Origin of the sequence: Colwellia sp. MB3u-41 (genome assembly GCF_014076845.1) — a bacterium.
In the GTDB taxonomy this organism is placed as follows: domain Bacteria; phylum Pseudomonadota; class Gammaproteobacteria; order Enterobacterales; family Alteromonadaceae; genus Colwellia_A.
This window is the reverse complement of the sequence record NZ_JACGUT010000033.1, coordinates 1-43,882: the sequence shown is the minus strand read 5'-3', so window position 1 is coordinate 43,882 and position 43,882 is coordinate 1. Positions and strand designations below refer to the sequence as shown.

At 36.3% G+C, this 43,882-nt stretch carries 38 protein-coding genes; 36 read left to right on the top strand and 2 right to left on the bottom strand.

Going from position 1 to position 43,882, the window contains the following annotated elements:
- Window positions 1–418 precede the first annotated feature (418 nt).
- The 34 genes from H4J73_RS02100 to H4J73_RS01935 all read left to right on the top strand — a co-directional run bounded on the left by H4J73_RS02100 (window position 419) and on the right by H4J73_RS01935 (window position 38,921).
- Entirely contained in the window at window positions 419–712 is a 294-nt protein-coding gene (locus H4J73_RS02100; protein WP_182176905.1) for a hypothetical protein, read from the top strand.
- 13 nt (window positions 713–725) lie between these two features.
- Window positions 726–1,010: a GIY-YIG nuclease family protein gene (locus tag H4J73_RS02095; protein ID WP_182176904.1), complete on the top strand. Its 285-nt coding sequence runs from the start codon at window positions 726–728 to the stop codon at window positions 1,008–1,010.
- Window positions 1,011–2,252: 1,242 nt separating this feature from the next.
- Entirely contained in the window at window positions 2,253–3,320 is a 1,068-nt protein-coding gene (locus tag H4J73_RS02090; RefSeq protein WP_310649689.1) for a Wzz/FepE/Etk N-terminal domain-containing protein, read from the top strand.
- A 12-nt stretch (window positions 3,321–3,332) separates the two neighbouring features.
- On the top strand, window positions 3,333–4,367 hold the full coding sequence (gene wecA / locus H4J73_RS02085; RefSeq protein WP_182223655.1) for a UDP-N-acetylglucosamine--undecaprenyl-phosphate N-acetylglucosaminephosphotransferase: 1,035 nt from the start codon (window positions 3,333–3,335) through the stop codon (window positions 4,365–4,367).
- 215 nt (window positions 4,368–4,582) lie between these two features.
- Window positions 4,583–5,857 (top strand): Vi polysaccharide biosynthesis UDP-N-acetylglucosamine C-6 dehydrogenase TviB, encoded by a 1,275-nt coding sequence (tviB, locus tag H4J73_RS02080; RefSeq protein WP_182223656.1) that lies wholly within the window; start codon window positions 4,583–4,585, stop codon window positions 5,855–5,857.
- A gap of 38 nt (window positions 5,858–5,895) precedes the next feature.
- The gene (locus H4J73_RS02075) at window positions 5,896–6,867 is read left to right on the top strand and encodes a Gfo/Idh/MocA family protein (protein ID WP_182223657.1); all 972 of its coding nucleotides are present in this window, start codon (window positions 5,896–5,898) and stop codon (window positions 6,865–6,867) included.
- Between the two features lie 11 nt (window positions 6,868–6,878).
- Entirely contained in the window at window positions 6,879–7,463 is a 585-nt protein-coding gene (locus tag H4J73_RS02070) for an acyltransferase (protein WP_182223658.1), read from the top strand.
- 5 nt (window positions 7,464–7,468) lie between these two features.
- A complete protein-coding gene (locus H4J73_RS02065; protein ID WP_182223659.1) occupies window positions 7,469–8,551 on the top strand; it encodes a DegT/DnrJ/EryC1/StrS aminotransferase family protein in 1,083 nt (360 codons plus the stop codon).
- Window positions 8,552–8,585: 34 nt separating this feature from the next.
- Window positions 8,586–9,818 carry a lipopolysaccharide biosynthesis protein gene (locus tag H4J73_RS02060; RefSeq protein ID WP_259367924.1) on the top strand — a complete coding sequence of 411 codons (1,233 nt, stop codon included), beginning with the start codon at window positions 8,586–8,588 and terminating at the stop codon, window positions 9,816–9,818.
- The gene (locus tag H4J73_RS02055) at window positions 9,784–10,710 is read left to right on the top strand and encodes an AAC(3) family N-acetyltransferase (RefSeq protein ID WP_182223661.1); all 927 of its coding nucleotides are present in this window, start codon (window positions 9,784–9,786) and stop codon (window positions 10,708–10,710) included. Before H4J73_RS02060 ends, H4J73_RS02055 begins: the two co-directional genes overlap by 35 nt.
- Before the next feature lie 188 nt (window positions 10,711–10,898).
- Window positions 10,899–11,723: a transketolase gene (locus H4J73_RS02050; protein ID WP_182223662.1), complete on the top strand. Its 825-nt coding sequence runs from the start codon at window positions 10,899–10,901 to the stop codon at window positions 11,721–11,723.
- Window positions 11,713–12,708: a transketolase family protein gene (locus H4J73_RS02045; protein ID WP_220460648.1), complete on the top strand. Its 996-nt coding sequence runs from the start codon at window positions 11,713–11,715 to the stop codon at window positions 12,706–12,708. Before H4J73_RS02050 ends, H4J73_RS02045 begins: the two co-directional genes overlap by 11 nt.
- A gap of 334 nt (window positions 12,709–13,042) precedes the next feature.
- Window positions 13,043–13,282, top strand: coding sequence for an acyl carrier protein (locus tag H4J73_RS02040; RefSeq protein WP_182223663.1), 240 nt, complete (start codon window positions 13,043–13,045; stop codon window positions 13,280–13,282).
- The gene (locus H4J73_RS02035) at window positions 13,283–14,668 is read left to right on the top strand and encodes an AMP-binding protein (protein WP_182223664.1); all 1,386 of its coding nucleotides are present in this window, start codon (window positions 13,283–13,285) and stop codon (window positions 14,666–14,668) included.
- A 3-nt stretch (window positions 14,669–14,671) separates the two neighbouring features.
- Window positions 14,672–15,670: a long-chain fatty acid--CoA ligase gene (locus H4J73_RS02030; RefSeq protein ID WP_182223665.1), complete on the top strand. Its 999-nt coding sequence runs from the start codon at window positions 14,672–14,674 to the stop codon at window positions 15,668–15,670.
- Window positions 15,603–16,856, top strand: a complete 1,254-nt coding sequence (locus H4J73_RS02025; protein WP_182223666.1) for an acyl-CoA reductase — start codon at window positions 15,603–15,605, stop codon at window positions 16,854–16,856. The genes H4J73_RS02030 and H4J73_RS02025 overlap by 68 nt, the downstream gene beginning before the upstream one ends.
- Before the next feature lie 206 nt (window positions 16,857–17,062).
- Window positions 17,063–17,521: a 3-hydroxyacyl-ACP dehydratase FabZ gene (gene fabZ / locus H4J73_RS02020; protein WP_182223667.1), complete on the top strand. Its 459-nt coding sequence runs from the start codon at window positions 17,063–17,065 to the stop codon at window positions 17,519–17,521.
- Window positions 17,518–19,101 (top strand): GMC family oxidoreductase, encoded by a 1,584-nt coding sequence (locus H4J73_RS02015; protein WP_182223668.1) that lies wholly within the window; start codon window positions 17,518–17,520, stop codon window positions 19,099–19,101. The genes fabZ and H4J73_RS02015 overlap by 4 nt, the downstream gene beginning before the upstream one ends.
- The gene (locus H4J73_RS02010) at window positions 19,094–19,462 is read left to right on the top strand and encodes a hypothetical protein (protein WP_182223669.1); all 369 of its coding nucleotides are present in this window, start codon (window positions 19,094–19,096) and stop codon (window positions 19,460–19,462) included. Before H4J73_RS02015 ends, H4J73_RS02010 begins: the two co-directional genes overlap by 8 nt.
- Before the next feature lies 1 nt (window position 19,463).
- Window positions 19,464–20,180, top strand: a complete 717-nt coding sequence (locus tag H4J73_RS02005) for an SDR family NAD(P)-dependent oxidoreductase (protein WP_182223670.1) — start codon at window positions 19,464–19,466, stop codon at window positions 20,178–20,180.
- A gap of 65 nt (window positions 20,181–20,245) precedes the next feature.
- Window positions 20,246–22,129: an acyltransferase family protein gene (locus tag H4J73_RS02000; RefSeq protein WP_259367922.1), complete on the top strand. Its 1,884-nt coding sequence runs from the start codon at window positions 20,246–20,248 to the stop codon at window positions 22,127–22,129.
- A gap of 854 nt (window positions 22,130–22,983) precedes the next feature.
- Window positions 22,984–24,366: a polysaccharide deacetylase family protein gene (locus H4J73_RS01995; protein WP_182223672.1), complete on the top strand. Its 1,383-nt coding sequence runs from the start codon at window positions 22,984–22,986 to the stop codon at window positions 24,364–24,366.
- A 34-nt stretch (window positions 24,367–24,400) separates the two neighbouring features.
- The gene (locus tag H4J73_RS01990; protein ID WP_182223673.1) at window positions 24,401–25,561 is read left to right on the top strand and encodes a glycosyltransferase family 4 protein; all 1,161 of its coding nucleotides are present in this window, start codon (window positions 24,401–24,403) and stop codon (window positions 25,559–25,561) included.
- A 61-nt stretch (window positions 25,562–25,622) separates the two neighbouring features.
- Window positions 25,623–26,945, top strand: a complete 1,323-nt coding sequence (locus H4J73_RS01985; protein ID WP_182223674.1) for a hypothetical protein — start codon at window positions 25,623–25,625, stop codon at window positions 26,943–26,945.
- A complete protein-coding gene (gene gmd, locus H4J73_RS01980; protein ID WP_182223675.1) occupies window positions 26,942–28,066 on the top strand; it encodes a GDP-mannose 4,6-dehydratase in 1,125 nt (374 codons plus the stop codon). Before H4J73_RS01985 ends, gmd begins: the two co-directional genes overlap by 4 nt.
- A 4-nt stretch (window positions 28,067–28,070) precedes the next feature.
- A complete protein-coding gene (locus H4J73_RS01975) occupies window positions 28,071–29,042 on the top strand; it encodes a GDP-L-fucose synthase (RefSeq protein ID WP_182223676.1) in 972 nt (323 codons plus the stop codon).
- A gap of 10 nt (window positions 29,043–29,052) precedes the next feature.
- Window positions 29,053–29,547: a GDP-mannose mannosyl hydrolase gene (locus H4J73_RS01970; protein ID WP_182223677.1), complete on the top strand. Its 495-nt coding sequence runs from the start codon at window positions 29,053–29,055 to the stop codon at window positions 29,545–29,547.
- A gap of 18 nt (window positions 29,548–29,565) precedes the next feature.
- Window positions 29,566–30,972, top strand: coding sequence for a mannose-1-phosphate guanylyltransferase/mannose-6-phosphate isomerase (locus H4J73_RS01965; protein ID WP_182223678.1), 1,407 nt, complete (start codon window positions 29,566–29,568; stop codon window positions 30,970–30,972).
- Between the two features lie 3 nt (window positions 30,973–30,975).
- Window positions 30,976–31,722, top strand: a complete 747-nt coding sequence (locus H4J73_RS01960; RefSeq protein WP_182223679.1) for a WecB/TagA/CpsF family glycosyltransferase — start codon at window positions 30,976–30,978, stop codon at window positions 31,720–31,722.
- On the top strand, window positions 31,719–33,104 hold the full coding sequence (locus H4J73_RS01955) for a phosphomannomutase CpsG (RefSeq protein WP_182223680.1): 1,386 nt from the start codon (window positions 31,719–31,721) through the stop codon (window positions 33,102–33,104). The genes H4J73_RS01960 and H4J73_RS01955 overlap by 4 nt, the downstream gene beginning before the upstream one ends.
- Before the next feature lie 394 nt (window positions 33,105–33,498).
- A complete protein-coding gene (gene galU / locus H4J73_RS01950; RefSeq protein WP_182223681.1) occupies window positions 33,499–34,398 on the top strand; it encodes a UTP--glucose-1-phosphate uridylyltransferase GalU in 900 nt (299 codons plus the stop codon).
- 822 nt (window positions 34,399–35,220) lie between these two features.
- On the top strand, window positions 35,221–36,837 hold the full coding sequence (gene pgi / locus H4J73_RS01945) for a glucose-6-phosphate isomerase (RefSeq protein ID WP_182223682.1): 1,617 nt from the start codon (window positions 35,221–35,223) through the stop codon (window positions 36,835–36,837).
- A gap of 192 nt (window positions 36,838–37,029) precedes the next feature.
- Window positions 37,030–38,559, top strand: a complete 1,530-nt coding sequence (locus H4J73_RS01940) for a SulP family inorganic anion transporter (RefSeq protein ID WP_182176881.1) — start codon at window positions 37,030–37,032, stop codon at window positions 38,557–38,559.
- Between the two features lie 56 nt (window positions 38,560–38,615).
- Window positions 38,616–38,921 (top strand): DUF1289 domain-containing protein, encoded by a 306-nt coding sequence (locus H4J73_RS01935; RefSeq protein WP_182176880.1) that lies wholly within the window; start codon window positions 38,616–38,618, stop codon window positions 38,919–38,921.
- 177 nt (window positions 38,922–39,098) lie between these two features.
- Here H4J73_RS01935 and H4J73_RS01930 read toward each other — a convergent pair whose 3' ends face one another.
- Together H4J73_RS01930 and H4J73_RS01925 are read right to left on the bottom strand one after the other, a co-directional pair.
- On the bottom strand, window positions 39,099–39,266 hold the full coding sequence (locus tag H4J73_RS01930) for a hypothetical protein (protein WP_182176879.1): 168 nt from the start codon (window positions 39,264–39,266) through the stop codon (window positions 39,099–39,101).
- Between the two features lie 16 nt (window positions 39,267–39,282).
- Window positions 39,283–39,540 carry a hypothetical protein gene (locus H4J73_RS01925; RefSeq protein WP_182176878.1) on the bottom strand — a complete coding sequence of 86 codons (258 nt, stop codon included), beginning with the start codon at window positions 39,538–39,540 and terminating at the stop codon, window positions 39,283–39,285.
- A gap of 167 nt (window positions 39,541–39,707) precedes the next feature.
- On the opposite strand from H4J73_RS01925, the gene H4J73_RS01920 reads away from it, so the two are divergent.
- On the top strand, window positions 39,708–41,132 hold the full coding sequence (locus H4J73_RS01920; RefSeq protein ID WP_182176877.1) for an amidohydrolase: 1,425 nt from the start codon (window positions 39,708–39,710) through the stop codon (window positions 41,130–41,132).
- An 11-nt stretch (window positions 41,133–41,143) separates the two neighbouring features.
- Window positions 41,144–42,412 carry an amidohydrolase family protein gene (locus H4J73_RS01915; protein ID WP_182177633.1) on the top strand — a complete coding sequence of 423 codons (1,269 nt, stop codon included), beginning with the start codon at window positions 41,144–41,146 and terminating at the stop codon, window positions 42,410–42,412.
- Window positions 42,413–43,882: the final 1,470 nt, after the last annotated feature.

Sequence of the window (43,882 nt, the reverse complement as noted above, 5' to 3'; positions counted from 1 at the left end):
CGGTCACAGGCTCTGTCCCGACCAAGAACTCCACCACCCTGAAATACACTCAGCACGACGAAAATAGATCAAGAAAACACCGAGACTATGAACAAAAACCAGACACACGGAGCAAACACCATCATCAAGAAGCCAACACCATCATCAAGAACTCTGCACCATTAACAAGTTAGCGATTACCCACCATCGTAGCCGCGCATCCCCGTCATCCTGATTGTGTACCCGTCATCCTGAACTTGTTTCAGGATCTGTACTTACCTACAACCCCCAGATACTGAAATAAATTCAGCATGACGACAAGCGGCAACGCGCCTAAACGGGACACTAAAATAAACTCATCATAGATAACTGACAAAGTATTAAAGCTATACTACACTGAATAAGTGTAAATTTTATGTTAACAAAAGGAGCTTGTGATATGAATACTCAAATCTATGTTTATATATTACAGTCAGTAGACGGCCGTTATTACACAGGTTGTTGTGATGAACTTGATATCGTATTGGCTAAATACGACAAATATAACAAGCTGTTGTTAGACAATGATATAAGCTTACCCGCTAAACTCGTACATCAACAGAAATTTAAAACGGAAGAAGAAGCCAGAGAAATAGCAAGTGAAATTAGACAATGGAGTAAAAAAGAAAAACAATTTCTTATTAACAATGATTGGCCTGAAATATCTAAATTAGCGAAAAAATTTATTTACTAATAGGCTTGTCAATATGAAACAGCCGCATATTTATATAATGACAAATATAAAAAATACGACACTATACATAGGTGTAACGAGTCAGCTAGTTCAGAGGGTCTATCAACATAAATCTAAACTTACATTAGGCTTCACCCATAAATATAACCTGAATAAATTAGTATATTTTGAGTCATTTGAAACGATGTACGATGCGATAACAAGAGAAAAGCAACTTAAAAACTGGCGAAGGGCCTGGAAGGAAAATTTAATAGAACAAATAAACCCTAATTGGCTAGATCTGAGTAAGGACTTATAAAATACCTCATAAAAGAAAGGCCCACCTAGCTCTCGACTGTGTAACGAAAACCAGACACAAACACAGCTAGTCTAAACACAAAACCGCCATCCTGAATCCACCACCGTCATCCAGAGCCACCACCGTCATCCTGAATGTAAAACCGTCATCCAGAGCCTATTACCGTCATCCTGAACTCGTTTCAGGATCTGTACTTATAAGCAAAAAAAAACCAGATACTGAAATATATTCAGCATGACGACAAAGAACTACGTAATTCTACGTGTATGTCCCTTTATCCAGACACAAGCACTAAAAGCATGACACCAAAATCGTCATCCAGAGCCAACTACAGTCATCCTGAACGTAATACCGTCATCCTGAACTCGTTTCAGGATCTGTACTTATAAGCAAAAAAAACCAGATACTGAAATGAATTCAGCATGACGATAGAATAACTACGTAATTCTACGTGTATGTCCCTTTATCCAGATACAAGCACTAAAAGCATGACACCAAAATCGTCATCCAGAGCCAACTACAGTCATCCTGAACGTAATACCGTCATCCTGAACTCGTTTCAGGATCTGTACTTAGAAGCAAAAACCCCAGATACTGAAATAAATTCAGCATGACGATAGAATAACTACGTAATTCTAAGTGTATGTCCCTTTATCCAGACACAAGCACTAAAAGCCTGACACCAAAACCGTCATCCAGAGCCCACTACCGTCATCCTGAACTCGTTTCAGGATCTGTACTTAGAAGCAAAAAAACCCAGATACTGAAATAAATTCAGCATGACGACAAAGAACTACGTAATTCTAAGTGTATGTCCCGTTATCCTGAACTCGTTTCAGGATCTGTACTTATAAGCAAAAAAACCAGATATTGAAATAAATTCAGCATGACGACAAAGAACTACGTAATTCTACCTGTATGTCCCGTTATTCTGACCCAAATACCGTCATCCTGAACTCGTTTCAAGATCTGTACTTAAAAGCATTAATATATAAAAAGTAAACAACCCATTATTTCATAATCCTTAAGTTAAACGAAAAAATTGCACGTTTAGTTAATTATCTGAAATGAATATTAATTAATCAGTAATGAATTTTTATTTGCTAAAAACAAAAAAAAAACATTAATATAACAACTTTATTACAAGTATCTGTGCGTTGACCTTTACATAAGTTAATTTAATACAGTATAATTTGCATGCTTTAATAGGGAAGTGTCCTATTGTTATTCAAATAGTTAAGTATGGAAAATTTGCAAGTGCCAAATCAGAATCAATCGAATCATAATAGTACTCAGCAATCCACTACACCCTTTTCTCCAGAAGCGCTTTTGCTTTCTCAGCAAATGGCTCAGCAACTTACCGAAAAAAACAACTCAGACGATGAAATTGACTTAGCAGAATTATGGCGAGCGATATGGTCAGGAAAATATATTATCATCGTTATTTCCATTATCTTCGCAGCTTCTTCAGTTGCTTTTGCCTTATCAAAACCTGATATTTATAAAGCATCAATTTTATTAGCCCCCGCCTCATCAGATTCTGGTGGTGGAATGGGAGCACTTGCCGGACAGTTTGGTGGTTTAGCTAGTCTTGCTGGAATTAGTTTAGGTGGTGGTAGTGATAAAATAGCACTTGCTCTAGAAATTATAAAAACACGCTCATTTTTAGAAAACTTTATTAGTAAACATGAATTGCTCGTACCGCTTATGGCAAGTGAGAATTGGGACAGAGCAACAGACTCTCTCGTTATTAATAAAGAACTTTATGATAGTATAAATAAAAAATGGATAAGAGAAGTTTCATTCCCTAAAATTTCAGCACCATCTTCATGGGAAGCGTATAACCAATTTTTAAGCTTATTAACGATTTCACAAGATAAAACAACATCATTAGTGACTATCGATATTGAGTTTTATTCACCGGATATTGCAAAAAAATGGTTGATTTGGTTAGTTAGCGACGTTAACAACTTTATGCGCGAAAAAGATGAACAAGAAGCCCAAGCGTCAATAGATTACTTAACCAAACAGTTAGGAAATACTGAAGTTAGTGCTATGGAAACTGTTTTTTATCAATTGATTGAAGAACAAACGAAAAATATGATGTTAACTAAGGTTTCAACAGAGTATGTTTTAAAAACGATTGACCCTGCACAAGTGCCAGAACAAAAATCTGGCCCTAAGCGTGCATTAATTGTAGTACTAGGTACAATGCTGGGTGGTATATTGTCGATACTTATCGTATTAATCAGGCATTTTACTAATAACAATAAATTGACTAAAACTAAGGAAGAAATTAGCGTAAGCTAATAAGACATTATAATGGACGTATTTATCTCTGCACTTACCGCATTTTGCTTTGCCTTCATCGCAATTAAGTTCTTTAAACCAGTAGCAATAGAAGTTGGCTTAGTTGACAAACCCAGCGAACGAAAATTGCATGCCGGACATATTCCGCTTATTGGCGGAATTTCAATCTTTATGGCGGTACTCATGGCAAGCCTTTTATGGCTACCGAATACCTTAGAGCTTCGTATGTATCTTATAGCATCAGCGATGATGGTATTTATTGGCGCGGTAGACGACAAATTCGATTTGAAAGTACGTATTAGAATTATTGGGCAGCTCATTGTTGCCAGTTTAATGATATACGGTGTTGGTGGCTATATATCAAACTTGGGTGATTTATTTGGCTTAGGTAACGTAACACTTGGCCCTATAGGTATTATATTTACTTATGTCGGTATTATTGTTGTTATCAATGCTTTTAATATGGTTGACGGTATTGATGGTTTGATCGGCAGCTTAAGCATTAATACTTTTACGGCTATCGCTATTCTATTTATCATGAGCGGACAAAACGATTACGTGAGTTACCCGTTAATACTTGCTACGGCGACTATCCCCTATTTAATTTTTAATTTAGGTTTAGCGTCCAAAGCAAAAAAAATATTCATGGGTGACGCAGGCAGCATGTTTATTGGCTTGAGTGTTATTTGGTTGCTTACTATGGGCACTCAAAATGAAAACGCTTCATTTCGCCCAGTAACCGCTCTATGGATTTGTGCGATTCCATTAATGGATATGTTAGCAATAGTGGTACGTCGTTATAAAAATGGAAAGTCGCCTTTTAAACCAGACAGAGATCACCTCCATCATATACTTCAAAGAGTAGGTTACAGCTCACGACAAGCATTAGTCATTATTTCTACCTTTGCAGTAGTAATGTCAGTAATTGGTTTGGCGGGTGAATATTTTGTTATACCAGATGTAATTATGCTGACAGGTTTTATTTTTATCTTTGCTTGTTATGTTCTGGTAATAAGAAAGATTACAAAATTTGAAAGAGTAAAATAGGGAAGCCTATTGATATTAATGAAGAATTTAATGGCTAAACCCTTGTTAAAAAATTTTTTTAATGATTGAAAGGTTAGTTGAGTGTCTCAATGACGACTATTTTTGTCTCATGAACAATAAATAACTGAGTTTTGGTGTTAAAAAGTTTCAACCCAATTATTTTTAAATTGCAGTCTACCAATTTTAAATGTGGTGACTTTTACAGAGTTTTTTAAATGTTTGATAAAGAAAATACAAAAATAGCAATCATTGGTCTTGGTTATGTCGGCCTTCCGTTAGCCGTAGAGTTTGGTAAAAAATATAATACTGTTGGTTTTGATATTAACCAAACACGCGTGCGTGAATTACGTGAAGGGATGGATTCAACATTAGAATGCTCTGTCGATGAATTAAAAGAAGCACTAAAACTAAGCTATTCAGCTTCAACTGACGATTTAAAAGCATGTACCGTATATATCGTTACCGTGCCTACACCTATTGATGATCACAAACAGCCTGATTTAACACCTCTTGTCAAAGCGAGTAAAATGCTTGGAAAAGTCGTTAGTAAAGGCGATATCATTATTTACGAGTCAACAGTTTACCCTGGAGCGACTGAAGAAGAATGTATACCCGTTGTTGAACGCATTTCTGGCTTAACGTTTAATAAAGATTTTTATGCTGGCTACTCCCCTGAGAGAATTAATCCAGGTGACAAAGAACATCGCGTAACCAATATTTTAAAAGTTACCTCTGGTTCAACGCCTGAAATTGCAGAAAAAGTTGATCAACTGTATAAATCAATCATCACGGCTGGTACTCATAAGGCGAGCTCTATTAAAGTTGCTGAAGCCGCAAAAGTTATAGAAAATACTCAACGTGATGTCAATATTGCTTTGATCAATGAACTTTCAATTATTTTTAATAAGTTAGATGTTGATACGCTTGAAGTGTTAGAGGCCGCAGGTACAAAATGGAACTTCTTACCCTTCAGACCTGGCCTAGTCGGAGGTCATTGTATTGGTGTAGACCCTTATTATTTAACTCATAAAGCACAATCTGTAGGTTATAATCCTGAAATGATTTTAGCGGGTCGACGTTTGAATGATAGTATGGGTAAGTATGTTGTTTCACAATTAGTGAAGCAAATGCTAAAAAGGAAGATCCAAGTTCACGGTGCTAATGTACTAGTAATGGGATTAACCTTTAAAGAAAATTGCCCTGATTTAAGAAACACTAAGGTGGTAGACATTGTTAACGAACTTAAAGAATACAATGTCAATGTTGATATTACCGACCCTTGGTGCTCTAATGAAAATGCTCAATCTGAATATGGATTGTCACTCATTGAACCTAAACCAGAACAGTACGATGCTATTATTTTGGCGGTAGCACATGATGAATTTAAAAATATAGGAGCTAAAGGAATTAAAGCTTTAGCTAAGGAAAAACACGTATTGTATGACTTAAAGTACGTATTGGATAAAAACGAAGTAGACTGTCGTTTATAAACACATATTTGTGAATTAAAACTTAATTGGAACTGTTAATGAAAAATTTTGCTCTTATTGGTGCCGCTGGTTATATTGCACCTCGTCATATGAAGGCTATTAAAGAAACTGGTAATAATTTAGTTGCAGCGTTAGATAAAAATGACTCTGTTGGTATTATCGATAGCCATTTTCCAAATGCAGATTTTTTTACTGAGTATGAACGTTTTGATCGCCACATAGATTTATTAAAGCGAAGTGGAACAAAAATAGATTATGTTAGTATAGCAACACCTAATTATTTACATGACTCGCATATTCGCTTTGCACTTCGGAATGATGCGCATTCAATTTGTGAAAAACCACTGGTTTTAAATCCTCACAATATAGATGCGTTAAAAGTAGTACAAGATGAAACAGGTAAGCAAGTTTATAATATTCTTCAATTACGCTTACATCAAAGTATTATCGATTTGAAAGCATATGTTGCTGATGAAATTGATAAAAATCCAAACAAAGTGTTCGATGTAGACTTAACTTATTTAACAAGCCGTGGTCACTGGTATTTTACCTCATGGAAAGGCGATGATAACAAATCAGGTGGCATAGCAACTAATATAGGTGTTCATTTTTATGACATGCTAGGTTGGGTTTTTGGTGATATTGTTAAAAATGAAGCGCATTTAAAAGAAGAAAGTGCCAATGCAGGTTATTTAGAGTTTAAACACGCTAAGGTTCGCTGGTTCTTATCAGTAAACTATGAATATATTCCTGAAGAAATCAAAGCTGCCGGACAAAGAACATATCGTTCAATTACCGTTGATGGGAACGAAATTGAATTTTCTGGTGGCTTTACTGATCTTCACACAAAAAGCTACGAACATATCTTGAATGGTGGTGGTTTTGGCTTGGAAGAAGCACGAAAAAGTATTGAAATAGTAAGTGACATTCGTAATCAGGATGTCGTTACAAACTCTTCTGATTTTCACCCTTTTGTTAGTAAAGTTATTAACAAATCTGTTAGTAAATAATAGAGGAATTTATGGCTGATTATTATAAACATGAAAGCGCAATTGTTGACGAAGGTGCCACTATTGGCGCTGACTCTCGTGTATGGCACTTTGCTCATGTTTGTGCAGAAGCGAAAATAGGCAAGGCTGTTTCATTAGGGCAAAATGTATTCGTTGGTAATAAAGTCACTATTGGCGATAAATGCAAAATACAAAATAACGTTTCAGTGTATGACAACGTTCACCTTGAAGCTGAAGTGTTTTGTGGCCCGAGTATGGTTTTTACCAATGTTTATAACCCTCGTTCTGGTGTCGAGCGTAAAGACGAATACCGCAATACTGTTGTTAAAAAAGGCGCCACCCTTGGAGCCAATTGCACGTTAGTATGCGGGGTTACTATTGGTAAATATGCTTTTGTCGGCGCTGGAGCAGTTATTAACAAAAATGTTAAGCCCTACGCTTTAATGGTAGGTGTCCCTGCTAAGCAAATTGGTTGGATGAGTAAATTTGGTGAGCAATTGGATTTGCCATTAACAGGTAATGGTAAAGTACTTTGTCAGCATACAGGTATGCAATACCTACTTACGGACGGTCACCTAACTCAGATAACAGAGTAAATTAGATGCAATTTATAGATCTTCAAGCACAATATCAACACCTGAAGCAAAAGATAGATAAGCGGATACAAACTGTATTAGATCATGGGAAATATATCATGGGCCCCGAAGTTAAAGAGCTTGAAGATAAGCTAGCTGAATATGTTGGGGTCAAGCATGCGATTACCTGTGCTAATGGTACAGACGCGTTAACATTAACAATGATGGTTTTAGATATAAAAGAAGGGGATGCTGTTTTTTGCCCTACTTTTACTTTTTTTGCTACTGCAGAAGTAATTGCCTTTGCCAAAGCTACTCCCGTTTTTGTTGATTCGGACGAGCAAACTTTCAATATCTGTACGCTAGATCTAGAAAAAAGAATTCAGCAAGTCATCAGTGAAGGTAAGTTGAATTTACGAGCTATTATTGCGGTCGATCTATTTGGTTTGCCAGCTAATTATCCGGAATTAGAACGTATAGCTAAAAAATATAACTTAAAACTAATTGAAGATGCCGCACAAGGTTTTGGTGGCTCCATTGAAGGTAAAAAAGCTGGTAGCTTTGGTGATTTAGCTACGACCAGTTTCTTTCCTGCTAAACCTTTAGGTTGTTATGGTGACGGCGGTGCAGTTTTTACCAATAATGATGAATATGCATCATTGCTTCGCTCATATCGAGTTCATGGCAAAGGACAAGATAAGTACGACAATGTTCGTATAGGGGTTAATTCTAGACTTGATACTATACAAGCTGCCGTTCTATTAGAAAAATTAGCCGAATTCCCTGTAGAATTGAAAGCTCGAAATAATGCAGCTAACAAGTATAATGAGGAACTTCGTTTTTCATTAACAACTCCAACAGTACCAGAGGGGTACTACTCATCTTGGGCTCAATATACTCTGGTTTCTGATACGAGGGAGCTAGAAATGATCAAATATAAAGCTCTAAATATCCCTACAATGATATATTATGGGTGTTGTATGCACCAGCAAACTGCATTTTCAGCTCTAAAGTATACCGATGAAGATTTCCCTGTAGCGAGCCGATTAGTCAAGGAAGTCTTTAGTCTACCAATGCACGGTTATATGTTGAATAGTTCAGGTGATTAAACCTAAAAATAAGTTTCACTCAGACATTTTAAAAATGTTTAGTGGCAATATGATAGGACAAGTATTGGGATTAATTTCTATCCCTGTAGTGACTAGAATATATGCGCCAGAATTGTATGGTGAATATAGTATGTATTTGCAGCTTGTTATAGCGACCTCAATATTATTGAGTTTTAGATACGAGCATTTGTTAATACTTTCATCTTCACATAAGGCTGCTGTAAATAACTTAAAAAGCATCATGATGATAGCCTTGGTGGCATCATTGATCTTACCCATTTTTATATTAAGTAATAAAAACCTAGTAGAACAGTATTATTCTGTAAAATTAGATAATTACTTGATATTAATTTTGGTTTTTTCGGGATTATTAACTTGCTTATCCTACGGATTAGAACAAAACCTTCAAAAGAAGGAGGTTTTTTTTAGAAGCACCCTAGGAGATGTTTTTTCTAAAGTCGTATTCTTTATATTTGCAGTTATATGTGCCTATAGCAGCTTAAAAGAATATGGTCTGTTGCTATCTTTGATGCTAGGTCTATCTATAAAAGTTATTTATTTGTTGTGGATTTCTAAATTTGATGTGTTAGCTGGAAAACAACGGTTTAGCTTTAAGGAATTAAAAGGTCTCTCTAAACGTTCATTAGCACTTGTGTATTCGCACCTTTTGCTAGTTTCTACTCAACTTTTGCCGCTCCAGTATGTTGCCGCTAATTTTGGTAAAAATACACTAGGTCAATTTTCATTGTCATTAGCTACATTAAGTTTGGTGGTGTTGTTGGGTTCTCAACCCATGAGTAAAGTTTACTTTCAGAGGATGTCAAAAACTAATACAAATCAAGAGCGATTAGATTTGTGGAATCAAACAATCAAATTAGCAATTATGATCTCCTCCCCAGTATTTATTGTAATTTATTTTACAAGTGATTGGGGATATCAATTCGTATTTGGAGAAAACTGGAATGAGGCAGGTTCTCTTGCGAAAATTCTTTTATTTAGCTCATATTTTGCATTCATCTCTAGACCAATGGAGTCAACTAGCTTAGCGCTAAATATATGGTGGTATTCCCCGTTATGGCATTCGCTTAGAGTGTTCTCTATGTATCTTTTATTTGAGTATTTAGAGAAAAACGATATTCAGTTAGAGCAATCTCTTGAATATTTTGTATATCTGTTAATTATAGTTTATATAATAGATATTGTTGTCCAGCGAACTTTTTTGAAAAGAAATCATGAAGAAAAAAATTACAAAAGAATCATTAATTGAATCCTTGATTGACCTAGGTATTAAAAAGGGCGACATATTATTTTTGTCTGCTGATTTAATGAGAATTGGTTATTTTAATAAAAATATCGACACAACCTTGAAGGACTGGGTGGAAATATTACAGTCTGTCGTAGGGAAAGACGGTACACTTATAATCCCTTCTAACACTACCTGTTTTTCACGGTTCAAAAAGAGCAAGGACATTGTGTTTACGCCTGATAGCGCACCTAACAGTGGTTCTTTATCGACGGCATTTTATTTATATGCTGACGTAATAAGAAGCACGCATCCGACAAACTCATGTTTCGGAATTGGCCCAAAAGCTGAATTTATACTGGATGGGCATGATGAAAAAAGCCTTTCATATTCAATTTATGGAAAAATTATAGAATTAGGTGGTAAAAACTTAATGCTAGGGACTGTAGAAGATAACCGTAATTCACCTATGCCATTTCATTTTTGCCAAGAAGTATTAGGGCATACTCGTAGTCATCCGTTAGCAAATTTACAACAAACATATTTCATTAATTCCAAAAATAACAAAACTTTGTTTACAAGAAAAGATGTAGGGGGATGTACTGGAGGGGCAATAAATACGTTTGGTGAGCATATTGCTCAAAAAGCTATCAAGTTCGGACCCATTGGAAAGTCTCTTTCTGCGTTAGTTGACACCAAAAAATCTAGCGTTGTGTTAATGAAGATCTTTAATGAACGACCTTATTTAATTAAGTGTAATAACAAAGATTGTCTAAGCTGTTATGGAAGATACATCTATAACGGGTTTGGAGTGATAAAATTCTATTCTAAACATATTCCACAATTAGTGTGTAAAATACTAACTATTATGAAAAGGAAAGTATTTATCATTATCAAAAAAAATAAAAAGACATAAAATTATTTTTCAGATAAAGCATCTCTGAGATACAGGAAAATTACAGATAACATTTTAAATTAATTGTATTCTTGCGTCTTGAATGTCCTTATAATTTCGGGATCGAGGGTGAACAATCTGTAGTTTTATAGAAATAAGATGTTTTATAATTATAACGTTTTCTCAGTTTAAAATATTTAAGGTTAGAAATGAAAAAAAATCACTTAGAAGTAAGTAGAGATATTAGGAAAATAATAATCGATCGAGCTTATAGTTGCGGACAACCAGCTCATTTAGGTGGCGCTTTGAGTATGGTCGATTTATTGACAGTTCTATACGAAGACTTTCTCCGTTTTGACTCTTCAAATCCACTTTGTATAGACAGAGACATCTTTATTTTAAGTAAAGGACATACAGTTCTCGGTTATTTTGCGACCCTTTTTTATTACGACTATTTTTCAGAAGAAGTATTTGATACGTTTCAACAAAATGGCAGTAAATTAATAGCCCATCCAATAAAGAACCTCAAATATGGAATTGAGTCATCTAATGGAAGTCTTGGTCAAGGAATTTCGTATGCGGCCGGTATGGCATTAGCCTACAAGAAAAAAAGTCTTCCGAATAAGGTTTATGTCATGATGGGGGACGGTGAATGTAATGAAGGCTCGGTATGGGAAGCAGCTCAATTTGCTGCTGAGTTTAAATTGAATAACTTGGTCGCGATTGTTGATCAGAATGGATTCAGAAACGATGGTGCAACCGCTTATTCAGACGTTTTACACTTGGCAAAAATGTGGGGATCTTTCGGTTGGAACGTGATTGAAGTTAACGGGCACGACCATTTAGAAATACACAAAGCATATACGCTAGCAGCAATGAACGATGATAAACCGACAGTTGTTGTAGCAAATACAATTAAAGGTAAAGGAATCTCATTGATGGAAAATAATAATGACTGGCATCACAATAGAATAACCAAATCTTCTTATGATCAGTTTATTGGTGAATTAATGGGTAACAATAATGGAAATTAATAAAAAAATAGCAAAAAGATGGTCCCGTATGGGGCCTAGAGCTGTTTATGGCAAAGTCATGGCAACAATAGCCAAAGAAAATGATGATGTGTTATTAATGTCAGCTGACTTAGGACGCTCATCTGGATTAGCTAGTTTTTATCAAAATCACCCCGAGCGATTTGTAAATGTAGGGATAGCAGAGCAAAATATGATTGGCGTAGCTGCAGGCATGACTAGAGTCGATTATAAAGTTTATGCATCTACGTTCGCACCATTCGCTTCGATGAGAGCCGCTGAGCAAGTCAGAATGAATATGGGTTATATGCACGAGCCTGTAAAATTAGTTGCTCTAGGAAGCGGCTTAGCAATGGGATTTTTAGGCAACTCCCATTTTGGACTAGAAGATGTTGCTGTCATGAAAACTATCCCTGATCTTACTATTATTAGTCCAGCTGACTGTATTGAGTTAGATAAAGTGATGAATGCCACATTAAATTATGATCATCCTGTTTATATTAGGTTAACCGGCACTGTAAATTCTCCAATTGTTTATGAAGACGATTATGACTTCGAGATTGGTAAACCGAATTGGATCATAGAAAAAGGGCTTATAAATGTTATAGCGATGGGGACAACAGTAGGACAAGCAAAACAAGCCGTTGATCGTTTAAACGCTGAAGGTTACAATATTGGTTTGCTTAATATGCATACCATTAAGCCTTTTAATAAAGAGATTGTATTAGATGGGATTAAAGCTTCTAAACAGCTCTTTATTTTTGAAGAACACACTAAAGTAGGTGGCCTAGTAAGCAGTATTTATGAACTATTAATTGAAGAAAACATAACTAGTGTCGATGTAGTCACTAAATCATTACCTGACCAATATCTTGAAACCGGTGAATATGAATACTTAATTTCACTTTATGGATTAGATGGTGAAAGTATTTATAATCAAATGAAAGAGAATATTGAACGAATGTCAAATGCACAGGCCTCTACTTAGCAACTGATTACTTATAGTCTTGCTCTTGAATACAAGCGAGTAGGCAAGTGCCGATCTTATGTATATTACTGAGCAACTAAGATAATATTTAATATCTTTTCGTTGATAGTGATAAGTTAGTTAACTTATCACTATAGAATATTGTGTTTTTTGATATTGTCTTAATGAACCTTTAGTAGCAATAAATTTTACTGACATAATTGATATATATTAAAAATCAGGCGTTTATCTGCCTGTAAATTAAAGAAGCGAAGAGCTGAGTGTAATTTAGCTGGCTCTGAATAATATTGTAATTGAGAAAATTAATAAATTTTAAATAAATTGGAGAATGAAAATGACTAATCTTGAAAAATACGACTCAGTTTTTATTGACGTCTTAGAAATTGAACAATCAGATCTTACTGATAGTTTAGAGTACCAAAGCATTGATACTTGGGACTCAGTCGCCCATATGGCATTAATTGCAGAACTTGAAGATTTATTCGATATATCTTTAGAGATGGATGATGTAATTGATTTTGGTTCTTATAAAACAGGAATCAAAACGCTAGAAAAATATGACGTAAAATTTTAAATGTTATTATTAAGCCAGCCTAATGAATTAGATCATAATACGTTCATAATACACGGAAATACTACTTATTCTTATAATGATATTTTTAAGCTAGGTGATTCTCTTTTTGATAACAATGAAAAAGAAATCGTACTAATTTTATGTGATAAAGATATTGAGACAATTGTAAGTTATGTTGCTGCGATTAGGCACAATAAAGTTCCGTTATTGGTCGATAAAAATTATAAACCAGAGTTGTTGAGAAGTTTTATAACAAATTACAAGCCTAATTATATAATTACGGGTGAAAATATTGACTTAGAACTATTAGAGTATACTCGCAACTCTAGTGACATCGTTATGTTTCAAAGAAATGTTCCGTTGTCTAGTGATATATTTGATAAGCTGGCTTTATTAATTCCAACGTCTGGCTCAACCGGCGATCCTAAATGCGTCAGGATCTCTGCAAACAATATAGACACTTGTACTGAGTCAATCTGTGATTATCTAAATTTTGATGAAAATCGTGTGTCTATCTCCTTATTACCTATTCATTATTCATACGGGTTGTCGGTTTTACACAATACTATTTATTCAAGAGCAAAATATGTAATTTCAACACACACAATTTTGGAAAAAGAAATTTGGAATGATATAGAAAATTATGGGGTGACAGATTTTTCAGGTGTGCCTTTCACAATGAAAATTCTAAGAAGATTGACAATCGATTACCACAAAGTTCGTTCGTTAAAATATGTAACGCAGGCTGGTGGATACTTACCAGAAAGCTTTTCGAATTATTTTTACGAGGAATTCGGTAATCATGATATTAAATACTTCACTATGTATGGTCAAACAGAAGCTTCTCCACGAATCTCATATTTAAGCCCTGATGATTCTGTAGCTAAACATGGAAGTGCAGGGAGAGCAATTTCATGCGGAAAACTTACTATAGGAACTAATAGGGAAACTGTTGGTATTGGTGAACTTGTGTACGAAGGGCCGAATGTTTCACTAGGATATGCAGAAAATATAGCTGATCTATCTAAAGGAGACGAATTTAACGGCGTTCTATTTACAGGCGATATTGTTGAATTAGACGAAGATGGATTTATTAAGATTGTTGGACGAAAAAAACGATTTATAAAGATTAATGGCACCTCAGTTAATTTAGACAAAATCGAAAAAGATTTAGGTGATGGTTTTCCTGGGGTGGCTGTTGTCGGTAAGGATGATAAATTAGTTTTGATACTGTCAGAAGTGATGGATACAGATCTAAGGAAAATAGTTACCCAGAAATATGGTTTCAATAAAACCAATGTTAAGGTCTTTAACGTAGATTGTATTCCATTTAACTCATCTGGAAAGACAGACTATAAATTATTAAACGAACAGTATTGCGGTTAAACGATGAAAACTTTAAATCTTGACAGATATATGGAATTAACAGATCAGCACAAAGCTAATTGTAAACTTTACTCTTATTATATTGACTCGCTAACGCTTCCTTCAAAAATTAAAACGCTTGCTGATTTACCCTTTTTACCTGTTCGGGCGTTTAAAGAGTTTGATTTGCTTAGTGTGGCAGAGACTGAAGTATTTAAAGTTATGTTGTCCTCAGGTACTACCGGAAAACAGTCCAAAATATATCTAGATAAACATACAGCAAAACAGCAATCAAAGGGGTTGACTGATTCTTTTAAAGAATACTTTGGTAGTGGACGATTTCCTATGCTAATAATCGACTCAGAAAATACTGCTAGGGGACGAACGGCTCGAACTGCAGCGGTTAACGGTTTTTCGCTTTATGGAAAAAAAAGATGTTTTGCGCTTGATAGTAATATGGAGTTAAAGTTGCAAGAGGTGCAAGACTTTATAAAAAAACATGAAGGTCAAAAAATATTTATCTTTGGCTTTACGTTTATGCTTTATCAATACTTAATACAGCCATTGAAAAATAGCGGTATAAAATTAGATCTGTCAAATAGCTTCATTCTGCATGGTGGTGGCTGGAAGAAACTTGTTAATCTAAATGTATCGGATAACAATTTTAAATCGATGCTTAAAGAATATACTGGTTGCGGAGCTGTGCATAACTATTATGGCATGATAGAGCAAACTGGAAGTATATCCTTTGAATGCGAAAGAGGACATATACATGCACCAAGTAACGGGGATGTACTGATTAGGAATTTCCAAACATTCGACGTTAATAAATATGGCGAAGAAGGAATAATCCAGGTTTGCTCTACAATTCAGGAAAGCTATCCTGGGCACTCTTTATTGACAGAAGATATCGGCGTTTTATACCCTGCATCAAAATGCGCTTGCGGACGAAAAGGTGACATTTTGGTTATTAAAGGAAGATTACAAAGTGCTGAAATTAGAGGGTGTAGTGATGCTGTATAAATCTGAGAAAGAGTTTCAAGAAAATTTTGATTTACAGACTCTATGTCAAAAAAACTCAAAACCGATTTTTGCTGAAGAAAGGGTCAACTTCTTAGTCTCTCTTTCAAAGTCGATTCTGAGATCTCCTGCGGCAAAAGAATTCCCTGATTTAATTACATTCGGATATTATTGTCGTAAATCGAATTTAATGAAGTTGAAGTTGTCACAAATAGCACCGGACAGTGATAGTTTCAGATTCGGTTTAGGTACTTGCTTACATATTGCTCCTTCTAATATTCCAATGAATTTTGCTTTTTCGTTTTTAATGGGGTTTTTATCGGGTAATCGAAATATTGTTAGAATTCCAACTAAGAAATTTGAACAGTTGGATGTTTTTCTTAATTTGTTTTTAGAATTATGTCATACAAATGAATTTAAAAATATCGGACTCGCGAATTGTTTCGTCCGAACGGAGAGGGATAGTAACAAACTCATTGAGTTGGTCGCCAACTCGGATGCGTTAGTTGTTTGGGGTGGCGACAGAACAGTTAAACTCTTTAGGCAACTAGATAAAAAGCCTCTGTGCATAGAGGTTTATTTCCCTGATCGAGTGTCTTCAGTTGTCTTGGATTGCCAACATTTGATCAGTTTAAATGAAGTACAAATGGAGAGCTTTTGCAGGGATTTTTATAATGACACCTATTTAGTTGATCAAAATGCTTGCTCCTCTCCTTCAATTATTTATTGGTATGGGAATGAAGCTAAGCAAGACCAAGCTAAGCAAAAGTTTATCCATCAAATGAATAAGTACCTTGAGTCTTCTTATGACCTGGCAACTGTATCAAAAATTGACAAATTTATAGATGTAATTACATTCTGCGAGAAAACTAACGGTTCTATCAATGTTGAGCAAACTTCAGGGAAATTGTGGTTATTAGATACTGATAGCCAAGAGATAAAACCTAAATTAGGAACATTTATTTCGAAAGGTATCACTAAACTAGATGAGATTTCTACTTATATTCGAAAGAATGAACAGACTTTGCTTTATTTCGGTATAGATCCCAAAGAATTATTAACTATGATAGTTGAACATGGTAAATTAGTCGACCGTATTGTGCCTGTAGGACAGGCATTAAGCATTGGTATGCATTGGGACGGGAAAAACTTGATAGATACTCTGTCAAAAAAGATAGAGTTAAGATAACCAAATGGAAGATAATGTAAAATCATGAGGTGATATTGAAATATAGTATTCCCTTATTGAACATCTGCTACTTTAAAACATGAAGATAACCGTTCTGTTATCTTCATGTTCATAATTTACAAACAGCTTTAATCCTGTTTTCTCAATTTTTTGAGTTATCTGTTAATGCTAAACGATTTAATAAAATAAATATTTAAGGAACTAACATGGCTTTTAAATTAAATGCTGAAGAATTAAAAAAATACCAACCTAATCGTTACCCATTTTTAATGATAGATTCAGTTACTGAGGTTGAACCGGGAAAATACGCAAAAGGTTATAAGAATCTCTCTAATAATGAATGGTACTTTCCGGTTCACTTCCCTGGAGGACCAAATATGCCTGGTGCTCTACAATTAGAAGCTATGGCGCAGATGTTAACGGTTGCCCTTACTACTATAGATGGTTTAGAAGGTAAGGTAACTCATGCCCTAAAGCATACCGTGCGATTTAGAAAAGAGGTTCTTCCGGGAGAACAACTAATAATTGAAGCTACTATTTCGTCTTGGAAAAGAGGGATTTGTAAGGGTAAGGCCGTTGGTATGACTGATGGCGAAGTTGCATGTGAAGCAGAAATGATGATCACTATCCCTGAAATTTTAGAAGATTACTTGCCGAAAAAATGAATAAGATAGATTATGACTTCCTCGTGATAGGTAGTGGCGCCGCTGGCGCCGCTGCTGTTTGGCGTTTGGTAAATAAGGGGTTTAAAGTCGCTTGTTTAGAAAGGGGACCTGAATTGGACCCTGGTAAATATCCAACTACTGGCACTGATTGGGAAATTAAAAAAACGAATGAATTTTCTCCTGTAGCATCTACAAGGAAAAATCAAGCTGATTATCCTGTAGATGATTCAGAATCACCGATTGCCGTTTGTAATTACAACGCTGTGGGCGGTTCGACAATTATCTATTCCGCACACTTTCCTCGTTTTCAACCAAATGATTTTAAATTAAAAAGCAATGAAGGACTCTGTGAAGACTGGCCTATTAGCTATGAAAATATAAAACCTTATTTTGAAATCAACGAAATTGAAATGGCAGTAGCTGGTTTAGTCGGAGATCCAAAATACCCTGATATAGAAGAACTGTTACCACCGATCCCAATAGGTAAAACTGGAGAAATGCTAGGAAAAGCATTTAATAGTAAGGGATGGCATTGGTGGCCTAGTTATGGTGCTATCTCAACTAAGCAGCGAAACGGCAGAGATGCTTGTATCAACTTAGGGCCATGCAATACAGGTTGCCCACAAGGAGCTAAGTCAAGCGTAGACATTACATATCTAGCAAAGGCGAAAAAGCTCGGACTAGATCTACTTGCAGAATGTTCAGTAGACTCTATCATCGTAGAAAATAACGTTGCAAAAGGCGTTGTTTACTTTGACCCAGATGGAGTACGAAGGACTCTTTTAGCTAAAGGTGTTATTTTGGCTGCGAGTGCAATTGGTACTCCGAGAGTTTTGCTAAATTCGAAAGACTCAGTAACAGGCTCTAGCATAGCTAATTCAAGTGGACTCATAGGCAAAAACTTAATGATTCACCCTTTAGGGTATGTTGAAGGTGTATTTGAAGAAGAATTAGATACTGATATTGGACCTCAAGGATGCATGATATATAGCCTAGAGCATTATAGAAACCCAACTGAAAATTTTGATCTGGGTTATATGATGCATGTATTGCGTGGAACTGGTCCATTAGAAGCTGCTACATCGGCTTTAAGTAAGAGAAAGTTGAAATTTGGTCAGAAACTTTCAGATGACTTTTTTAACACCTATAAAAAACAGCTTTCTATTTCGATAATATGTGATGATTTACCAGATGCAAATAATCGAGTCGAATTGTCTGATGACCTTGATCGGTTTGGAAGTCGAGGTGTAAAAGTCCATTATAAGGTTTCAGATAATACAATGGCTATGATGAAGCACGGTATGTCTAACGCCAAAGAAGTACTAAAGGCAGCCGGAGCTAAAAAAACGTATGCCTATGGGCCTGTGAGGAATACTGGTTGGCATTTAATGGGAACATGTAAAATGGGATCAGATCCCAAAACGTCGGTTGTAGACTCTGATGGCCAATCACATGACGTAAAAGGCTTATTTATTGTCGATTCTTCATGCTTTGTAACTGGCTCCTGTGTAAACCCAGCGAATACCATACAAAGTGTTGCGCTCTATTTAACTGACCAGATAATAAAAAAATATGAATAACTCTATTTTTGTTTTGTTATGTAAAATGTATCCTGCAAGCCAGAAACTTCCATCATTTGAGAGTTTAGATGTTAATTTAGAGCTGTTTGAACCTAATACTGAGGCACTAATTACATCATTAATTAGTGAACTGAAAATTGAGTTAACCTGCGTTGATGTGAATGATTTTTTGAAATTATTCAAAAAAAAACACCCTAAAGAAGCAGGGAATCTAATCAATACCTCCCTTTCTTTATATTTCACCCACCCTACTGTTTTGATTAATATTCAGTCCGGGCGGAAAACTATCTTCCCCAATTATAGAACGCTGCCGGATATCGATTTTGATTTATTGATCCCCGTATTTGAAAGAGATGATTAACATGGATAAACAAGTAGTTGTAGTTACAGGTGCTGCTGGTGATATAGGTACTCCACTTACTAAAAAGTTAATAGAGTCGGGATATCATGTTGTAGCATGCGTTAGAGATATCGCTACGTCTGGTCTAGAAGTTAATGATGATTTAACACTATATGTATGTGATTTTTCAGATTCACTGCTAATTAAGGAATGTGTAAGTCAAATTAAAAAAAGTTATAAAGAGGTATATGCAATAGTTAATTGTGTCGGCGTAGCTCATGGAGGAAGCTTTATGTTGACGAAGCCAGAGGAAATAAAACAAATTTTTGATATTAATTATTTTGCAATCATTGACTTTACTCAGCAGTTGGTCCGGAAAATGTTAAGAAGGAAAACTGGCTGTATCTTAAATATTGCATCGACCGCAGGAGTTTTAAGTGATAAAGGTACAATTGCTTACGGCGCATCTAAAGCGGCTCTAATTCATACGTCAAAAGTAATGGCCACAGAACTAGGGGGCTTTGGAATAAGAGTAAATGCAATCGCCCCTGCTGTTGTTGAATCCAAGATGGCAGCACTCATGGATGAAGCAAGTCTTACTGAATTGGATAACCGAGCTTGTTTAAATTCAAAAATTTATCCACAAGAAATAGTTGATACCATAGAGTTCTTATTGTCCGATTCGGCTAGAAATATTACCGGGCAAGTAATAACTATTGATCGCGGAATAACTCGATAAGGCTAGTAATAAATAGCTGTTTTTATTTGTAGTGTGTAATTTTTTAGTTAATGGAGAACCGTACTTTGCAGTTTAGAAAAGATATTAATGGGTTAAGAGCTATTGCAGTAATTGCCGTTGTACTGTTTCATTTTAATGCCTCTTGGTTACCTGGTGGTTTTGCAGGTGTAGATGTATTTTTTGTCATTTCAGGTTTTTTAATGACAAGCATAATATTTAAAGGATTAGAGTTAGAAACCTTTTCTATATTGAAATTTTATGTAGCACGAGCTAATAGAATTATTCCTGCATTAGCTGGGCTCTGTCTTGTCTTACTTTGCTTTGGAGTGTTTTGGCTTGCGCCAGTTGAATTTAAAACATTAGGAAAGCACATTGCCAGCAGTATAACTTTTATCTCGAATATCATATTTTGGCGAGAGTCGGGCTACTTTGACGCAGAATCACATGGTAAGTGGCTATTGCATACTTGGTCGCTGTCTGTTGAATGGCAGTTCTACATAGTTTATCCAATTATACTTGTAGTTATGAAAAAGCTGTTGTCATTTAAGAAGTTAAAGCTATTGGTTTTAATTGGTACAATTATAGGTTTAGTTTTTTCAATTATACTAACTTACAAATGGCCAAACGCTGCCTATTATTTGTTACCGACTAGGGCTTGGGAGATGATGCTCGGAGGAGTTGCTTATCTTTACCCATTTAATATTCGAAATAATAGGAAACTGTATATCGAGTGGGTGGGGATTTCTCTTATTATTGGCTCTTATTTTTTTATAACAAAGGGTACCCCTTGGCCTGGATACTTAGCTTTATTCCCTGTTATGGGCTCATTTTTAGTTATCCAATCTCAACGTCATAATAGTATAATTACAGGTAATGCTTTTATGCAAAGAATTGGTACATGGTCTTATTCTATTTATTTATGGCATTGGCCATTAGTAGTCGGTATTTACTATTTTTCACTTGATGTAGTCTTTACTTTTTTAGGGGTTTTCTTATCGATACTGTTAGGTTTTTTAAGTTATAAATATGTCGAAAAAATAAGGTTTAAAAACGATTTTGTTGGTTTATTAGAATTCTTAAAGTTAAAACCTATTTATATGCTGATAGTAGTGGGAGCGCTTGGAAGTGTTGTTTTTATTGAAAATGGATACATTGACCGAGCTACAAACGATTATAAAGCATTGGTAAAGTCTGCAGAACCGAGTCCCTTTAGGCAGAAATGTCATATCAATAATTATCAAACACCCGGTTTATCTTGTGAATACTTTGGTTCAAATATTACTTGGGCAGTACTTGGAGATAGTCATACTGTTGAAATTGCATATGCATTGGCTGAAAAGTTGAAAGTAAATGATATTGGTTTAAAGCACTTTAGCTTTTCAAGTTGCCCTTCATCTTACCGAGAAGTGAATTCATATAATAAATGCTCGCGTTGGTATAACGAATCATTAGACTATATTCTAAAGGATAAAAAAATAAAGAGCGTTTTGCTAAATCATCGATTCACTTCTGATCTATTTGGTGGTGATGCTGCTGGTTACCCTAAAATTGAAGAGCAAATATTAACAGATGAAGTAATGCGGAGAACAAAAAACATTGATAATGTTATTAACGTACTAGCCAAAAATAAGGATAATGTTTATATCTTCTACCCGATTCCAGAGTTAACAAGGAATGTAAATAAGCTTATTGGTCTAGCTTATAAAAATAATTCAAGTCTGTTGAATATTATAAATACCGATTTAAATTGGTATAATCAAAGAAATAAATTCATGATTCATCATTTTGAAAATGCAAAATATCCTAAAAATGTCCACTTGTTAAAACCCTCTGATCTTTTTTGTGATGAAAAAAGTTGTTTTGCAGTAAAAAACGGCATCCCTCTATACTTTGACGACGACCATCCATCTGTTGCTGGGGCTACTATTCTAGTCGGTCTTATTGAATAACATTGATTAATATATGTTGTCATTGTCACGAGCCAATAATCGTAAATTATAGTAAGTGAAGTGGTCAAGTAAAATTGGCCACAGTTTTGTAGTTTAACTAGTACCTTAGTTCTGATTCATTTGGGCTTATTCCAGCGTTGCACCTATGTGGCCTCAATTGATTATATTAATTCATGATGTAAGCAATAACCGCTCGTTTAGCTTCATTAAAATTCTTATAACCTATCAAAGGTACCCATTCTGTTTTCAAACTTCTTATAAATGATTTTGTAATAATTATCTTTTTTGACAGTAACTGTATCGAAACTATGGGTAGGCTTATTGACTTAATTGTAACTCTATGATTTATGAAGACGTATGGTTCCCCCGTTATTGCAAGAGAAAAATTAATGACGGGGCGATTTTCGCTAATTTATTCGGAGTCATATTGGGTTTACACCCACACCACGCCCCCCCTTGATTAAAATGCCATTGTTATGCTTTCGCTGTTAACTTCTTATCAGGTGAGTTAGGTATTACACAACCAACGGGCTTACGTGCAAATAAACCGAACGACTTCCTGTCCAAATAAATGTTATATCACCACACCAAACTTGATCTGGCTTTATTACTGCAAACTAACGTTCTGTAGTTGTCTACAAATATAGGTTTTTGGAGTAGTCAACTGTAGATGAATACACTGAAATGCTTTAGAATATGCCCAATTATTCTGATAATTATATGTTAAGTAAAATAGTAAATTATAATAGCCATAAACCTGTGATGTTGACTGGTCTTTTAATTCTATCTGTAGTTCATTATATAAGACTATCCGTTCACCAATAGCTGATATTGTTAAGAGGTTGTATAAGTAGATGTTGATTATTAAATGCCCAAAGATATGTTCTAACGAATTTTCTTATATATTAAAAGTTGTTTTTGATGAGTTTTTAGGACTTGAGTTCTCGATAGAGACCATAAATACAGATGTATTAATTATTGAGAATAGTGATAGTAAAAATCTCATCACAACTAGTATTGATTTTTTTAATTGTTCTTCTAAAGCATGGTTAAGTCCAAGTAGTATGCCCCAACAGCCATTAGAATCTTGGACACCAAGAACTGATGGTTTAAAAGTTGATATGATACAAGATTATGTCCCCGTCTTATATGGAAAATCAGGCATAGAAATAAATGATGGTGATTTTCATTTTCATATGGATATTTTAGGTAGTGTTTTTTTTCTCCTATCTCGATACGAAGAACTTGTTGTATTAGATAGAGACTTGCATAATCGTTTCCCCGCAAAGGCATCAGTTGCACATATAGAAGGTTTCCTAGATCGGCCTTTAGTTGATGAGTATGTAGAAATTCTTTGGGCAGGTATGAAGCGCACTTGGCCTGAATTGAAAAGGAAAGAAAGCATTTTCTCTAATGTTGTGTCCTGCGACGTTGATTGGCCTTTTCACCCTGCGCATTTTAGCATTGCCTCTTTGATTAGAGGGGGGGGAGCAGCATTATACAGGGATAGGTCGATTCACAGACCGTTAAAAATGGTTAATAGCTACTTACGTAGAGTCTTAGGTTTAGATTTTGAGGATTCCTATAGAGACGCTTTATCCTGGATAATGGATGTAAATGAAAAGCTGGGTAATCGGGTCGCTTTTTACTTTATAGCGGACCACTCATCGAAACTAGATAGCAACTTTGACTTAAGTGGGGAGTATTTACAAGAATTGATCACTGAAATTACACAAAGAGGTCATGAAATAGGTATTCACCCCGGTTATAATACATTTAATGATCCCATTTTATTTAAGAAATCAGTAGATTCACTTAAAACTGCACTTAAAAAAGCTGATTTACCACAAGACAACATAGGTGGTCGTCAACATTATCTTCGGTATGATATTGGTATTACGCCTTTGTTATGGGAAAATAATGGATTAACTTATGACAGTTCTTTGGGATATGCTGATAGTGCAGGATTTCGCTGTGGAACTTGTCGTGAATATTCTATGTATGACTTACTTAACCGTAACGGGTTAAAATTAAAGCAAAAACCACTGGTTGCTATGGAAGCTTCCATTATATCAAACCAATATGAAGCTTTAGGGCACTCTGAGCTTGCTATTAAAAGGTTTTTAGATTTAAAAAAATCATGTGAAAAAATGTCAGGTCACTATAACTTATTATGGCACAATTCAAATTTAGTAAGTAAAGCGGATAAAGATATCTATATAAAGATATTAAGTTAATCATAATTTTAAAATCAATTAAATTAGAGTCAATATGTATATAGTTTCGTTTTGCAATTTCAAAAAGCTCGAAGGGTCAGAATCACACGCCATAAATATTATTAAAAACTCTGTTAATTCTCAAGGTGTAAAAGCATTAGTACATGTTAGGTCCAAAGAATATTTAGATTTTTCGTCTGATAACGTTATTTACTTCGGGAGTAAAAAAGATAGAGTAATTAACAGTACTTTGATTCAAACTATTTATTATATTGTTAAATATTACAGCTTTTTTTCAAAATATTTTCAAAAGCCTAAAGAATTATTTTATTTTAGACTAACTATGGCTTTGCCTATTGTTTTTTTACTTTACAACTTTATGGGATTCTTGGGTACAAAAAAAAGAGTTGTAGTAGAGCATAATGGAATACTAGAACTTGATGGAACCGTTGAGAAAAAACGATTGTTTACTAAGCCAATTTTACGATTTGTACAACTTTGGTGCTCTCGTTTTGGCGAGTCTAATAGAGCAGTTACGTCTCAAATTGCAGAGTATATTAAGGGTAATGTCCAAGCTGACGTATTTGTTCTTGGTAACGGTTATGATAGCACCGCTTTTTGTGAATATACCAAACCAATATTATCTCAAGTAAGTCAAAATCCATTTGTAATTACATTTGTAGGTAATTTAGTTAAATGGCAAGGGGTTGATACGTTAATTCATGCAGCCGCTTTGCTGAAAGATAGAAAAATTTTGGTTAAGATAATTGGTGATGGTGCAGAACGAAATCATTTAGAAGCTTTAGTCGATGAACTTTATTTACAAGATGCAGTTCAGTTCTTAGGGCGTTTGGATAAACCTGGAATTATTGATGTATTTCACAATTCAAATGTTTTATGTGCCCCATTTTCAGCTGGCAGAAACTCAAAAGTTGGAAATAGTGCCCTTAAAATCCGCGAGTACTTAGCCACAGGCTTACCCATTGTTTGCAGCGACATTCCTTATGACCTTAAAATGGATGAGAAGGCTGAGTTATTCATTCCTGATAATAGAGAACTTTTGGCTGAAGTACTATTAAGGGTAAAAGTTGATTATCAAACTTATTTTGAATCCTCGGATAAAAATTTACATTTTGCGAAAGAGTTTCTTTCATGGTCTGCAATCGCAGAAAAACTAATCAAGGAACTACACGAAGTTGAAAATCAATTCGAGTAACTTTAGACGAAATGATTTATTATTTCTCTACACATATACATGTGGGGTAATTCTGGCAGCGTTGAATCCAATATTCTTTATAGTTTCAGTCAGTGCATTATTTTATTTTGTACCGAAGTTTAAATATATTCCAATATATTTTCTTTTTGTTTTCGTGATTTTTGATTGGTTAAATTTATTTTATCTTAATGCAATTGGGTACTCTTATTATCAAATTTTTCAAGGAAGCTCATTACTTTTAATCGTTTATCTTTTTGTTAAGCTAGTCGGTATTTCAAATAAATGGGTCGCAATTTTTTTATGTTTTTTATCTATTCATACCATAATAGCACTTGGGGCTGGCAATGATATAGTTAAAGTTGTGGCGAGTCTTAAGAATATAATTCTATTTATAACTCTGTTTTCTTTAATAGCTAAAGGATATTCAGAATGGAACTTATCATCGCTTTGTATTTTGTTCTTAGTGCTCTTTTTGAGTGTTTATATTCAATTGGTGCAGAGTTTAATGGGCCTAGAATCTTATATTTTCTCACTAGGTTTTGATGAGTTTTATAATCAACGTTCTATTAGTTCTATTGGTGATGTACCTATTGGTTTTTTAACAAATAACCCTATTACTGGCGAAATAGAAGAAAGATGGTTAGGAATATTTTTAAGCCCAGATAAATTCCCTTACCTTATCAATCTAGCATGTTTGATTTTTATTGGTTTTATTAACTTCAAAAAGAAAATTTCTTTTACAATTAATATTATTTTAATTATCTTTGTGATTTTGATTCTATGGTTTTTACATGTAAAAGCTGTTCTATTACAATTTTTGATATTTAGTTTTTCTTTTTATGTCTGTTATTATTTTAAAATAAAATCTTTTTATGCTCGATTTTTTGTTATTGTTTTTTCGCTAATTATTTGTGTTATTGGGGCTGTGAGCTTCGTTCCCGCTAGTGTACTCTCTTCAACGGGTGCAATTCAGCACTTGTGGGGATTGGTAAATCCCTTATTGAACTCTCATCCTATATCTGTTGATTTTTGGTTGGGAAATGGTATGGGCTCTGGTGGCACTGTAGGGGGGGGGGCATACGCTGAACAAGGCTTAACTAAACATGACGTTGGTGGGGAAAGCTTTGTTGGAGCTTTATTTTACCAGTTAGGGATCGTAGGCGTTAGTTTATATCTTTTTGTTGTCAAGCTAATAGACGATTGGTGTCGGAGCCAATGTCTTTTAAAAAAATATTTTTTAATACGTTATTCTTTATGTTCTTCTCTTATAATATCAGTTCCCATTGCTTCAGCTTTTAGTGAACCAATGATGTCTTTTTTTCAAGTTGTTACATTTAGTCTAGCATTTGTATATATATCTAACTATCGAGAAGGAAAATTATGAAAAAAGCTCTTATAACCGGTGTTACAGGACAAGATGGGTCGTATCTTGCCGAATTGTTGCTTGAGAAAGGTTACGAAGTTCATGGAATAAAACGTCGAGCATCATCTTTAAATACCGAGCGTGTAGATCATATTTACCAAGATAGCCATGAAGAAAATCCTCGTTTCTTTCTTCATTATGGTGATCTTACTGATTCGTCTAACTTAACTCGGATAATTAAAGATGTTGAACCAGATGAAGTATATAACCTTGGTGCTCAGTCCCACGTTGCAGTTTCTTTCGAATGTCCAGAATATACTGCTGATGTAGATGCAATGGGTACATTACGTTTGTTAGAAGCCATTCGTTTTCTTGGTTTAGAAAAGAAAACAAAATTTTATCAGGCGTCAACTTCTGAATTATATGGAGAGGTTCAAGAAATTCCTCAAAAAGAAACCACACCATTTCATCCTCGTTCGCCTTATGCTGTTGCTAAAATGTATGCATATTGGATTGTTGTAAATTATCGTGAATCTTATGGCATGTACGCCTGTAACGGGATTTTGTTTAATCACGAATCCCCCCGCAGAGGCGAAACTTTTGTCACTCGAAAAATTACCCGTGCAATTTCTAACATATCTCAAGGTCTAGAAAAATGCCTATATCTTGGTAATATGGATGCCTTACGTGATTGGGGACATGCTAAAGATTACGTGCGTATGCAATGGATGATGCTTCAACAAGAACAGCCTGACGATTTTGTAATTGCAACAGGTAAACAAATTTCCGTACGTGATTTTGTTACTTTATCTGCTAAAGAAGCGGGTATTGAGCTTACATTTAGTGGCGAAGGTTTAGAAGAGATTGCAACGGTCACTGCTATTATTGGAAATGATGCTCTCGCACTTAAAGTTGGCGATGTGATTGTAAAAGTTGATCCTCGTTATTTCAGACCTGCAGAAGTAGAAACACTATTAGGTGATCCAACCAAAGCCAAAGAGAAACTAGGCTGGGTTCCTCAGATAACTGTGGAAGAAATGTGTGCAGAAATGGTACAGAATGATTTGAACAAAGCGAAGCAGCATGCACTACTTAAAGCACATGGTCATGAAGTTTCCATTTCAATAGAAAATCAAGGTTAATTAGATGTTAGGGTTAGATTCTAAAATATTTGTTGCAGGTCACCGTGGAATGGTTGGTTCAGCAATTGTCCGTCAATTAGAGGCAAAAGGTTACCATAATATCATCACTCGTAAACGTAGCGAGTTAGATTTGGTTAATCAGGAAGCTGTTGCTGATTTTTTCGCTACCGAAAAGCCTGATGCAGTTTTCTTGGCTGCTGCGAAAGTGGGGGGGATTCATGCTAATAGCATTTTCCCCGCCGAGTTTATCTATGAAAATATGATGATGGAATGCAATATCGTTCATCAAGCATATGCTAATGGTGTTCAAAAGTTATTGTTTTTAGGTTCTTCATGTATTTACCCAAAACTGGCTGAACAGCCTATGGCAGAGGTAGCATTATTAACGGGTACTTTAGAAGAAACTAATGAACCTTACGCTATTGCTAAAATAGCAGGGATTAAATTATGTGAGTCATACAACAGGCAATACTCTGTTGACTATAGAAGTGTAATGCCAACTAATTTGTACGGTCCACAGGACAATTTTCATCCTGAAAATAGCCATGTGATCCCTGCGCTATTAAGACGTTTCCATGAAGCGAAACTCAATGGTGATACTCAAGTTATTGCTTGGGGTAGTGGTAAACCGATGCGTGAATTTTTATATGTTGATGATATGGCTGCTGCATCTATACATGTGATGAATATTAATAAAGAAACTTATGAATCTAATACTTCGCCTATGCTAAGCCATATAAATGTTGGAACAGGTGTTGATTGTACCATTCGTGAACTTGTTGAAACTGTAGCGAAAGTAACTGGTTTTAAAGGTGATATTTCATTTGATGCTACTAAGCCAGACGGCGCCCCTCGTAAACTGATGAATGTCGACCGATTAAAGTCTTTAGGCTGGTCTTCTACTATAACTTTAGAAGATGGTCTAGAACAGGCTTATCAATGGTTTTTAAATAATCAAGACGACTTTCGTTGTTAAGTCAGTTGTTATGAGTTTACCTGAAAAAATATTTAAAGAAATAGTGGCGTCAACTCCTTTAATCTCTATCGATTTGATAGTACGAGATACTCAAGGAAAAGTCCTTTTAGGAAAACGAACTAATAGACCTGCACAGGGCTATTGGTTTGTGCCTGGTGGGCGTATTCTAAAGGATGAATCTATAGAACTAGCTTTTAAACGTTTACTTATTGACGAGTTAGGGCTTGATTTTTCAGCAGTGAAAACTTCATTCATAGGAACTTATCAACATTTCTATGATGATAATTTTTTTGACAGTGCATTTAGTACACATTACGTCGTTTTAGCTTATCAGATAATTTTACAAAATGATTTAGCATCAATACCTAATGAACAACATAGTTCATATAATTGGTTTAGTGAAAATGAATTATTAAATGATGATAATGTTCATTTGTACAGTAAATGGTACTTCCAAAAAGGTCAGCATGCAGATGATACTTTATTATCAAAACTACCGATTTAATAAATAGAGATAAATTTTATGATTATTCCCGTAATAATGGCAGGAGGTTCTGGTTCGCGTTTATGGCCATTATCGCGCCAAATGTTTCCAAAACAATTTCTTACTTTGCATGGCAACTCATCCATGATTCAAGCAACAGCAGAGCGTTTGTCCGGTATTGAACATGCACCTGCTATTGTTATTTGTAATGAAGAACATCGTTTCTCTGTCGCTGAGCAATTTCGCTTAAATAACATTCCTAACAGCGGTATTATTTTAGAACCTGTCGGACGTAATACTGCACCAGCCATTGCATTAGCCGCATTACAAGCATTAAAAAATAATGAAGAACCATTATTACTTGTGTTAGCTGCCGATCATGTTATTAAAAATGAAGATGCTTTTACAGAGTCAGTAAAGCAGGCTCAAACCCATGCTGAGAAAGGGAAGTTAGTCACATTTGGAATTGTACCTACCGCACCCGAAATCGGTTACGGTTATATAAAGCGTGGTGAGGCACAATATGAGTCAGGTTATGCTGTTGCGGAGTTTGTTGAAAAACCAGACAAAGAAACCGCTGAGTCTTACCTTGAAACTGGCGAGTTTTATTGGAACAGTGGTATGTTTTTATTTAAAGCAAGCCGTTATTTAGCTGAATTGAAAATTCATCGACCAGATATTTTAGCTGCTTGTGAAAAAGCTATGATTGATACACAAAGCGATTTAGATTTTGTTCGTGTTAATACACCCGCTTTTGAAGCTTGCCCTGATGATTCTGTTGATTACGCTGTAATGGAAAAAACATCAGATGCTGTAGTTGTTCCAATGGACTGTGGTTGGAGTGATGTAGGTAGCTGGTCTGCATTATGGGAGGTGTCCCCAAAAGACAATAAAGGCAATACTTTTAAAGGCGATGTGATGTCTATTGATACTACAAATTCATTTGTGTATGCGCAAGATAAATTAGTGGCAACTATTGGTCTAGAAAATATTGTTGTAGTCGAAACCAAAGATGCTATTTTAGTTTCAAAACTTTCTGAAGTACAAAAAGTAAAAAAGATTGTTGAACAGTTGAAAACTGAAGAACGCTGTGAGTTCAAACACCACCGAGAAGTATACCGGCCATGGGGAGCATACGATTCAATAGATAATGGTGAACGCTTCCAAGTTAAGCGCATAACTGTGAAGCCAGGAGCTAAACTATCAGTACAAATGCATCATCATAGAGCTGAACATTGGATTGTGGTATCAGGTACTGCCAAAGTTACGAATGGGGATAAAGATCTTTTATTAACAGAAAATCAATCAACTTATATCCCGATTGGTGTTGTACACGCATTAGAAAACCCTGGTAAAGTGCCATTAGAGTTAATCGAAGTGCAGTCTGGTTCATACTTAGGAGAAGACGATATTGTGCGCTTTGAAGACAAGTATGGGAGAATATAAATAATGAACTGTACTACTAATTTATTGGGTTTTGAAGTATCAACACTTCCGGTTACAGAAATAGTTTCTTCGTCACTACTTGGTGAAAAACAACTCGTAGTGAATACTCTGAATCCACACTCCTATGCGGAGCAAAAGCAAGATTACGAATTTAAAAATGCCTTACTTAATAGTGATGTATTAATCCCTGATGGAAGTGGTATGGTTCTAGCTGCTAAATTTTTAAATAGTGACGATATAGATAAAATAGCTGGTTACGACCTCTTTTTTGAAACAATGACTCAATTATCTAAAACAGGGGGGAAAGTATTCTTCTTAGGTTCAACTGAGACTGTTTTGAAGAAAATAGTTCAAAGGGCTAAAGTAGACTTTCCAAAAGTAGAAGTTTATACACTTTCACCACCTTTTAAGAAAGATTTTGACGATGCTGATCTTACTGATTTTTCTAAAAAAATAAATGATATTAAAGCAGATGTTGTTTTTGTTGGGTTGACAGCCCCTAAGCAAGAAAAACTGATTGTAAAATTGAAAGAATTTACCCATGTAAAGTTTTTGAGTGGAATAGGGGCCGTATTTGATTTTTACGCGGGAACAGTTAAACGTCCTTCAGAAATATGGTTGAAATTACATTTAGAATGGTTAGTTCGTCTAATCGGAGAGCCTAAGCGTTTATGGAGAAGAAATTTCATTTCCACTCCCACTTTTTTGATAGACCTTTTAAAATGTAAAATAAGAAAGGACGCAAAATGAGCCATAGTAAGTTAGATTGCTTCAAAGCTTATGATATTCGCGGACAATTAGGCGAAGAACTAAATACCGATGTTGCTTATCGTATTGGTCGAGCTATGGGCGAAATTTTACAACCCAAGATAATAGCTGTGGGTGGTGATGTTCGTTTAACTTCAGAAGAATTAAAGCTCGCATTAGCTAATGGTTTATTAGATGCAGGTGTGGATGTTATCGATTTAGGGATGACAGGTACCGAAGAAATTTACTTTGCAACTTCACATTTAAACGTTGATGGTGGTGTTGAAGTCACAGCAAGCCATAATCCTATGGATTATAATGGCATGAAATTAGTTAAAGCTGAATCAAAACCTATCAGTGGCGATACAGGATTATTCGACATTCAAGCTTTGGCTGAAACACAAAACTTTGCCGAAAAACCATTAATTCGTGGAACGTTGACAAAATCATCAACATTAACAGCCTACGTTGAACACCTACTTGGTTATATCAATTTTGCTAATATCAAACCATTAAAGCTAGTTGTCAATTCAGGTAATGGTGCTGCTGGTCATGTTGTGGATGTTATTGAAGCTGAATTTCAGAAAAACAATGTGCCGATTGAGTTTATTAAGGTACATCACGAAGCAAATGGTAACTTCCCTAATGGTATTCCAAACCCACTCTTGTCAGAAAATAGACAAGACACTACAGATGCCGTTATCACCAATAATGCAGACATTGGCATTGCTTGGGATGGTGACTTTGACCGTTGCTTCTTGTTTGATGAAAAAGGTGAATTTATAGAAGGTTATTACATCGTAGGTTTATTAGCTGAAGCATTTTTGCAAAAAAATGCAGGAGCTAAAATTATTCATGATCCTCGTTTAACTTGGAATACGATTGATGTAGTCACTGCTGCTGGTGGTGAGCCAGTACTATGTAAAACCGGTCATGCTTTTATTAAAGAACTTATGCGTAGTGAAGATGCGGTCTATGGTGGTGAAATGTCTGCCCATCATTATTTTCGTGATTTTATGTATTGTGATTCAGGGATGATCCCTTGGTTATTAGTCGCTGAATTACTTTGTGTTAAAAACCTCAAGTTATCAGATGCTGTTGCGCAGCGTATTAAAGCTTATCCGTCTTCAGGGGAGATTAATTCAAAACTTGAAAATCCGAAATTAGCGATTGCACGGGTGTTAGAAAAATATCAGACTGATGCCGTATTAGTTGATCATACTGATGGTATATCATTGGAATTTATTGATGCTGACGGTGAATGGCGTTTTAATTTACGAAGCTCTAATACTGAGCCTGTAGTTAGGTTAAATGTAGAGTCTAAAGGTAATGTTGAGTTGATGAATGTTAAAACTGAAGAAATTTTAATTTTGTTAAGAACGTAAATACGCTTAGGTTTTAATGTTATTTTTAAAAGAAATGATATCAATATAGCAGTTACAGATTACGCAGGTATTATTAAATGCAGTGCTATTATTAGTGAAAATAAAACCAATAATGAATTAGGTTATCAACCTAAAGAATCGTTCGAAACTGGCATTGCTAAAACAGTTGCTTGGTATTTAAATAATGAACAATGGTGGCAGTCTGTAATGGATGGTTTTTATCAAAACTGGATAGCTGCTCAATACAAATAAAGAAGTACCAGATAACTATAAAAGCGATATCAACTGATATCGCTTTTTATTTTGTGTCGAACGTTTATTTTCTTATTTAATAGTAGTGACAATTGCTAAAAGTCTCTTTAATATTAGTTATCGTAATAATTTAAGGATGATAATGCAAAACAAAATAACAAAAGCGGTAATCCCCGTTGCAGGCTTAGGTACTCGTATGTTACCAGCAACTAAAGCTATTCCCAAAGAAATGTTGCCAATTGTAGACAAGCCGATGATCCAATACATTGTTAACGAGTGTGTTGCCGCGGGTATTAAAGAAATTGTGCTAGTTACCCATTCTTCAAAAAACGCGATTGAAAATCATTTTGATAAATCCTTCGAGTTAGAAACGACTTTAGAGAATCGTGTAAAACGTCAGTTGCTTGATGAAATTCAAGCGATTTGTCCGAAAGACGTTACCATACTGCATGTTCGTCAAGGTGAAGCGAAGGGCTTAGGTCATGCTGTATTGAAAGCGCGCCCTATTATCGGTAATGAACCTTTTGTTGTTGTACTGCCTGATGTACTTTTAGACGAAGAGAGTGCTGATTTAAAAACTGAAAATCTTGCAGCAATGTTAACACGTTATAATGAAGTAGGGGGTTATAGTCAAATTATGGTTGAACCTGTTCCTATGGACAAAGTCAGTAGTTACGGTGTTGTTGACTGCGGCGGACACGATTTAGCGCCAGGCGAGTCAAAAACGATGACCGCAATTGTTGAGAAACCAGCCATTGAAGATGCGCCATCAAACTTAGCCGTTGTTGGGCGTTATGTCTTGTCTGAGAAAATTTGGGATTTGTTAACATTAACGCCTCCTGGTGCGGGTGATGAAATTCAGCTAACTGATGCTATTGCCATGTTAATGGAAAAAGAAACGGTTGAAGCTTTTCATATGACAGGCAAATCACATGACTGTGGTTCTAAACTCGGTTACATGAAAGCGAATGTTGAATACGGTTTACGCCACCCTGAATTGGCTGATGATTTTAGAGCTTATTTAACTGAGTTGATGAAATAACAACTATTTTGTACTTTTGTATTTTGTACTTTTTTAGTTTTGTCGTCATGCTGAATTTATTTCAGTATCTGGTTTTTGTTGTAAGTACAGATCCTGAAACAAGTTCAGGATGACGGAGTGTTTGTATCAGGATGATGGTAATCGTTTTGTACTTTTGTCGTCATGCTGAATTTATTTCAGTATCTGGTCTTTGTTGTAAGTACAGATCCTGAAACATGTTCAGGATGACGGAGTGTTTGTATCAGGATGATGGTAATCGTTTTGTACTTTTGTCGTCAAGCTGAATTTATTTCAGTATCTGGTTTTTGTTGTTGCAAGTACAGTTCCTGAAACAAGTTCAGGATGACGGTGATGGTTGTTGCAAGTACAGATCCTGAAACAAGTTCAGGATGACGGAGTAGAGTTCAGGATGACTGTTATCCAACAGGATGATGGTGTTGGTATCAGAGAGTCTGTGATCGTTTAGTACTTTTGTCGTCATGCTGAATTTATTTCAGTATCTGGTTTTTGTTGTTGCAAGTATAGATCCTGAAACAAGTTCAGGATGACGGTTATCTCGCATGACGGTGTTTGTGTCAGGATTACGGTTATCCCACAGGGTGACGGTAATTCGTTTGCACTTTTGTCGTCATGCTGAATTTATTTCAGTATCTGGTGTTCGTTGTTATAAGTACAGATCCTGAAACAAGTTCAGGATGACGGAGTAGAGTTCAGGGCGTCGGTGATGGTATCAGGATGACGTTTATCCCACAGAATAACGGTGTTGGTATCAGCATGACGTTCTTTCACTTATTTTAAATTTACTATAAGAAAAGTCTACATATGGATATATCTTCTTTATCAGCGCTTTCAAAAGCGGCTAAATCTCGAGCAATTATTTCATTATTCACCACTGACCAAAGCCGTGCTGAGCATTACTCAACCGGCAATGCCGGTCTATACCTCGACTTTTCTAAACAAAATATTAACGCAACAGAGCTTAATCAGCTTTTTGAATTAGCAAAAGAATCAGGTTTAGCTGAAAAAATAAACGCGCAGTTCTCAGGTGATATAATTAATAACACTGAGCAGCGCGCCGTGCTTCATACCGTTCTTCGTGCCCCTAACGAAAAAAAACAAGCGATATTAGGAGCACAAGCTGACGACGTTATTGCCAATGAGCAACACATGGCCGACATCGTTAATGATATTAGCTTGGGAGCGTTACTTTCAGCTTCTGGTGAAAAGTTCACTGACATTATCGCTATTGGTATTGGTGGCTCTTATTACGGTATTAAAGTAGCGCTTTCTGCATTAAATACTTTTCATACCACTGGCTTGAATGCCCATGTTATTGCCAATGTTGACGGTGCTGCCGTTGAAGAGAAACTCGCTAAGCTGAATGTTAATACCACCTTGGTGGTTGTTATTTCTAAAACCTTTACCACCCAAGAAACGTTGCTTAACGCATTAGCGGTTAAAAACTGGATGCTTAAGCATTCAACCTGTTCTGACATTATTGAAAAGCAATGGTTTGCAGTTAGCACCAATATCGTTAAAGCGACTGAGTTTGGTGTTTTAGAAAAAAACATTCTACCCATGTGGGATTGGGTGGGTGGCCGTTTCTCTCTTTGGTCTGCCGTTGGTTTACCGCTAGCTTTAGTGATTGGTAATGAAAATTTCAATAAGCTTAAGCAGGGCGCTTATAACATGGACCAGCATTTTCAAAATGCTCCCTTTGAGCAGAATATGCCGGTGTTAATGGCACTGCTTGGTATTTGGAATCGTAATGCTTTGCAATATTCAAGCCTTGCTATATTACCTTACGACCATTCTTTGCGGGCTTTACCCGGTTATCTTCAACAAACTGATATGGAAAGTAATGGTAAGTCAGTGTCTAATGCTGGCGAGAAGTTAGCATGGCAAACCGCCCCTACTGTTTTTGGTCAAGAGGGGACGAATGGTCAGCATGCTTTTATGCAATTAATGCATCAAAGTGATGATATTATTCCTACCGATTTTATTGTCTGTTTAAAAGGCGCGAGCCATTTACCTGAGCATCATCAAGTCTTAGTGGCTAATTGTTTTGCGCAAAGTGAAGCGTTAATGCGCGGTAAAACGTTAACTGAAGTTAACGATGAACTTAACGCTGCTGGCTTAACACCTAGTGAAATTTCTACACTTGCGCCACATAAAACCATGAAAGGTAATACCCCCAGTAACACGTTATTACTTGAAGCAATGACCCCCGAAAACTTAGGGGCATTGCTTGCACTTTATGAGCATAAAATTTTTGTGCAAGGGGTTATTTGGCAGGTAAATTCTTTTGACCAATGGGGTGTTGAACTCGGTAAACAATTAGGCAACCGTATTTTGTCAGCAATCAAAGGTGGCGAAATGTCAATGCTGTCAGCTTCAAGTCAAAACTTAATCAAACGTTTTAATACCGCAAGCAATTAAGTCGCCTTAAAATAAGGTCAATAACGAGTCAGAAAACTGGCTAGTTATTGACTTTTTAACTGCAAATCATTAGTATTCTCGCGCTTTTACCTTGATATTCCCTCAAATAAGTCAATTAACGCTTCTCGTTGAATTTTCCTATTATTAGGACATCGTTAGGTTACACCCCACTATTTACAAAATGAGAGTGCAATGTTCGAATTACATGCCAGTAAAGTTTCCAACCTGAAGAATGATGTTCTTTCAGGGTTAACCGTCGCCTTAGCGCTAGTGCCTGAAGCAGTTGCTTTTGCTTTTGTTGCCGGTGTCGACCCATTAGTCGGTTTATATGCGGCTTTTATGGTGGGTTTAATTACCTCTATTTTTGGTGGTCGTCCAGGCATGATTTCTGGTGCAACTGGCGCAATGGCCGTTGTGATGGTCAGTTTAGTTGCTCTTCATGGCGTTGAATACTTATTTGCGACCGTAGTGTTGACCGGCTTGTTACAAATACTCGCGGGTATATTTAGGTTGGGTAAATTTATTCGTTTAGTGCCTCACCCCGTTATGCTCGGCTTTGTTAACGGTTTAGCTATCGTTATATTTCTTGCTCAGCTAGGGCAATTTAAATTCACTAATGAAGCGGGTGAATTAGAATGGTTGCAAGGCACCCCTCTTTATACTATGGCAGGGTTAATTATTTTAACCATGGCAATTATTCATTTTTTTCCTAAATTAACAAAAGCGGTACCATCAACCTTAGTGGCTATTGTGGTTGTTACTTTGTTGGTGTTAGGTGTTGGTCTTGATACAAAATTAGTGGGTGATGTTGCTTCTATTGCGGGTGGTTTACCCACATTTAGTATTCCAAGTGTTCCTTTTGATTTAGAAATGTTAAAAATAATATTTCCTTTTGCACTCGTGCTAGCGGCGATTGGTTTAATTGAATCATTATTAACCTTAACCCTTATTGATGAATTAACGGGTACTCGTGGCCGTGGCAATAAAGAATGTATTGCACAAGGTGCAGCGAATACCGCTTGTGGTTTTTTTGGTGCTATGGGTGGTTGTGCAATGATTGGTCAGTCAATGATCAACGTGAACTCGGGTGGCCGAGGTAGAGCCTCAGGTATTACCGCGGCATTAGCATTACTTGGCTTTATTTTATTTGCATCAGGTCTCATCGAACAAATTCCGTTGGCGGCCTTGGTCGGTGTTATGTTTATTGTGGTTATTGGCACTTTTGAATGGTCGAGTTTTCGTATTTTAGGCAAAGTACCTAAAGCGGATGCTTTTGTTATTATTCTTGTCTCGGGTGTTACTGTTTATTCTGACCTTGCTATCGCTGTTGTTGTGGGTGTGATTGTCTCAGCGCTCGTGTTTGCTTGGGAACATGCAAAACACGTTACTGTGCATCGTTCAACTAACGAGCATGGTTCAACCGTTTATGATGTTAAGGGACCGTTATTTTTTGGATCGGTTTCAAACTTTTTAGAGCAGTTTGATATGGACGAAGCAAGTATCGACATTATCGTTGAATTTAAAAATTCACGCGTTGTTGACCATTCAGCTATTGAAGCGATTGATACCTTAGCTGACCGTTATTTGTCGCGTGGTAAAACCATGCATTTAAGACATTTAAGTAGTGAATGTACCAAGTTGCTCACCAAAGCGGGCAGTTTAGTTGAAATCAATGTGATTGAAGACCCTGACTATCATATTGCTACTGATAAACTAGACTAATATGATACAAGCCTATACATTATGTATAGGCTTTTTATGTTTGGCCGAAGGTTTTTATGCAATTAGAGTTTTTTGATGTTCCCAGCCCTTGTGTGGGTGTTTGTCAGTCTGATGAAAAAGGCAATTGTCTTGGCTGCTACCGTACGCGTGAAGAACGCCAAACGTGGATAAGCTTAACGTCTGACAATAAGCAAAAAGTCGTTAAGCGCTGCTTGCAACGTAAAAAACGTAAAAATACCAAACCGAAAGTCAAAGTGATGGAAACTAGCGCTGAAGTTTTACAGCCTTCATTACTTGACCCTCAATCAAAAGCCAAACAAGATACGTCAACTGACCTTGATTTCGGTGACTTTGAACTTTAATACTATCATTCTCAACAGACTCTTTAGTCTTGAAAATACTCTGTAATCCTGAAAAAACACGTCATCCTGAACTTGTTTCAGGATCTGTACTTACTCTACAAAGACGAGATACTGAAATAAATTCAGCATGACGACACGGGAGTGAGCAAATGCGAATCGTGAACAAGCCACTTTCCGTCATCCTGAACTTGTTTCAGGATCTTTACTTGCTCTACAAAAACCAGATACTGAAATAAATTCAGCATGACGACACGGGAGTGAGTAGGGACGAGATACTAAAATAAATTCAGCATGACGACACGGGAATGAATAAATGCGAATAATAAACAAGCCACTCTCCGTCATCCTGAATACTACTCCGTCATCCTGAACTCGTTTCAGGATCTTTACTTGCTCTACAAAAACCAGATACTGAAATAAATTCAGCATGACGGCACGGGAGTGAACAAAGACCAGATACTGAAACAAGTTCAGCATGACGACACGGGAATGAATAAAGACCAGATACTGAAATGAATTCAGCATGACGACACGGGAGTGAAAAAACCAGATACTGAAATAAATTCAGCATGACGGCACGGGAGTGAACAAAGACCAGATACTGAAACAAGTTCAGCATGACGTTTCAGCCCCACGAATAATACCCACTTAGCTTAATTACTTTCCATTCACCGTAAATGTGTAACCATTTAACGTAATTGGCTAAGGTTCACTTGCTGTATTGTTCAAATCATTTTATTGTTATCCATCAAAACCCAAAATAATAATCCGCACAGGAAGCATTAAATGCATATCAAGCAAAGCATCGCGCCTACGTTGTTGGCGCTTAGCGTATCACTCGCGTTATCTGGCTGTTTAGAGTCTGAGCAGCAAGACCCAAAAGTGTCTATTAATAAAAACCCTTATCCGAGTACTTACCAACCATTACCTAAGCAAACAACATTAATCAAAAATACTACAGTATTAATTGGTAATGGTGAGCGCATTGATAATGCTGATGTGTTAATGACTGATGGAAAAATATCTCAAGTGGGCAAAAACTTGTCTGCTGCGGGTGCTGTCGAAATTGATGGAACAGATAAATGGGTTACGCCTGGTGTTATTGATGTGCATTCGCATTTAGGGGTTTATCCAAGCCCATCGGCTGAGTCACACTCAGATGGTAATGAAATGAGCTCGCCCAATACCTCTGAAGTTTGGTCTGAACATAGTATTTGGCCACAAGACCCGGGTTTTAATGCTGCCCGCGCTGGCGGTGTTACTACAATGCAAATTTTACCTGGCTCTGCTAATTTATTTGGTGGCCGTGGTGTAACGCTTCGTAATGTATCAAGCCACACGATGCAAGGCATGAAATTTCCAGAAGCGCCTTATGGTTTAAAAATGGCTTGTGGTGAAAACCCTAAGCGTGTTTACGGTAGCCGTAAAATATTACCCTCAACTCGTATGGGTAACATGGCAGGTTACCGCATGGCTTGGGCAGAAGCGACTGAGTATAAACATGCCTGGGAAAAATACGACCGTGACTACGAAGCGGGGAAAAATCCATTAGCGCCAGCACGTGACCTAGAGCTTGATACTCTGCGCGGTGTGCTCGACGGTGAAATTTTAATTCATAATCATTGTTACAAAGCTGAAGAAATGGCGATGATGATTGATCTAGGTAAAGAGTTTAATTACCCGTCAGGGACTTTTCACCATGCGATTGAAGGTTACAAAATTGCTGACTTATTAGCTGAGAATGGAAATTGTGCAGCCATGTGGCCTGATTGGTGGGGTTTCAAAATGGAAGCTTACGACATGATCCACGAAAACGTTGCGGTTGTTAACGCGGTTAAAAACTCTTGTGCGATTGTTCACTCAGACTCAAACAGTACTATTCAGCGTTTAAACCAAGAAGCAGGTAAAGTCATGTACCGTGCTAACGAAAATGGTTTTGCCTTAAAACCAGCAGAAGCGATCCGTTGGATCACCTTAAATGCGGCTAAATCTTTAGGCATTGATGATAAAACGGGTAGTTTAGAAGTTGGGAAAAATGCGGATGTGGTGCTTTGGAATCAAAGCCCTTTTAGTGTTTATGCACAAGCTGAACAAGTCTTTGTTGATGGTGCAAAAGTGTATGACCGCTTTGATGATAAATATCAAGCAACAAGTGACTTTATGTTAGGGCAAGCTGAAGTTCCGGCTTTACCTAAAAAGGGAGGGCAGTAATCATGAAAAAAATTAAGCTATTTAAAGCCTCGTTAGTTGCACTTGCTTTAGCGGCAATAAGCCATGCTAACGCAGAAAGTTTAGCAATAACCAATGCCACTATCCATACGGTTACTGAACAGGGCGTTTTAACAAATGCCACAGTTGTTATTGATGACGGAAAAATTATTGCGATTAATCCTGAAAAAATTGATGCTGATGTAACCTTCGATGCGATGGGTAAAATATTGACACCGGGTTTAATTGGTGCTATGAATTCATTAGGTTTGGTTGAGGTAAATGCGGTATCAAGAACCCGTGATGCTAGTGATAAAAAAGCAGACATTACTTTTGATGCTTCAATCGCTTTTAATCCACGTTCAACGGTTGTGCCTTATACACGCAAAGGTGGTATCACCAGTAACGTTTCAGTGCCTAGCGGTGGTGATAGTATGTTCAAAGGGCAAACCTTTGTAACTGACCTCTCAGGCGAATTTGACAGTGTTTACCTTAAAGAAAATGCCGTTATCATAGATTTAGGAGCGAAAAGTAGCGGTTCACGCGCTCTAAACTTACAAAAATTGCGTTACACGCTTGAAGACGCCAAAAAATCCTTAACCAAAGCTGCTGAAGACGCTAAAACAGCGAAAAAAGACAAAAAAGCTGACGACAAGCAAAAAGAACCGAAAGAACTAAAGCGTGATGCAAAAATTATCAATGCCTTACTAACCGGTGATAAACCGCTTGTAGCTTATGCTGACCGCGCCACAGACTTACTCGAATTACTGAAATTAAAAGCTGAATTTAATCTTGATTTAGTGATCGCTGGCGGTGCTGATGCGATATTAATTACTGAGCAATTAGCTGCAGCGAAAGTACCGGTTATATTTGGCGCTTTAGATAATTTACCGAGTAGTTTTGATTCGCTGCATTCATCGTTAGACAATACGGCGAAATTAACCCAAGCAGGTATCAATGTCGCTTTAGCCATAAACGACGCACATAACTTATATCAGCTGCGTTTCGAAGCGGGTAATGCAATTGCTAATGGTTTAACTAAAGACCAAGCACTTGCCGCTGTTACTGCCAATGTTGCCGATGCTTTTAATATTAATGCGGGTCGTATTGCCGTTGGTAAAAAAGCTGACTTAGTTTTATGGAGTGCTGACCCTTTCGAGCTTAGTACGAAAGTTGATAAAATGTGGATTGACGGTAAAGAAATCTCAACGCAGAGTCGTCAAGACAAACTGCGTAAACGCTATACCACTGAAAGTGATATGCCAAGAGGTTACACGAAGTAACTTTTATTGGCAGTTTGTTATTCGATAGCGAAAAGCATTAAACGAACATTTGTTTAATGCTTTTTTTTTGCGCTTTGTTGTTTAGCATTTTTGCTGTGATGCTGAATTTTCCTAAAGGGATTTAGCTACTTAGTTTTTTTCGTCATGCTGAATTTATTTCCCGTGTCGTCATGCTGAATATCTTTCTCTTGTCGTCATGCTGAATATCTTTCTCTTGTCGTCATGCTGAATTTATTTCAGTATCTGCTCTTTGTTATTGTCAGTACAGATCCTGAAACAAGTTCAGGATGACGGAGTAGTATTCAGGTTGACGGAGAGTGTTTATTTATGATTCGCATTTTCATACTCCCGTGTCGTCATGCCTAATATATTTCTCTTGCCGTCATGCTGAATTTATTTCTCTTGCCGTCATGCTGAATTTATTTCAGTATCTGCTCTTTGTTATTGTCAGTACAGATCCTGAAACAAGTTCAGGATGACGGCGTAGTATTCAGGTTGACGGAGAGTGTTTATTTATGATTCGCATTTTCATACTCCCGTGTCGTCATGCCTAATATATTTCTCTTGCCGTCATGCTGAATATCTTTCTCTTGTCGTCATGCTGAATTTATTTCAGTATCTGCTCTTTGTTATTGTCAGTACAGATCCTGAAACAAGTTCAGTATGACGGCGTAGTATTCAGGTTGACGGAGAGTGTTTATTTATGATTCGCATTTTCATACTCCCGTGTCGTCATGCCTAATATATTTCTCTTGCCGTCATGCTGAATATATTTATCTTGCCGTCATGCTGAATTTATTTCAGTATCTGGTTTTTGTTATTGTCAGTACAGATCCTGAAACAAGTTCAGGATGACGGCGTGGTATTCAGGATGACGGAGTAGTATTCAGGTTGACGGAGAGTGGTTTTTTTATGATTCGCATTTTCATACTCTCTTGCCGTCATGTCTAATATATTTATCTTGCCGTCATGCTGAATTTATTTCAGTATCTGGTTTTTGTTATTGTCAGTACAGATCCTGAAACAAGTTCAGGATGACGGCGTGGTATTCAGGATGACGGCGTAGTATTCAGGTTGACGGAGAGTGGTTTTTTTATGATTCGCATTTTCATACTCTCTTGCCGTCATGTCTAATATATTTATCTTGCCGTCATGCTGAATTTATTTCTCGTGTCGTTATGCTGAATTTATTTCAGTATCTGCTCTTTGTTATTGTCAGTACAGATCCTGAAACGAGTTCAGGATGACGGCGTAGTATTCAGGATGACGGCGTAGTATTCAGGTTGACGGAGAGTGTTTATTTATGATTCGCATTTTCATACTCTCTTGCCGTTATGCTTAATATATTTATCTTGCCGTCATGCTGAATTTATTTCAGTATCTGCTCTTTGTTATTGTCAGTACAGATCCTGAAACAAGTTCAGGATGACGGAGTAGTATTCAGGATGACGGCGTAGTATTCAGGATGAC

Bases quoted from the DNA above. Each gene is read 5' to 3' on its own strand.
- H4J73_RS01930 (WP_182176879.1), bottom strand. From the start codon at position 39,266: ATGACGGAGAGTGGCTTGTTTATTATTCGCATTTATTCATTCCCGTGT.
- galU (WP_182223681.1), top strand. From the start codon at position 33,499: ATGCAAAACAAAATAACAAAAGCGGTAATCCCCGTTGCAGGCTTAGGT.
- H4J73_RS01990 (WP_182223673.1), top strand. From the start codon at position 24,401: ATGTATATAGTTTCGTTTTGCAATTTCAAAAAGCTCGAAGGGTCAGAA.
- H4J73_RS01960 (WP_182223679.1), top strand. From the start codon at position 30,976: ATGAACTGTACTACTAATTTATTGGGTTTTGAAGTATCAACACTTCCG.
- H4J73_RS01955 (WP_182223680.1), top strand. From the start codon at position 31,719: ATGAGCCATAGTAAGTTAGATTGCTTCAAAGCTTATGATATTCGCGGA.
- H4J73_RS02010 (WP_182223669.1), top strand. From the start codon at position 19,094: ATGAATAACTCTATTTTTGTTTTGTTATGTAAAATGTATCCTGCAAGC.
- H4J73_RS02045 (WP_220460648.1), top strand. From the start codon at position 11,713: ATGGAAATTAATAAAAAAATAGCAAAAAGATGGTCCCGTATGGGGCCT.
- H4J73_RS02070 (WP_182223658.1), top strand. From the start codon at position 6,879: ATGGCTGATTATTATAAACATGAAAGCGCAATTGTTGACGAAGGTGCC.
- H4J73_RS01925 (WP_182176878.1), bottom strand. From the start codon at position 39,540: ATGCTGAACTTGTTTCAGTATCTGGTCTTTGTTCACTCCCGTGCCGTC.
- H4J73_RS02040 (WP_182223663.1), top strand. From the start codon at position 13,043: ATGACTAATCTTGAAAAATACGACTCAGTTTTTATTGACGTCTTAGAA.
- gmd (WP_182223675.1), top strand. From the start codon at position 26,942: ATGAAAAAAGCTCTTATAACCGGTGTTACAGGACAAGATGGGTCGTAT.
- pgi (WP_182223682.1), top strand. From the start codon at position 35,221: ATGGATATATCTTCTTTATCAGCGCTTTCAAAAGCGGCTAAATCTCGA.
- H4J73_RS02100 (WP_182176905.1), top strand. From the start codon at position 419: ATGAATACTCAAATCTATGTTTATATATTACAGTCAGTAGACGGCCGT.
- H4J73_RS01995 (WP_182223672.1), top strand. From the start codon at position 22,984: ATGTTGATTATTAAATGCCCAAAGATATGTTCTAACGAATTTTCTTAT.
- H4J73_RS02035 (WP_182223664.1), top strand. From the start codon at position 13,283: ATGTTATTATTAAGCCAGCCTAATGAATTAGATCATAATACGTTCATA.
- H4J73_RS01940 (WP_182176881.1), top strand. From the start codon at position 37,030: ATGTTCGAATTACATGCCAGTAAAGTTTCCAACCTGAAGAATGATGTT.
- H4J73_RS02075 (WP_182223657.1), top strand. From the start codon at position 5,896: ATGAAAAATTTTGCTCTTATTGGTGCCGCTGGTTATATTGCACCTCGT.
- H4J73_RS01975 (WP_182223676.1), top strand. From the start codon at position 28,071: ATGTTAGGGTTAGATTCTAAAATATTTGTTGCAGGTCACCGTGGAATG.
- H4J73_RS01970 (WP_182223677.1), top strand. From the start codon at position 29,053: ATGAGTTTACCTGAAAAAATATTTAAAGAAATAGTGGCGTCAACTCCT.
- fabZ (WP_182223667.1), top strand. From the start codon at position 17,063: ATGGCTTTTAAATTAAATGCTGAAGAATTAAAAAAATACCAACCTAAT.
- H4J73_RS01935 (WP_182176880.1), top strand. From the start codon at position 38,616: ATGCAATTAGAGTTTTTTGATGTTCCCAGCCCTTGTGTGGGTGTTTGT.
- tviB (WP_182223656.1), top strand. From the start codon at position 4,583: ATGTTTGATAAAGAAAATACAAAAATAGCAATCATTGGTCTTGGTTAT.
- H4J73_RS02065 (WP_182223659.1), top strand. From the start codon at position 7,469: ATGCAATTTATAGATCTTCAAGCACAATATCAACACCTGAAGCAAAAG.
- H4J73_RS02090 (WP_310649689.1), top strand. From the start codon at position 2,253: ATGGAAAATTTGCAAGTGCCAAATCAGAATCAATCGAATCATAATAGT.
- H4J73_RS02030 (WP_182223665.1), top strand. From the start codon at position 14,672: ATGAAAACTTTAAATCTTGACAGATATATGGAATTAACAGATCAGCAC.
- H4J73_RS01965 (WP_182223678.1), top strand. From the start codon at position 29,566: ATGATTATTCCCGTAATAATGGCAGGAGGTTCTGGTTCGCGTTTATGG.
- H4J73_RS02095 (WP_182176904.1), top strand. From the start codon at position 726: ATGAAACAGCCGCATATTTATATAATGACAAATATAAAAAATACGACA.
- H4J73_RS01920 (WP_182176877.1), top strand. From the start codon at position 39,708: ATGCATATCAAGCAAAGCATCGCGCCTACGTTGTTGGCGCTTAGCGTA.
- H4J73_RS02055 (WP_182223661.1), top strand. From the start codon at position 9,784: ATGAAGAAAAAAATTACAAAAGAATCATTAATTGAATCCTTGATTGAC.
- wecA (WP_182223655.1), top strand. From the start codon at position 3,333: ATGGACGTATTTATCTCTGCACTTACCGCATTTTGCTTTGCCTTCATC.
- H4J73_RS02060 (WP_259367924.1), top strand. From the start codon at position 8,586: ATGTTTAGTGGCAATATGATAGGACAAGTATTGGGATTAATTTCTATC.
- H4J73_RS02015 (WP_182223668.1), top strand. From the start codon at position 17,518: ATGAATAAGATAGATTATGACTTCCTCGTGATAGGTAGTGGCGCCGCT.
- H4J73_RS02050 (WP_182223662.1), top strand. From the start codon at position 10,899: ATGAAAAAAAATCACTTAGAAGTAAGTAGAGATATTAGGAAAATAATA.
- H4J73_RS02005 (WP_182223670.1), top strand. From the start codon at position 19,464: ATGGATAAACAAGTAGTTGTAGTTACAGGTGCTGCTGGTGATATAGGT.